This is a genomic window from Oerskovia enterophila, assembly GCF_044748475.1.
Classification (GTDB): Bacteria; Actinomycetota; Actinomycetes; order Actinomycetales; family Cellulomonadaceae; genus Oerskovia; species Oerskovia enterophila.
Map to the genome: position 1 here is coordinate 451106 of NZ_JBIVFZ010000001.1, position 57671 is coordinate 508776.

Consider the following 57671-nt stretch of genomic DNA (forward strand, 5'->3'; position numbering starts at 1 on the left):
GTGTGGCGCCGTCGGGCCGACCTGGCGGTACCCCCGCCTGCCTCGTCCGCTCGGGAGCGTGCGTTCCGTCGAGATGCGGCCAGCGGGGGTCGAAATGCGGTTTCCGGCCCCCATGAGCCGCATCTCGCGGGCGGAGACCGTGGGGGACCCGGATGCCCGAGGCGTGTGGCGCCGTCGGGCCGACCTGGCGGTACCCCCGCCTGCCTCGTCCGCTCGGGAGCGTGCGTTCCGTCGAGATGCGGCCAGCGGGGGTCGAAACGCGGATTCCGACCCCCACGAGCCGCATCTCGCGGGCGGCGACCGGAGGGGACCCGGACGCCTGAGGCGTGTGGCGCCGTCGGGCCGACGCGGCATGCCGCCCTGCCCGCTCCGCGCGGCGCCGCACCACCCACCCAGCCCCGCTCCGCCCCGCGCCGCCCACCCGCCCCCCAGCCCGCCGCGAACCGGGCACGGTAAGATCGGAGGCGGCCGCGACTGGCGAGGGTGGGAACGACCACCGGGGAGCGTCCGATCGACCTGTTGGTGCGTCGTCCGCCTGGGCGCCTGGGTGACCGGTATCTTCCCGCGACCCGCTGACGACCCACAGGAGCACTCCGATGTCCGCAAGTTCCCCTGCCTCCCCCGCCTCCGGCACCGTCCAGATCGCCGACGACGCCCAGCGTCCCGTGCGCCGCGCACTGCTGAGCGTCTACGACAAGACCGGCCTGGTCGAGCTCGCCACGGCTCTGCACGCCGCGGGCGTCGAGCTCGTCTCGACCGGCTCGACCGCGTCAACCGTCGCCGCCGCCGGCATCCCCGTGACCAAGGTCGAGGAGCTCACGGGCTTCCCCGAGTGCCTCGAGGGTCGCGTCAAGACGCTGCACCCGCGTGTGCACGCCGGGATCCTCGCGGACACCCGCAAGGCGGACCACCTCGAGCAGCTTGCTCAGCTCGAGATCGCACCGTTCGAGCTCGTGGTCGTCAACCTGTACCCGTTCGCGGACACGGTCGCGTCGGGCGCCGGTCCGGACGCCGTGATCGAGCAGATCGACATCGGCGGCCCCTCGATGGTCCGCGCCGCGGCGAAGAACCACCCGAGCGTGGCCGTCGTCGTCGACCCGGCCGCCTACGGCGACGTGATCGCCGCGGTCCAGGCGGGCGGCTTCACGTACGCGCAGCGCAAGCTCCTCGCGGCGCAGGCGTTCGTGCACACCGCGACCTACGACGTCGCGGTGGCGTCCTGGATGAGCAGCGTCGTCGCGCCCACGGACACGCTCCAGACCGAGGCGGGCCCGGTCTCGACCGGCTTCCCCGCATGGGTCGGCGCCACCTGGGACCGCTCCGACGTGCTGCGCTACGGCGAGAACCCGCACCAGCGCGCCGCGCTCTACACCAACGGGCACGGCGCCTCGGGCCTCGCGCAGGCGACCCAGCTCCACGGCAAGGCCATGAGCTACAACAACTACGTCGACGCGGACGCCGCGTGGCGCGCCGCGCACGACCACGGCGACGCCCCGACGGTCGCGATCATCAAGCACGCCAACCCGTGCGGCGTCGCGGTCGGCACCGACGTGGCAGACGCGCACGCCAAGGCGCACGCGACCGACCCGGTCTCCGCGTTCGGCGGGGTCATCGCGACCAACGCCGTGGTGACCGCGGCTGCGGCCGAGCAGATCGCTGGAGTCTTCACCGAGGTCGTCGTGGCCCCGGGCTACGAGCCCGAGGCGCTCGAGATCCTCTCGCGCAAGAAGAACATCCGTCTGCTCCAGGTCGACGGCGCCCCGAGCGCCGGCGTCGAGATCCGCCCCATCTCGGGTGGTCTGCTCATGCAGCAGGTCGACCGCCTGGACGCCGCGACCGAGAACGGTGGCGACAGCCCCGAGTCGTGGACCCTCGCGACGGGCGAGGCCGCCGACGCCGAGACGCTCGCGGACCTCGCTTTCGCGTGGCGTGCGGTGCGTGCCGCGAAGTCGAACGCGATCCTGCTCGCCAAGGGTGGAGCCGCGGTCGGCATCGGCATGGGCCAGGTCAACCGCGTCGACTCGTGCCGCCTGTCGGTCGAGCGCGCCAACACGCTCGGTGCCGAGGGCGAGGAGCGTGCGCGCGGCTCGGTCGCAGCGTCCGACGCGTTCTTCCCCTTCGCCGACGGCCTGCAGGTCCTGCTCGACGCGGGCGTCAAGGCCGTCGTGCAGCCCGGGGGCTCGGTCCGTGACGACGAGGTCATCGCGGCCGCGCAGGCCGCAGGCGTCACGCTGTACCTGACGGGCACGCGCCACTTCGCGCACTGACCCGTCCCGTTGACGACCACGCGGTCGTCGGGCCCTGACCGGGCGCGGCGACCGCGCGGCCGTGCAGCGACACCGCACCGTTCGACTCCCGGAGGGGCAGCTCGATCGCCCCACACCCCCAGGAGTCCGTCATGAGCACCCCCCTCACCGTCGTCGCTGCGCTGCGTTCGCCCCGGCTCCTGCGCACCGAGGTCCTGGGCGGCCTCGTCGTCGCGCTGGCCCTGATCCCCGAGGCGATCTCGTTCTCGATCATCGCGGGCGTGGACCCGCGCGTGGGGCTCTTCGCGTCGTTCACCATGGCGGTGTCCATCGCGTTCCTGGGCGGGCGCCCCGCGATGATCTCGGCCGCGACCGGGGCCGTGGCCCTCGTGATCGCGCCGGTGATGCGCGAGCACGGGTTCGACCACCTCGTCGCGACGGTCCTGCTCGCGGGGATGATCCAGATGGTGCTGGCCCTGCTCGGGGTCGTGAGGCTGCTGCGGTTCATCCCCCGCTCGGTCATGGTCGGGTTCGTCAACGCGCTCGCGATCCTCGTGGCGCTGGCCCAGCTCCCGCAGCTCGTCGCCGTCCCGTGGCTCGTCTACCCGCTGGTCGCGGCGGGGATCGCGATCATCGTCGGGCTCCCGCGATGGACGACGGTCGTCCCCGCCCCGCTGGTCGCGATCGTCGCCCTCACGGCCGCGGTGGTCCTGTCCGGGGCGCACGTCCCGACGGTCGGCGACCAGGGCGCGCTGCCCGACTCGTTGCCGTCGCTCTTCTGGCCCGACGTCCCCTGGACCCTCGAGACGCTGCGCACCATCGCGCCCTACGCGCTGGGCATGGCGCTCGTCGGGCTGCTCGAGTCGCTCATGACGGCCAAGCTCGTCGACGAGATCACCGACACGGGGTCGAGCAGGACGCGCGAGGCCTGGGGGCAGGGCGGTGCGAACATCGTCACGGGTCTCTTCGGCGGCATGGGTGGCTGCGCGATGATCGGGCAGACCATGATCAACGTCAAGGTCTCGGGCGCGCGCACCCGGTTGTCGACGTTCCTGGCCGGGGTCTTCCTCCTGGTGCTCGTCGTGGCCCTGGGCGACCTGGTGGCCCTCATCCCCATGGCAGCGCTCGTCGCGGTCATGCTCATGGTGTGCGTCGCGACGTTCGACTGGCACTCGGTCCGGCCCAGCACGCTGCGGCGCATGCCCTGGAGCGAGACGGCCGTCATGCTCGTCACGGTCGTCGTGACGGTCGTGACGCACAACCTCGCGTTCGGCGTGGTGAGCGGCGTCCTGGTCGCGATGATCGCGTTCGCGCGGAGGGTCGCGCACCTGACGCAGGTCACGAGCGAGGACGGGCCCGACGGCGAGCGCACCTACCGCGTGACGGGCGCCCTGTTCTTCGCGTCGTCGAACGACCTGGTGCACCAGTTCGCGTACGCGACCGACCCGGACGACGTCACGATCGACCTGAGCGGCGCGCACGTGTGGGACGCGTCGAGCGTCGCGACGCTCGACGCGGTCAGCACCAGGTACGCGTCGCTCGGCAAGAACCTGACCCTCGTGGGGCTCAACGAGGACAGCGCCCGGCGGCACGCGCGGCTCGGCGGTCGCCTGGGCTGAGAGCCTGGCACCTGCGGCCGCCGCTCCGTCAGACGACCGCGTCGCGCAGCCTGCGCGACGGGTCCGTCGCGACCTCGACGTCGACGTGCAGCGCCACGTCGCGGTTCATGAGCTTGCGCACCTGGCCCACCTCGCGCGGGGAGTCGACCACGAGGACCGCGCGCACGGTCGCGAGCCGGTGCCCTTCGGCGTTGGTGCGGTGCGCGCCCGCGACGGTCTCGAGGTACAGCGCGATCCAGCCCTCGTGGCCCGACCCGCCGCCGCTCGGGTCGCCGCGGTAGACGACCTCGTGGAAGGGCGAGGGTGTGCCGAACAGCGCGATGTCGTGCCCGAGCTGCTGCGAGAAGACGTACGGCGCGTGCTGGGGGACCGGGGCGAGCCCGAGCAGCTCGCGGACGGGCTGGGGCTCGGCGGGCATCTCGTCGACGCCCAGGAGGGCGCGGACGGTCGGTTCGGGGTCGTGCAGCGCGGCGGACCAGTGCCCGCCGGGCACGGGGCCGAACACCGCGTTGTCGCGCGTCGCGCAGTCCCCGACCGCGTACAGGCGCCGCAGCGCCTTGAGGGGCAGGTGCCCCGAGGTGCCCGACGGCGACGCGACGGTCGGGGGAGCCACCCGCCCCGCGCTGTTGACGCGGATCGAGCCGCGCGGGTCGAGCGGGAGCGTGCCCTTGAGCCATGCGGTCGCGGGGCGTGCGCCGACAGCCGCGAGCACGAGGTCGCCCTCGACCCGCGACCCGTCGGCGAGCACCACGGCCCGGGCTCCCACCTCGGTGACCTGCGCGCCGGTGAGGAGGCGCGCGCCGGCGTCGGCGTACCAGTGGACCAGGTGGGCGCCGACCTCGGCGCCGAGCTGTCGCTCGAGCGGGGTCTGCGCGGCCTCGAGCACCGTGACGTCGCAGCCGGCCTTCGCGGCGACCCCGGCGACCTCCGCGCCGATCCAGCCCGCGCCGATCGAGACCAGGCGCGTGCCGGGCGTGAGCCGCTCGCGCAGGCGCGCGGCGTCGTCGGCCGTGTGCAGCGTGAGCGCGGCCTCCCAGCCGGGCGGGCGCACGGGCTCGGAGCCCAGGGCGAGGACCGCGACGTCGGCCGTGACGCGCCGACCCGACCGGGTCGTGACCGCGACCTCCTCGGTGCCGGGCTCGAGGTCGACCGCCGGGTCGTCGAGCAGCAGCTCGTCGGCGAGCGTGCTGACGTCGACCCCGATCTCCCCGGTCAGCCAGGCGGGCCCGGGCCGGGACAGGAGCTCCTTGGACAAGGGTGGGCGGTCGTAGGGAGGGACTCCCTCCGCGCCGAGCAGCGTCACGCGCCCCGTGAAGCCGTGGGTCCGCAGCGCGGCGACGGTCTGCGCGCCGGCGAGGCCCGCGCCCACGACGACGACGGACCCGGCCGCAGGGCGCCGGGAGTGCGGCAGGACATCGGTGGTGACTGGTGAGGGCACGGTCACCACCGTAGTCGGCGGTAGGCTCGGAACCGTGAACTGGTGGGCAGCGTGAGCGACGTCACCGCGCGTGGGCGCGGACCGCACAACGACCCCTCGACGCAGCATCGGCCGGCCGCCGCCCCTGCGTGGCACCGTCTCGACGGTGCGCCCGAGGCGTCGGACGAGGAACGACCGCTCCCCGTCGGGCCGCTCGCGGGCATCCCCCGGGTGAGCGCCGGGAACGGTGCGGGGGGAGTGCAGCCTGCGGAGCAGACGACCGTGGTCGTCACGCCGGCGCCCCAGAGAAACCTGGCGATGTGGCTCGTGTTCGCGGGCGTCCTGCTCGCGGTCGCGGTGACGCTGCTGGCCGGCGCCCGGGCAGGGGTCTTCGTCATCGTCGGGATCCTGGTCGTCGGTGCGGGGGTCCGCGCGTTCCTGCCCGGCCCCGGACCCGTGGGGCTGACGGTCCGCACCCGCTGGACCGACGTGATCATGTACCTCGCGACCGCCACCGTGATGGGTGCCCTCGCGGTCACGGTCCCCAACATCTGAGACGAGACGACGAGGCCCGGTCCGCTGCGGCGGACCGGGCCTCGTCGTGCGGGCGGTGGTTCGGGTCAGGCCTTGGGGGCCGTGCCGTCCTCGTCCGTCGAGTCCTTGCCGGTTCCGGCCTCGGGGACCTCGGTCTCGGTGACCTCGGTGACCTCGACCTCGGTGACCTCGACGGTCTCCACGGCCTCGGGAACCTCGACGGCGGGCGAGGCCGCCTCCTCGGCGACCACGGCGGCGGTCGCGGCGGGGGTGCCGGTCAGGTCGGTCTCCTCCTCGACCACGAAGACCTCGTCCTCGGCCAGGAGGTCGTCCTGGACCGGGGCGAAGGCGAACGCGCGGTAGAACAGGGCCGCGATGGCCGCGCCGACGAGCGGGGCGACGATGAAGAGCCAGAGCTGGCTCAGGGCCCACGAGTCGGAGAAGATCGCTGCTGCGATCGAGCGCGCCGGGTTGAGCGAACCGTTGGTGAACGGCGCAGCGATGAGGAGCAGGGCTGCGAGCGACAGGCCGATCGCGGTCGGTGCGAGCTTCGAGTTGGAGCGCTTGTCGGTGACGCCGAGGATCACGCCGACGAAGATGGCCGTGACGACGACCTCGACGAGGAACGCCGAGAACCACTCGAACGAGAACGCGCCGCCGGTGCTCGCCGCGAGGGGCGAGTGCTCGCCGAACCCGTTGGCCGTGCCGGAGATGAAGGCCTGCTTGGTCGCGTCGGCGATCACCTGGTTCTGCTGGAGGATCGGGAGCGCTGCGCTGGGGAGCGTCGCGAAGAGGATCAGCGAGGCGATGATGCCGCCGACGATCTGGGCGAGCCAGTAGGGGAGGACGTCGCGCCATGCGGTACGCCCACCGATCGCGGCGCCGAGCGTCACGGCCGGGTTGAAGTGCCCGCCCGACACGTGGCCCACGGCCGCGATCGCCGCGAGGAGCGCGATGCCGCCCGCGAGCGCGACCGGCAGGACCAGCCCGGCGCCCGTGAAGCGGCCGTAGAGCGCGACCCCGAGGATCGAGAGGACGAGGAAGAACGTACCGAAGGCTTCGGCGCCGAGCCGGGCGAGCAGGCTGGGCCCGACGACGACCGTCGCCTCTTCGACGACCACTGCGTCGGGTGCTGAAGTGTCCTGGGACATGATGTTCCTGTCTCGTGTGCGTGAGGAGTCCGGGAAGGCCGGACCTTCGGGATGAACAGCCGACGTCGGTGCAGAACCGGCATCTCGGTGGCATCCTGCCACCGATCTCTGGGAGTTCGCTGATGAGAACGTGACCAGTCTCACCTGCTGAACTCGAGTGCGCCAGAGGGCGGGCCGAAGGCGCGAGGGCGCGAACCGCCGTCGGGCAGGGGGCTGAGGCTCCCGGGGGCCCGCGCGCACCCCCGCGGGCCCGAGCGGAAAGTATCTTGATGTCGAGAAGTCGAGTACCCTGGTCGGCGGTCAGCATCGACGGTTCGCGCGCGGAGCCCCGGCACCCGCCGGGCGGCAGCGGGCGGCCTCAGGTTCCCCTCGCAGAGTTGGAGTTACCCCCGCATGGGCAAGATCAAGGTCGTCAATCCGGTCGTCGAGCTCGACGGTGACGAGATGACGCGCATCATCTGGCAGTTCATCAAGGACCGCCTCATCTACCCCTACCTCGACATCGACCTCAAGTACTACGACCTGTCGATCGAGAACCGCGACGCCACCGACGACCAGGTGACGATCGACGCCGCGAACGCGATCAAGCAGTACAACGTGGGCGTCAAGTGCGCGACCATCACCCCCGACGAGGCACGCGTCGAGGAGTTCGGCCTGAAGAAGATGTGGGTCTCCCCGAACGGGACCATCCGCAACATCCTCGGTGGCGTCGTCTTCCGCGAGCCCATCATCATCTCCAACATCCCGCGCCTGGTGCCGGGCTGGAACAAGCCGATCATCATCGGCCGTCACGCGCACGGCGACCAGTACAAGGCGACCAACTTCAAGGTCCCCGGTGCCGGCACCCTGACGCTCACCTACACGCCTGCCGACGGCTCCGAAGAGATCAAGACCGAGGTCGTCACGTACGGTGACGACGGCGGCGTGGCCATGGGCATGTACAACTTCAACGACTCGATCAAGGACTTCGCGCGCGCCTCGTTCGCGTACGGCCTGCAGCGGAACTACCCGGTGTACCTGTCGACCAAGAACACGATCCTCAAGGCCTACGACGGCCAGTTCAAGGACCTGTTCCAGGAGGTCTTCGACGCCGAGTTCGCCGAGGCGTTCGCCGAGAAGGGCCTCACGTACGAGCACCGCCTCATCGACGACATGGTCGCCTCGGCCATGAAGTGGGAGGGCGGCTACGTCTGGGCCTGCAAGAACTACGACGGCGACGTCCAGTCCGACACCGTCGCGCAGGGCTTCGGCTCGCTCGGCCTCATGACGTCGGTCCTCATGACCCCCGACGGCAAGACCGTCGAGGCCGAGGCCGCGCACGGCACCGTGACGCGTCACTACCGCCAGCACCAGCAGGGCAAGCCGACGTCGACCAACCCGATCGCGTCGATCTTCGCCTGGACCCGTGGCCTCATGCACCGCGGCAAGATCGACGGCACCCCCGAGGTCACGGCGTTCGCCGAGACGCTCGAGGACGTCGTCATCAAGACCGTCGAGTCCGGCAAGATGACCAAGGACCTCGCGCTCCTGGTCGGCCCGGACCAGGAATGGCTGACGACCGAGGACTTCCTCGCGGCGCTCGACGAGAACCTGGCCGCACGCCTGGCCTGATCCTCGTCCCCGCACGCCCGACGGCGCCGCTCACCTCCCGGGGTGAGCGGCGCCGTCGGGCGTTCGCGACGCCCGAGGAACGGGCAGCGCAGGGGCCCGGGACCGGCCCGCGCGTCCCGCGCGCAGGGCGCTCAGGGGTGTGACGGACGCCCCATCCGCAGGGCGTGCGAGTACCCCTGGGGAGCGCCCGGACGTTGTGACAGAGTGTGGACATGACAACTCCCGTGAACGTGACCGTGACCGGAGCCGCTGGTCAGATCGGTTACGCCCTGCTGTTCCGCATCGCCGCAGGCCAGCTCCTCGGACCGGACGTGCCCGTCCGCCTGCGACTCCTCGAGATCCCCCAGGGGGTGAAGGCCGCAGAAGGCACCGCGATGGAGCTCGACGACTGCGCCTTCCCGCTGCTCGCCGGGATCGACATCTTCGACGACCCGCGCGCCGGTTTCGAGGGGGCCAACGTCGGCCTGCTCGTGGGTGCGCGTCCCCGCGGTCCGGGCATGGAGCGCGGTGACCTCCTCGAGGCGAACGGTGGCATCTTCAAGCCCCAGGGCGAGGCGATCAACGCCGGTGCGGCCGACGACATCCGCGTGCTCGTCGTCGGGAACCCGGCGAACACCAACGCGCTCATCGCGGCGTCGAACGCGCCCGACGTGCCGAAGGACCGCTTCACGGCCATGACGCGGCTCGACCACAACCGGGCGCTGACGCAGGTCGCCAAGCGCGCGGGCGTGCCCGTCGCCGAGGTCCGTAAGGTCAGCATCTGGGGCAACCACTCGGCCACGCAGTACCCGGACATCTTCCATGCCGACGTCGCGGGCCGCCCGGGCGCCGAGCTCGCAGCCGACTCCGCCTGGCTCACGGGCGAGTTCATCCCGACCGTCGCCAAGCGCGGCGCCGCGATCATTGACGCGCGGGGCGCGTCGTCGGCCGCCTCGGCCGCGAACGCCGCGATCGACCACGTGTTCGACTGGGTCAACGGCACGCCCGAGGGCGACTGGACGAGCGCGGGCATCGTGTCCGACGGGTCGTACGGCGTCCCCGAGGGCCTCATGGCTTCGTTCCCCGTGGTCTCGCGGGGCGGGACGTGGGAGATCGTCCAGGGGCTCGAGATCTCGGACTTCTCGCGCGAGCGGATCGACGCCTCGGTCGCCGAGCTCGTCGAGGAGCGCGACGCGGTGCGGGGCCTCGGCCTCATCTGAGCGACGAGGGTCGGCGCCCGGGAGCACCGGGCGTCGGCTCTCTGCGCGGCGGGTCCCTGCTGGCCGGTCCGGCGGGTCCGTGGGGCCGGAAAATGCCTGCGTGCACGTCGTACCCCCGCCATAGGATCGGCTGGCCATGACCGATGCACCCACCGGCTCTCCGACCGGCCCAGACCCCGCTCCTTCCTCCCTCTCCGTCACCTCGACGGACCCCGCCCGCCGCCTGGACTGGCGGCGGCTGCGCGGGCCGCAGGCCGTCTTCGCGCTCGCCGCGCTGACCGTCGGGGCGGTCGGCGCTGCGTTCGGCACGGTCGTCGCAGGATGGCTCGCAGCGGACCCGACGACGGCCACGCTCCAGCTCCTGGCCGTGTGCATCGTCAGCGCGGCGCTGCTCGACACGATCGGCCAGGTCGTCTGGGCCGGGGTCGTGGACCGGGCCGAGGGCCGACTGCGCGGCGACCTGCTCGCCGCGGCGCTGCACCAGCCGCTCGCCACGCTCACCGAGCAGGCCGTGGGCGAGGTGCTCGACCGGGTCGACGACGACACCCACGCGGTCGGCACGCTCGTGCGCCGCCAGGCCTGGGGAGCGGGCCGCACGCTCGTCGGCGTGATTCCCATGTGGATCGTCGCCGGGTTGACCTGGTGGCCCGCCTGGATCCTCTTCCCCGTGCTCGGACTGGTCGCCGCGCTGATCGTGCGCCCCATGCTCGGCGAGATCGCGCGCCGCAAGGTGGTCGAGGAAGCGGCCTGGACGGACCATGCGGCCGTGTTCGAGGAGGCGGTCGCGGCACGCGACGACCTGCGCACGAGCCTGGGCCAGTCGTTCGCGGTGCGACGGCTCGCCGAGCGGTCGGCCCAGGTCCACCGACGCTTCGAGGCGGTCCTGTCGGTCGAGTCGCGCATGCTCCGCCGGGCCGGGCTCGTGCTCGCGTCGCTGCTCGCGGGCGTGGCCGTCGCGGGGGCCGCGCTCGCCGCGGACGGCGAGCTGGGCGTCGACCGGCTCGTCACCCTGTTCCTGGTCACCTCGATGTTCGTGGGTCAGACCGACAACCTGGTCCACCACCTCCCGGACATCCAGGAGGGGCTCGGGGCGCTCACGCGCATCCGCCAGATGCTCTCGGTCCCGCCCGAGCCGGCGGGCGGGCGCCCCGTCCCGGACGGGCCCGTAGGCATCGAGCTCCGGGACCTGCACTTCTCGTACGCCGAGGGCACCTTCGCCCTGGCCGGCGTGAGCCTGCACGTGCCCGCGGGCGCGACCGTGGCGCTCGTGGGCCGCACGGGCTCGGGCAAGTCGACGCTCGCGTCGCTGCTGTCGCGGGCGGTCGAGCCGCCCCGGGGCGCGGTGCTCCTCGGCGGCGTGGACGTGCGAGACCTCGACCTGCAGGCGCTGCGCGCCGCGGTCGGGGTCGTGACCCAGCGGACCGAGATCCTCGCGGGCACGCTCGCGGAGAACGTCGCGCTCTTCGCCGACGTGCCGCGGTCGGCCATCGAGGACGCGGTGCGCGAGCTGCGTCTCGACGAGTGGGTCGCCGGCCTGCCGGACGGTCTGGACACGTTGCTCGGACCGGGCGGGACGTCGCTGTCGGCGGGCGAGGAGCAGCTCGTCGCGTTCGCCCGCCTGCTCGTGCGGGACGTCCAGGTCGTGGTCCTCGACGAGGCCACGGCACGCATGGACCCCCTGACCGAGGCCCGCGTCGTGTCGGCGTCGGAGCGGTTGCTCGCGGGGCGCACGGGCGTGCTCGTCGCGCACCGGCTCACGACGATCGAGCGCGCCGGACTGATCGCGGTGCTCGACCGGGGTCGCGTCGTCCAGCAGGGTGTGCGGGCCACGCTCGCGCGCGTCGCGGGCCCCTATCGCGACCTGCTGGAGGCGAGCGTCGCGCAGGGGGGCTCACCGGACGTCGCGCTCGTCGACCGGGGGAGCGAGGGTCGCGAGGACGCTGGGGCCGTCGGGCTCGCCCCTGCCGGCGCGGACGGCGAGGTGGTCTCGGCCGTGGTCGAGGCGGTCGCCGAGACGTCCGGGGCGGACGGGGTGCCCGGCTCGTCGGACGAGGCCGTCGGCGGCCGGCGTCGGCGCGGCGTCCCGCCGACCCTGGCGGACCCGGGCGAAGGCCCCAGCCTCGCGCGCGGCGTGCTGCACGCGCTGTTCGTGCGGCCGGCGTGGGGTGTCGTGGGAGCCGTGCTGTTCCTGGTGGCGAGCCTCGTGTCGGCGCAGGGGGCAGTGACCGGCTTCCTCTGGGGCCACGCGGTCCAGGGGCTCGACGAGGGCTTCCCCGCGGCGCTGCTCGTCCCGTTCGCGGTGCTCCTGGTGGTCGCGCCCCTGTGCCTCGCACGGGCCCTGTACGTCTACCCCCGCTGGTGGATCGAGGTCCTGCTGCGAGTGCGCATGTCGGTCATGACGGGCCAGACGCGCCAGCACCGGCTCTCGGCCACACCCCCGGGCGAGGTCGTGGCGCGCGCCATGGACGCCGACCGGTTCGTGCGGTACGCCGACCGCTGGGTGGACCTCGTCAACGGCCTCGTCATCGCCGGTGTCACGGCGCTGCTGAGCCGGTCGTGGCTCGCCGGGGCCGTGCTGCTCGCGGTCATGGTCGTCTCGGCCGCCGCGTCGACGCTCGGGCGTCCCATCGCGGGCCGCTCGGCGACGCGATCGTCGGCCGCGCGCGCCCGGTTCGGGCGGGCCCTGGTCTCGGCGCTCGACTCGGCGCGCTCGGTCAAGCTCGCCGCCCGGACGCCCCAGGTGCACGCGCACCTGCACGAGGTCGACGCGGGCCGCGTGCGCGCAGCGGTCTTCGAGCACCGCGTGCAGGCCGCGCTCGACGGCGTGCCGCTCGTCATGATCCAGCTCGGCGTCGTCGCGGCCTGGGCCGGGCTCCTCACCGGGACGTGGGACCTCGCGACCGCGCTCCTGGTCGCGAACGCGGTCAACGGCTTCGGCTGGTTCGGGGTCGTCGCCGGGGCGGTCGTGACGGAGGCTCCCGGGACTCGTTCGTGGCAGCGTGCGACGAGCCGCTTCGCGGCCGGGGCGGACCTCATGGACCTGCCTCGCGGGGTCGACCTCCTCACGGGCGAGGCGCCCACGCCCGCCCCGGGCCCGCGTCAGGCGCTCGAGCTCCTGGAGCTCGCGGGGGTGAGCGCGCTGCACGACGACGGCACGATCGGCGTGCACGGCGTCGACCTGAGCGTGGAGCGCGGCGAGCTCGTCCTCCTGCTCGGCCAGGTCGGGTCGGGCAAGTCGAGCCTGCTCGCGGCGCTCGCGGGGCTCATGGAGCACACGGGCGACATCCGGTGGAACGGGACGGACGTCGAGGACGCCCAGACCTTCCTGCGCCCGGGGCAGGTCGCGCACGTCGCGCAGGTCCCGCGCGTCCTGTCGGGGACGTTCGCGGACAACGTGCGGCTCGGGCACGAGCGCGAGGTCCACGGCCCGGTCGCGGCCGCGCGCCTCGAACGCGACGTGGTCGAGGCGGGCGGTCACGAGGCGCTCGTGGGGCACCGAGGGGTCCGTCTCTCGGGCGGCCAGGTGCAGCGGCTCGCGCTCGCCCGCGCGCTCGCGACCGACGCGGAGCTGCTCCTGGCCGACGACGTGTCGAGCGCTCTCGACGCCGCGACGGAGATCGAGCTGTGGTCGTCGCTCCGTGAGCGGGGGACCACGGTGATCGGTTCGACCTCGAAGCGTGCGGCGCTGGCCCGCGCGGACCGCGTCGTGGTGCTCCACGAGGGTGCCGTCGCGGAGGTCGGGCCCTGGAGCGACCTGGCGCCACGCTGGAGCCACCTCGCGGGCTGACGTCATCGAGAACCGTGGCCCGGCCGGGCAGCGATCACGCTTCCGGGCCGGGCTTCGTGCTGTCCAGGGTCGTCCCCGTCGTGGAGGCCACGGGTTCGGCGTGCCGACATGCGGTTGCACCCTTGCTGCAACTTTCAGCAACGACTACAGTCTGGGTCAGCCGGCGTCGGGGAGCGCCCGGCTCGGGAGACCACGTGGAGCGCAGGGGCTCGGTCACCCGGCGGTGCGTACGCACGTCCGACTCCCCGGTCGACAAGGGAGTCCTCATGGCATCACCCCGCCCCAGGCGGTCGTCCAGACCGCGCCGCGCCACAGCGTCCCTCGCGGCGCTGTCCGTCGGGCTCACCGGGCTGACAGGCTTCACGGCCGTCGCCAACGCGGCGACCGGCCCCGCGGCAACCGCGACGGACGCAGCTCGCACCTTCGCGCTCGTCGGCAGCCTCCAGGACGAGGCCGGCTGCGCAGCCGACTGGGACCCGGCCTGCGCGGCGACCGAGCTCGCACCGACCGGCACCGACGGCCTCTACGCGGCCGACTTCACGGTGCCCGCGGGCACCTACGAGTACAAGGTCGCTGTGAACGATACGTGGGACGAGGCCTACGGCCTGAACGGCGGGGCGGACAACATCCCGCTCGTCGTCGGCGGTCCCACGACGCTGCGCTTCACGTTCGACGACGTCGCCAAGCGCGTCTCGCTCGCGCCCGTCGGGCTCGGGGGAGCCTACGACGAGGCGACCGACGCGCCGATCGTGACCCCGCCGGTCCGGCAGGCGGGCTCGGACGAGCAGTTCTACTTCGTCATGACCGACCGCTTCGCGGACGGCGACCCGACCAACAACGAGGCCGGCATCGAGGGTGGCGCGCTGCACTCGGGCTACGACCCCACGGACAAGGGTTTCTACCAGGGTGGCGACATCCAGGGCCTGCGCGACCAGCTCGACTACATCGACGGGCTCGGGACCACCGCGATCTGGCTGACCCCGTCGTTCAAGAACAACCCGGTCCAGGGCGAGGGGGAGAACGCCTCGGCGGGCTACCACGGCTACTGGGTCACCGACTTCACGCAGATCGACCCGCACCTCGGCACCAACGCCGAGCTCGAGGCACTGATCGACGAGGCCCACGCCAAGGGCATCAAGGTCTACTTCGACATCATCACCAACCACACGGCCGACCTGATCGACAACGAGCAGAAGCAGTACTCGTACGTCGACCAGGCGACCTCGCCGTACAAGGACGCCGCAGGCACCGCGTTCGACCCGGCCGACCACGCGGGCAAGGACACGTTCCCCGCGATGGACGCCGCGACGTCGTTCCCCTACACGCCCGTGGTGGCCGAGGACGCGAAGGACGCCAAGGTCCCCGCGTGGCTCAACGACACGACGCTCTACCACAACCGCGGCAACTCGACGTGGTCCGGCGAGTCCGTGACCTACGGCGACTTCGACGGCCTGGACGACCTCATGACCGAGAACCCGCGCGTCGTCGACGGGTTCGTCGACGTCTACCAGGGCTGGGTCGACCTCGGTATCGACGGCTTCCGCATCGACACGGTCAAGCACGTCAACTTCGAGTTCTGGGAGACCTGGACGACCGAGGTCCTCGACTACGCCCACTCGAAGGGCAAGGACGACTTCTTCATGTTCGGCGAGATCTACGACGCCGACGCCGCCAAGCTCTCGCCCTACGTGCGCAAGACGGACATGAACTCCGTTCTCGACTTCGCGTTCCAGTCCTCGGCCGCGAGCTTCGCGAGCGGCAACAGCGCCAAGGGGCTGTCCCAGCTCTTCGCGAGCGACGACATGTACACGACGCCAGACTCCTCGGCGTCGGCGCTGCCCACGTTCCTCGGCAACCACGACATGGGCCGCATCGGGTACCTGCTGCAGACCACGGGCGACGCGCAGCGTCGTGACGAGCTCGCGCACGACCTCATGTACCTCACGCGCGGCCAGCCGGTCGTCTACTACGGCGACGAGCAGGGCTTCGCGGGTGCGGGCGACGGCAAGGACAAGAACGCGCGGCAGTCGCTGTTCGCGACCCAGGTCGACGAGTACGCGGACCAGAAGCTGATCACGGGCGAGACCGCCGGCAGCCAGGACCGCTACGACACCACGTCGCCGCTCTACACCCACATCGCCGAGCTCTCCGCGCTGCGCTCCGAGAACCCGGCGCTCGCGCAGGGCGCCCAGATCGAGCGCTACACGGACTCGGGCGCGGGCGTCTACGCGTTCTCGCGCGTGGACCGCACCGAGAAGATCGAGCACCTCGTGGGGCTGAACAACTCGGCCGCGGCCAAGACGGTCAGCTTCACCACGCTCACGCCCGGCGCGACGTACGCGCCGCTCTACGGCGGCGGCGACGCGGTCACGGCCGGTACCGACGGCACCGTCTCGCTCACGGTCCCGGCCCTCGGCTCGGTCGTGCTCAAGGCGGACCGCACCGTGGGCGTCGAGTCCACGGGGGACGTCTCGGTGGCCGTACCGGCCGCGGGGGCGGGCCTCACCGGGGTCGCCCCGGTCGCCGCGGACGTCGACGACGCCGCGTGGTCCGAGACCAGCTTCGCCTGGCGCGTCGTCGGGTCGGACGAGTGGCAGGGTCTCGGCACGGCCGAGGACACCTCGCCGCGCGTCTTCCACGACGTGAGCGACCTGGCCAAGGGCACGCTCGTCGAGTACCGCGCCGTGACGGTCGACGCCGACGGCGACCGCGCCGCGGCCTCGACGTTCGCGAGCGTGGGCAACTCCGTGAGCGGTGACGAGGACGTCGAACCTCCGACGGACATCGACCTCGTGACGGTCGCCGGGAGCCACAACTCCGAGATGGGTTGCGCGGGCGACTGGGCCCCCGGCTGCGAGGCGGCCAAGCTCACCAAGCGTGCCGACGGCGTCTACGCGGGCACGTTCGACATCCCGGCGGGTACCTACGAGTACAAGGTCGCGATCAACGGGTCCTGGGACCTCAACTACGGTGTCGGCGGTGCGAAGGACGGTGCCAACGCGACGTACACGACCGCGGGTGGCCCCGTGACGTTCTACTGGGACCCGGTCTCGCACGACTTCTCGAGCACCGCGCAGGGCCCGATCGTCACGGTCGCGGGCTCGTTCCAGGACCAGCTCGGCTGCTCGGCCGCCTGGTCTCCGGACTGCCTGGGCTCGTGGCTCCGTGACCCTGACGGTGACGGGGTCTACACGCTCACGACGTCCGCGCTCGCCACGGGCGCGTATGAGGGCAAGGTCGCGCACGGTCTGAGCTGGGCCGAGAACTACGGCGTCGGCGGCGTCAAGGACGGTCAGAACTACTCGTTCAGCGCGTCCGAGGGCAAGTCCGTCACGTTCTCCTACGTCCTCGCGACGCACGTGCTCACGATCGAGGTCGCGGACCCGCCGCTGCCCGGGACGGGCCAGCAGGCCGCGCACTGGGTGGGCAAGGACCTGGTCGCCTGGCCGCGCGAGCTTCTCGCGGGTGCCGACCCGGCGACGCTGGGCTGGACGCTCCACACGGCGCCCACGGGCGGCCTGAGCGTCGCCGACGGCGCAGTAGTCGCCCCGGAGGGGGCGTCGACCCTGGGGTTGGCCTACGACCCGGCCGGCCTGCCCGACGACGTCGCGGCGGACTTCCCGGCCCTCGCCGACGCGGTGGCCCTGCGGGTCACGGACGCCGACGGCGAGCCGATCTCCGTGGACGCGGCGACCGCCGCGCTCACGGGGCAGCTCCTCCTCGCCCAGCGGGGCGGCACCGCGGCAGACGCTCCGCTCACCGCGGCGACCGGCGTCCAGCTCCCCGGAGTCCTGGACGACCTGTTCGCCGAGGGCGCCGCGGACCGTACGCTCGGTGCGAGCATCTACACCAACGGCAAGTGGGCGTCGTTCGCGCTGTGGGCACCCACGGCCAAGAAGGTCACGCTCCTCGCGTGGCCCGGTACCGGCGACGCCGCAGACCTGAAGAACGAGGACGCCCGGCGGTTCCCCGCCGAGCGTCAGTCGGACGGGACGTGGACGGTCGACGGCAAGGACGCCGACAAGAAGTTCGGCTGGGTCGGTGCTCGGTACCTCTACGAGGTCGAGGTCTTCGTCCCGTCGACCGGCAAGGTCGAGACCAACGTCGTGACCGACCCGTACTCGCTGGGGCTCACGCTCAACTCGACGCACTCGGTCGTCGTCGACCTCGACGCGAAGGACACCCAGCCGAAGGTCTGGAAGGACACGCCGGCTCCCGTCGTGGAGCGGGCCGTCGACCAGACGATCTACGAGCTGCACGTGCGGGACTTCTCGATCGCCGACACCACGGTGCCGGTGGCCAAGCGTGGTACCTACCTCGCGTTCGGTGAGAAGGCCTCGGCCGGCATGACGCACCTCGCCGAGCTGGCCGACGCCGGCCTGACGACGGTGCACCTGCTGCCGACGTTCGACATCGCGACGATTGAAGAGGACCGGGCAGAGCAGTCGGTGACCGGTGACCTGAGCGGCTTCGCCGCGGACGGCACCGAGCAGCAGGCGGCCGTGGCCGCGATCCAGGGCACGGACGGCTTCAACTGGGGCTACGACCCGCTGCACTTCTCGACGGCGGAGGGCTCGTACGCCGTCGACGCCGAGGGCTCGGCGCGTGCCGCGGAGTTCCGGACCATGGTCGGGTCCCTGCACCAGACCGGCCTCCAGGTCGTGCTCGACCAGGTGTTCAACCACACCGCGGCCAGCGGTCAGGACGCCAAGAGCGTCCTGGACAAGGTCGTACCCGGCTACTACCACCGTCAGGACACGACGACCGGCGCGGTCGAGACCAGCACGTGCTGCCAGAACCTCGCGACCGAGCACGCCATGACCGGCAAGCTCATGGTCGACTCGGTCGTCACGTGGGCCCGCGACTACAAGGTCGACGGCTTCCGCTTCGACCTCATGGGGCACCACTCGAAGCAGAACATGCTCGACGTCCGGGCCGCGCTCGACGAGCTCACGCTGACGAAGGACGGCGTGGACGGCAAGGCCGTGTACCTGTACGGCGAGGGCTGGAACTTCGGGGAGGTCGCCGACAACGCGCTGTTCGAGCAGGCCACGCAGGGCCAGCTCGGCGGCACGGGCATCGGGACGTTCTCCGACCGCCTGCGCGACGCGGTCCACGGCGGGTCTCCCGTCGACGGGGCCTCGACCTTCACGCAGGGGTTCGGCACGGGCCTCGCGACCGACCCGAACGGGCAGCCTGCCCGGGCGGGGGAGCCGGGGACCGTGAACGACGGCTCGGCCGACGAGCTCGCAGCGCTGGGCCACGAGACGGACCTGGTCCGCCTGGGCCTCGCGGGCAACCTGCGCAGCTTCACGTTCACGACGTCGACCGGCGAGGCGCTGCGCGGCGACCAGATCGACTACCGGGGTGCGCCCGCGGGCTACGCGGACTCGCCCGAGGAGATCATCAGCTACGTCGACGCGCACGACAACGAGACGCTGTTCGACCTGCTGACCCTCAAGCTGCCGGCGGACACGTCGATGGCCGACCGGGTGCGCATGAACAACGTCTCGCTCGCCACCACGGCCCTCTCGCAGACGCCTTCGCTGTGGCATGCGGGCACCGACCTGCTGCGTTCCAAGTCGCTCGACCGCAACAGCTACGACTCGGGCGACTGGTACAACGCGATCGACTGGACCGGGACCGACAACGGGTTCGGCAAGGGGCTGCCGCTCGAGGCCGACAACGGCGAGAAGTGGCCGCTCATGGCGCCCCTGCTCGCCAACCCTGCGCTCAAGCCCGGCGAGCAGGACATCGCGACGGCGTCGGCCGACGCGGCCGACCTGCTGCGGCTGCGCTCCTCGACGGACCTGTTCCGCCTGGGCAGCGCGGACCTCATCAACCAGAAGGTCACGTTCCCCGACGCGGGGACCGGCCAGACGCCCGGTGTGATCGTCATGAGCATCGACGACACGGTGGGCCCGGACACGGACAAGGAGCTCGACGGCGCGCTCGTCGTCTTCAACGCCTCGCCCGAGCCGGTCACGCAGACGGTCGCGGGGCTGGCGGGACGCGAGTACGCGCTCTCACCCGTCCAGGCCGACGGGGCCGACCCCGTCGTCAAGACGACCACGTGGGACACGGCGACCGGGACGGTCACCGTCCCGGCGCGCTCGGTCGCGGTGCTCGTCGAGCCGAGGGCCGGGAAGGTCGAGCTCACGACCTCGGCGCGCACCCAGTGCGTCGCGGGACGGGCGACCGTGACGGTCGTCGCGGTGAACGCGGGACCGGTCCCGGCCGCGGTCACGGTCGAGACGCCGTTCGGCACCAAGACCTTCACGGGGGTCCTGCCCGGCAAGAGCGCCCAGCAGACGTTCGCGACGCGTCAGGCGCAGATCCCCGCCGCGACGTCGAAGGTCACGGGCACGGCGACGATCGGCGGCAAGGAGGTCCGGACGGTCTACGACGTGTCGTACGGGGCACGCGACTGCTCCTAGCCTCCCCACAGATCCGCTGAGTGCGGAGTAGTTGCATCCCACGCCTGGCGTACGGTGCAACTGCTCCGCACTCAGCGGTGTCGCGCAGGTCAGACCGCGTCGAGACGCGCCCGGACCTCCGGGTCGAGGCCCAGGTCCGCCGCGCCGAGCAGCTCGTCGAGCTGGGCGAGGTTGCTGGGTCCGATCACGGGGATCACCGGCACGGGACCGCCGAGCAGCCATGCGAGCGCGACCTGGTTCGGCGTCGCGCCGACCTGCCGCGCGACCTCGTGCAGCACGCGCCGCCGCTCGAGCGAGGTCGGGTGCCCGTAGCCCTCCCACAGCTCCTTGTCGTCGCGCACCATGGCGCCCTGCAGGAGCGGGGAGTAGGCCGTGACCGCGAGCGGGGGGCGCTCGTCGCTCCCGGTCGAGCGCGCGTAGTCGAGCAGCTCGGGCGACGCCCAGTTGTGCCGGTCGGGGTCGGGAGTCGGGTAGAGGTAGCTCAGCTGCTCCTGGACCACCCCGTAGGGCGCGACCCCCTGCCGCAGCGCCTCCTCGCGCGCCTCGACCACGCGCCACAGCGCGACGTTCGAGATCCCCGAGATCCCCACGACCCCCTCGGCCTGGAGCTTGCCGAACGTCCCGACGGTCTCCGCGAGCGGGGTGTCGAGGTCGTCGACGTGCCCGTAGAGCACGTCCAGGTGGTCGACCCCGAGGTGTCGCAGACTCTCGTGCGCCTCCCAGGTGATCGTCTCCGCGGCCAGGCCCTGGTAGTTGGTCGGGGGAGTGCTGGACAGGGGCAGCGTGCGGTCCTTCTGGGCCGCGCCGAGCTTGGTCGCGATGCGGACCTGGTCGCGCACGCCGCGGCTCACGAGCCAGCGAGCGAGCAGGTCCTCGCTGTCGCGCCCGTGCCCTCCGGCCCAGAGGCTGTAGTTGTTGGCCGTGTCGAGGAAGGTCCCTCCGGCCTCGAGGTAGCGGTCGAGGATGGCGAACGAGGTCTCCTCGTCCGTCCTGGTGCCCATGAGCATGGTGCCGAGGCAGAGCGTGCTGACGTCGAACGACGTGCGGCCGTCGCCGAGGGTGCGGTAGCGCATCGTGGTCTCCCATGAGGGGTGCGGCGGGTTGACGCTCTCCACGCTAGGAGCCGAGCGGCCTGGGTGTACGGTCCATTGACATGGCATCGGACCAGACCAATCTGCCGCCCGGTCGCGCCCCGAGGACCACGGTCTCGCGGAGCACTGGCGCAGGCCCGACGGCGGCGCTCGCCTGGGAGACGATCCTCGACCTGGGCGACGGGCCGGAACCGCTCCACGCCCGGCTCGGCGCCGCGGTGCGGGTCGCCGTCCTCTCGGGAAGGGTCCCGCCCGGAGCAGCCCTGCCGCCGAGCCGGGTTCTCGCCGAGACGCTCGGCGTCTCGCGCTGGGTCGTGACCGAGGCCTACGGCCAGCTCGTCGCCGAGGGCTTCCTCGAGTCCCGGACCGGGTCGGGCACGAGGGTGCCGCTCGCGGCCGGGACCGCCCCTCCGCCGCGGGCCGCCGTGCAGGGGCCCGTCGAGCCCCACCGCCGTGCCGGCCGTCCCGACCTCCCGGGCGGCCTGGCCGATCCCCTGTCCGCAGCCGGCGCCGGGACGGGAGCAACGTCGTCGGGCGCGGAAGGCGTTCCCGTCCCACGAGCCCGCCTCGACCTGGCACCCGGCGTGCCCGACCTGCGGCACGTACCGCGCACGGCCTGGGTCCGCGCGCTGCGCGAAGCCCTCGCCGTGGCTCCCGACGCCGACCTCGCCGCGCCCGACCCGACCGGTCACCACACGACCCGGGCGGCGCTCGCGGCCTACCTCGCCCGCGCCCGGCACGTGCGGGCAGGGGCGGGCGACGTCGTCGTGACCCACGGCGCGGACGACGCGATGCGGCGGATCGCCGCCGCGCTGCACCGGGCAGGGCACCGGGCCCTCCTCGTCGAGGACCCGAGCTGGTCGCGTCTGCGCGAGACCGCCGCGGCCGCCGGGCTCACGCCCGTGCCCGTCCTGGTCGACGACGACGGGATCGACGTCGAGGCGCTCCTCGCCGCGTCGCGCCGGACCGGGGCGCGGGCCGCGCTCGTGACTCCCGCGCACCAGTTCCCCACGGGCTCCGCGCTCTCCCCGGGGCGCCGCGAGGCGCTCGTGCGCTGGGCGCGGGACGTCGACGGCGTGCTCGTCGAGGACGACTACGACGCCGAGTTCCGCTACGACCGGCGGCCCGTCGCGGCCGTGCAGGGGCTCGCGCCCGACCGTGTCATGCTCCTGGGCTCGCTCAGCAAGACGATGTCCCCCGGGTTCGGGCTGGGGTGGGCCGTCCTGCCGCCCGGGTGGCTCGGCAAGGTCGTCGACCGGGGAGGGGCCGGTCCGTCAACGATCGATCAGCTCACGCTCACCCGGTTCCTGGTCTCGGGAGCGTACGAGCGGCATCTGCGCGCCTCGCGGGGACGGTTCAGGCGCCGCCGCGAAGCGCTGGTCGCCGCGCTCGGTGCCGCGCTGCCGGGGGCGAACGTCACGGGGATCGCCGCGGGCATGCACGCCGTGGTCGAGCTCCCGCCAGGCGTCGTGGCCGCGGACGTGGTGCGCGAGGCGGCGCTGCGCGAGGTGTCGGTCGCGGCGATCGAGCGGTACCGGGCGACGGCCGCGCCCGCGCGCGAGGGCGAGCGCGACCGGCTCGTCGTCGGATACGGCAACCTCGCGGACGCCCGTGTCGAGGAGGCGGTGGCGCGGCTCGCGGCCGCGGTGCGGGCCGCGAGGCCCTAGGGTGCGTTCCCCCACAGACGATGACCTGCTCCACCGCTCGATGTACGTTCATCCCTGAACCCGCCCAAGGCGCGCCTACCCGGTAAGGCGCGTCCTGCCTGCAGCTGCTGAGGGTGGCTGCCCGTTCGAGCCGGGCCGGGTCCGAGAGGGGCCCTCGCGCTGCAGGCGTGATGGGCCCCTCGTCTCCCCTGCCTGGTAGCGTGCCGAGCCGTGACGACCGATCCCACCCCGAGCCCCGTGACCTTCCGGACCGCCCGCCGCGACGACCTCGCCCGCGTCGTCGAGCTCATCGCCGACGACGCGATCGCCGCCCGCCGCACGGGCGAGCTGGGGGACGAGCACCTCGCCGCCTTCGCCGCGATCGACGCGGACCCGAACAACGAGCTCGTCGTCGCCGACGTGGGCGGCGAGGTCATGGGGGTCATGCAGCTGACGTTCGTCCCGGGCATCTCGCGGCGCGGAGCGACCCGGCTGCTCGTCGAGGCCGTGCGGGTCGACTCGCGGCTGCGGGGCCAGGGGATCGGGCGCGCGATGATGGCGTGGGCGCACGAGCGCGGCCGTGAGCGCGGGGCGTCGCTCGCGCAGCTCACGTCCGACAAGGCGCGCGAGGACGCGCACCGGTTCTACCGCTCGCTGGGGTACGCGCAGTCGCACGAGGGGTTCAAGCTGCCGCTCTGAGGCAGCGGGCGGTGGGCGGCAGACGGCGGCTGCCGGACGAGTGTCCGCGCCCCCAGTGCCCGCGCGTGCCGGTCAGCGCAACGAGCCGCGCTCGTCCACCAGGTACGTCGGCGTGCCGAGGAACACGTCACGCGTCACCGGCCCGCAGGCGACGTTGACGGTGTCCTGCCAGTACGACCAGTCCTGCATCCCCGCGAGGCTCGAGAAGCGGTAGTTGATCTGCCAGCGCACCCACTCGCCCGGGGCGAGACGGACCGCGGGCGGCCGGCGTGGCCGAGGCGGGATCGCGTGCCACTCCGGGACGGGAACGAAGACGGTCAGCAGACCGTCGCGCACGCGCAGGGAGACCGTCTCCGCGGTCGCCGGACCGCCGATCGACTCGACCGGTCGAAAGCCGTGCTCCTCGTGCATCTCGACCGCGTGCACGAGGGGCGCCGACCCGGCCGGGAGCCGGAACGCGACGGGCGTCGCGTTCCGCACGGTCGCCGCGTCGCCGCCGCGCGAACGCTTGGTCCACCGGGTCGTGACGACCTGGAGCGTGGCCTGCGGGGGGATGGTCACGGGAGCCGCGCGGACCGGTCCGTCAGCGGAAGACGATCGTCCGGTGCCCGTCGAGCAGCACGCGGTGCTCGGCGTGCCAGCGCACGGCCCGTGCGAGCGTGCGGCGCTCGACGTCCTCGCCCAGCGCCACGAGGTCCTCGACGGCGCGCGAGTGGTCGACGCGCTCGACGTCCTGCTCGATGATCGGCCCCTCGTCGAGGTCGCCCGTGACGTAGTGCGACGTGGCGCCGATGAGCTTGACGCCGCGGTCGTGCGCCTGGGCGTAGGGGCGGGCGCCCTTGAAGCTCGGCAGGAACGAGTGGTGGATGTTGATGACCTGGCCCGACAGGTCCCGGCACAGGTCGTCCGAGAGGATCTGCATGTAGCGCGCGAGGACGACGAGCTCGACGTCGAGCTCGGCCACGAGCTCGCGCAGCCGGTCCTCGGCAGCGCCCTTGGTGTCGCGCGTGACGGGCACGTGGTGGAACGGCTTGCCGTAGAACGCGGCGATGTCCTCGAGGTCGCGGTGGTTGCCCACGACGCCCACGACCTCGATGGGCATGCCCTGCGAGCGCTCGCGGTAGAGCAGGTCGACGAGGCAGTGCGCGGCCTTGGAGACCATGACGAGCGTGCGCACGCGGCGCCCGACGACGTCGAGGTTCCAGGTCATGTCGAACGCCTCGATCACGGGCGCGAGCGCGGTCTCGAGCTCGTCGCGCGACGCGGTCGACTCGACCTGGACGCGCATGAAGAACAGCCCGGACAACGGGTCGCCGAACTGCTGCGACTCGGTGATGTTGCCGCCGTGCTCGGCGAGGGTCCCCGCGACGGCGTGCACGATCCCCGGACCGTCCGGGCAGGACAGCGTGAGGACCCAGTGGGTGGGCGTGGGCGCAGGAGCGCTCGACAGGGGAGTGCTGGACACGGTCCCAGGGTAGCCGCGATGGGGGCTGAGACGGGCACGGTTCCACCCGCGGACAAGCACGTCGGCCCTGCCGGGATCTGACACGATGGGACCATGACCGACACGCCGATGACCATGGACCTCGTCACGGACGAGCACGCGGGGGAGCTCCTCACGCTTCGCCGGGCAGCGTTCGTCACCGAGGCACAGCTCTACGGGGACCCCAACATCCCCCCGCTGACCCAGACGCTCGCGGAGCTCAAGACGGACCTGGCGACCCCGGGCGTCATCACGCTCGGTGCGTGGCAGGGGCCGCGCCTGGTCGGTTCGGTGCGCGTGGAGATCGAGGGCGGCAAGGCCACGCTCGGTCGCCTGGCGGTCGCCCCCGACCTGCAGGGCCGCGGGATCGGCACGCAGATGCTCTTCGCGGTGCTGCCGCACCTGCCCGAGGAGACCACGGAGATCTGGGTCTTCACGGGCAAGGACTCCAAGCAGAACCTCGAGCTCTACACGCGCCACGGCTACGAGGAGCAGTACGACAAGGCCGCGGGCGACCTCACCTACACGTACCTGCGCCGCATCCTGGGCGAGGCCGAGGCGCGCAACGCGAGCGACGCCGTCGGGCAGGACTGACCCACCGGTACGCACGAGGCGCGTCCCCCGACCTGGGGGACGCGCCTCGCTGCGTCCCGGCCGCGCACCGCGGCGGGTGCCCGACGGCGGAGCGCCCGCCGCGCGGGCACGTCCCGCGGTGCGCGGGACGGTTCGGGCGACGACGAACTCAGGGCGAGGCGACCCACCACTTCTGGTTGGCCGTCCCGGCACAGCCCCAGAGCTGGACGGGGGACCCGTCGGTCGTGCTGAAGTCGGTGACGTCGACGCACCTGTCCGCCTGCGGGTTGACCAGGTCGTTGCTCGCGGTGAGCACGAACTGCTGGGCAGGGTCGCCCGAGCACGGCGCGGTCTGGACCTTCGCGCCGTCCTCGCGCGCACCCCACGCGACGTCGAGGCAGCGCCCGAGCGTGCGGACCGTGCCGTCGGGCTCGAACGTCCACTGCTGGTGGGCGGCGTCCGAGCACGTGCGGACCTGGACCGGCACCCCCGGGGCGGCGTCTCCCCAGGGCAGCTCGAGGCACTTCCCGCCCAGCCCCACGAGCCGGCCCGTCGAGGCGACCGGCGCCGTCCCGGGTCCGTCGGTCTCGTCCCACGCGTAGGCCCGGACGTAGTCGACGACCATCTGCGCGGGCAGCGTCGTGCTCTCGTCGGGCGACCCGGGCCAGTCGCCGCCGATCGCGAGGTTGAGCAGCAGGAAGAACGGGTCGTCGAACACCCAGGCGCCGCCCCCGGTGTCGTCGGGGGTCTTGTGCGAGTACGCCGTGCCGTCGACGTACCAGGTGATCGCGTCGGGCCCCCAGTCGACCGTGAAGGTGTGGAAGTCGTCGGCGACCTGCTCGCCGCCGGAGAGCGTGAACGACTCGTGCACCGCGTCCGCTCCCGAGTACCCGGGACCGTGCAGGCTTCCCCACACCGTGCCCGGCTCCTTGCCGACGTTCTCCATGACGTCGATCTCGCCGCTCGCGGGCCAGGGCTCGGTCGTGAAGATGTCCTGCCCGAGCATCCAGAACGCGGGCCACGTGCCCTGCCCGCCCGGGATCTTGATCCGCGCCTCGAAGCGCCCGTGCTGCTGGGCGAAGCGGTCGGCCGTGATGAGGCGCGCCGACGTGTACTCGCAGCGACCGTAGTGGCACTGGTGGTCGGCCGGGTTCTCCCGACGGGCCGTGATGACGAGGTGCCCGGCGCCGTCGGTCGAGGCGTTGCTCGGGCTGTCGGTGTAGTACTGGCGCTCGTCGTTGCCCCAGCCGCTGCCTCCGGTCTCGAGGCGCCAGCGCGCAGGGTCCGGCGGGGCGCCGGGAGCGCCGTCGAACTCGTCCGACCACGTCAGGGGGCCGGGCGGTGCGCCCATGGTCGGGGCGGCGCTCGCGGTCCGGGCGGCGGGGGGCCCGACGGCCGCGGCCCCGAGCGTGCCGAGGACCGCGAGCGCGATCACGACCGTGAACAGGCGGCTGGGGTGCGTGGACCGGTGCATGGTCACTCCTCGCAGGTCGAGACGTCCTCGGCGTAGCGCAGCCACGACGGGAGGTCGGCGACGAACGCGTCGCGCACGTCGGTGGCACCCGCCGCGCGCCAGTCGACGTCGTCGTCGATCTCGATCTCGTACTTGTCCCACTCGAACCAGTTGACCATCTTGAGCTGCGGGAACCGCTCGTGGGTCTCGGGCGAGAAGACCTGGCGCCACCAGGCGCGCTTGATGTCGAGCTCGGCCGCACCGCCGCGCGAGGGCGTGTAGATCGCCGCGGTCTCGGGCACCGCGACCGGGTGGCCGTGCTCGACGCCGTACACGGTGTAGAAGTCCGGGACGGCGGCGTCGTCCCCGGCCGTGCCGACGTACGTGCCCGTCAGCATCGCGAGGAACTTGCCGTCCTCGGGGACCTCGTTGTTGCCCCACGGGCGCTGGTTGCCCCAGTGGTAGAGCGAGACCCCGACCCAGTCCACGGCGTCGTCCCCCGGGAAGTACGGGAGGTAGCTGTCGTCGGCCATGGTGACCGTGCCGTCGCCGTCGGTGTCGAGCGCCGCGTAGTCGGCCGACCCGGGGAGCGCGGCGAACTGCCCGCCCGTGAAGGGATAGCCGCCCCCGTAGTTGGGGGCCCACATCATGGCCGTACCCGGTGCCTGGTCGTGGACCGCCGCGGCGACCCGCCGGAACGTCTCGACGTACGCCGTGGGCTGCTGGCCCCACGCGTACCACGAGCCGTTCATCTCGTGCGCGAACCGCAGCACGACCGCGACCCCCTGCTGGTTGACCTCGCGCAGGTCGTGGGCGAGCGTCGCGATCACCTCGTCGCTCATGGCGGCGAGCCCCGCGTGCGGCTCGAGGGTCAGCAGCAGCACGCCGCCGTTGGCCTTCATCTGGGTGACCGCGCTGACCGTGTGCTCCCAGGTCGCGCGGTCGTAGGGGACGTCGGAGAACTGGACCGCGACGGCCGGGGCGTGACCCAGGTACGTCCGGTGCTCCTCGAGCGTCTCGGACGCCCAGTCGAGATTGACCCCGAGCAGGGTGCCGTCGGCCGGGACGACCTGTGCGGCGTCGGCCGTGCACGTCTCGGGGGCGGGAGGCGCCGTGTCCTCGGCCGGACCCGCGACCGCGAAGCCCGCGCCGACCGCTCCCACGCCCAGGAACATGATCATGACGGGCGTCACGAGGCCGGGCCGACGCCTGCGACCGCCGGTGCCCGGGAGGTAGAACGTCATCAGGAGGCCCGGGAGGCGAGGAGACCTCGAGCCTCGTCGTGACCGCCGTAGACGCGCGCCACGGCATCGAGGCCCAGGGCCGTGAAGGCGTGCTGGACGGCGGTCGAGGCGCCGAAGATCCGCAGATCCCCGCCGCGCGAGCGGACCACGCGCAACAGGTCCAGCAGGCCGGCGATCCCGGACGGCGAGACGCCGTCGACCCCCGAGACGTCGAGGAGGACGAGCACCGGGCCGTCGGCGACAGCCGTGGCGACAGGGCCGCGCAGGGACAGGACGGCGGCGGCGTCGAGCCGACCGCCGGACGGGAGGTCGATGCTCGTGACGGGGTGGGTCAGGGTGAGGTCGGGTGCGCTGACGATGGTGGCCATGGCGAGCTCCTGGGTACGTGGCGGACGGTGAGGTCGAGCGGGAGATCCGTCGGGTCGAGGAGGGAGGAGAGCTCAGCGCCGTTGCTGTCGTTGCTGTCGAGCCCGTCGCTCACGGCCTGGGCCGCGAGGAGCGCGACGGACGGGGGAGTGGGGTCCACGACGGAGTCGCCGGGCCCGGTGTACCGCGCTGCGCGCAGCGCGGCGGACAGGAGGGCGAGGTCGACCGCGACCCAGCCCAGGGTCAGGTAGGTCGCCGGGGCCGAGGCCTCGCCGACGAGCATGCGGGCGACCCCGACCGCGGAGGCCACGATCAGGACGACCGCGGCCACGACCTGGGGGAGCACGTGCCGGTAGCCCGTGCCCGTCGCCTGCTTGGTCTTGGACGTGACCGAGAACGCGACGTGCCGCCCGAGGAACACCGCCGACGCGCCGGAGAGCGTCGCCGCGATCCAGGTGGGGAACAGCGCGAACGACATCTGCTGCCCGCGCCACAGCCCGCGGCTGCCCCTGCCGGAGAGCTGGAAGAGGAGCTGGCAGGCCACGAAGAACGGGATGAAGTGGAGGAAGAACAACGTGGGGTCGGCGTGCAGCGGGAAGATCCCGGCCGTCAGGAACAGCACCGGCGCCGAGAGGTAGACCAGGGCGGCGAAGCCGCTCAGGTAGCTCGTCATGGTGCCCAGGTACATGAGCCGCTGGGCGAGCGTGAGCCCGCGGACCATGAGCGGGTTGTCGCGGAAGAAGACCTGCATCGACCCGGTCGCCCAGCGCAGGCGCTGCGAGAGCGCGGTGCCCACGTCCTCGGGTGCGAGACCGCGGACCAGCACCTCGTGGTGGTAGACGCTCGTCCAGCCCATCGCGTGCAGGTGCATGGCCGTGGCCATGTCCTCGGTGATGGTCGTCGTGTCGAGCGGGTTGATGGTCAAGGCCTGGTCGGTGCGGGCGACGTCGACCAGCTCGAGGACGCCGTCGAGCTCGCCCAGCAGCTCTCCCGCGACGTCCTCGGGGAGAGCGGGGGTTGGCGCGAGCGCGGCGGTGAAGGCCGAGCGCAGCTCCGAGGTGATCTCGGTCAGGACGTCGCCCCGGCGGAACTGCCCTTCGGCCCGGCGGACCGCGGCTAGCGCCTGCTCGGCCACGGGCATGGCCGTGGGCTCACGGACCGCGAGCTGGCTCAGGAGGTCCTGGAGGCGAGACCGGCCGGCCCGCAGCGCGGCCCGCATGCTGCCGCGCGCGTCCCGGCTGAACCGGGTCAGCCCGAGCGCCATGAGCGCCTCGCGCCGCAGGACCGCGTTCGACCCGCAGAAGAACGCGGCCCCCCACCCGTCCTTGCCCTGCTGGATGGGGCCGTAGAAGAGCTCGGCCTGGGTGCCCAGGGGGTCGCTCGGGGGGACGTTCCAGAAATGCTGGGGTGTCTGGACGAACGCGACCTCCTCGTCGTCGAAGTACCCCAGGACGCGGTCGATGAACCGCGGCTCGGGGACCTGGTCGGCGTCGAGGATCGCGACGAGGTCGCCGCTCGTGCGGAACAGCGCGTTGTTGACGTTGCCCGCCTTGGCGAAGCGGGGACGCCCCTCCCACTCGGGGCCGCGGGTGATGTAACCGATCCCCACGCGCGAGGCCGCGACCTCGAGCTCGGACCGGTTGCCGTCGTCGAGGATCCACGTCGTGTGCGGGTACGTCATGTCCCGGGCGGCGATCGCGGTGCGCAGCACCAGGTCCACGGGCTCGTTGTAGGTCGTGACGAACACGTCGACGCTCAGGCCTTCGGGAGCCGGGGGAGCCGGCGCGCGACGCCTCGCGTTCCACATGGTCAGGGCATAGAGGACGGTCTCGCCGAGGCTGTACGTCTCGGCCAGGACAAGGGGGACCGCGATCCACCAGGCGTCCCAGGCCACGGTCCCCGACCACCGCCACCCGATGTAGACGAGTCCGAACGCCACCGCGACCACGGCCAGGAGCCGTACCGCTGCGAGCCTGCTGCTTCCCATGCGTACCTCCGCCGGACGACGAGACCAGGTCGGGTCGTCGTGCGACGCAGGACGCGCACGGCGGCTCGAGAGCGGCGGCGGCGATGACGTCGGGACGGGCAGAGACACCCCTGCGTGCCTGTCACGACGACGGGTGGTCCGGTGCGTCCGGGCCTCCTGCGGTGTCGTGCTCCGAACGTAGGGGCAACGGTGGCCGGCACGGAAGCACCTCGGTGCGCCTTTCGTAGCGGATGTCCGTTATGCGTCCACATCTCCACAGGTCGGCAACCCGGTGGTAACGCCCCGTCACGCGGGCTGACGTCCCGTTCACGGGGGTGTCACGTGCGGCGCACGCGGTCGCGAGGCGTCCGTGCGCCTCGCGCGCCCTGCGCGGCGTGCGCGCCCTGCACCGCCAGCACGGCCCGACGGCGCCACGCACGTCGCGGCGAGCGGTCCGGTGGGTCGGGGGGCGGGCGGGAACGAGGGGGCCGGCGGGGGGAAACACCGGGCGGAGCAGCGCTCAGAGGCCCGGGCGCCCTGGTCGCCGGGCGCTGCGCGGCGCCGTGCTCTCAGGCCAGGCGGGCGCTGCGGCGCGGGGTCGTCATGGCGCCCGTGATCGCGGCGATGATCTCCTCGTAGCTCGTGCCCGGTCCCGAGAAGCTGCCGTTGTTGCGCCCGTGGCGCAGCACCTCGATCCGGTCCGCGACCGCGCGCACGTCGGTCATGTTGTGGCTGATGAGGATCACGGCGTGGCCCAGGTCGCGCAGGCGCTCGATGTGGGTCAGGACCTCGGCCGTCTGCGACACCGACAGCGAGGCCGTGGGCTCGTCGAGCACCACGATGCGCGGGTCCCCGAGGAGCGTGCGGGCGATCGCGACGCTCTGGCGCTGCCCACCCGACAGGTCGGAGACGAGCGTGCGCACCGAGGGGATGCGGGACGTGAGGTCGCGCAGGATGCGCCGCGCGTTCTCCTCCATCGCGGCCTCGTCGAGCCGCGGACCCTTGTGGAGCTCTCGCCCGAGGTACAGGTTCGAGACCACGTCGAGGTTGTCGCACAGCGCGAGGTCCTGGAAGACGGTCGCGATGCCCAGCGCGTGCGCCGCGGCCGGGGACGGGATGGTGACCGGGACGCCGTCGGACTCGATGATGCCCGCGTCCGGGGTCAGCACGCCCGCGATGACCTTGGCGAGCGTCGACTTGCCCGCGGCGTTGTCGCCCACGAGCGCGACGACCTCGCCTCGTCGCACCTCGAGGTCGATGCCTTCGAGCGCGCGGACCGCGCCGAAGGACTTGTCGATGCCGTGCAACGACAGTGCGGGGAGGGCGGAGGTGCTGCTCACGTCGTGTCACCTGTTCGTGCTCGGGCGCCCGAGGGCGTCGGGGGGCCGACCACGTCGTCGTGGTGCGGCGGTCGTGCGGTCCCGCGCGGCGCGCGGGTCGTCGTCGGTCGGGTGGTGGGACTCATCCGGTCGCCCCCGACCGGCTCGTGCCACCGGGGTCCGGAGGCGTCGACAGCCCGACCGGGCCCGGGGCGCCGGGAGCCAGGCGGACGTCGCTCGCGACGTCGGTCGACTGGAGCGCGAGCGCGAGCGCACCCATGACCTCGGCCTGAGGGCCGAGCTCGCTCAGCACGACCTCGACGGGCGCGATCGTGTTGGGCACGAGGTGCCGGCGGACGGCGTCGCGCAGGGGGCCCGCGAGGATCTCGCCGGTCTCGGCGAGCTCGCCCCCCACGACGATGACCTGCGGGTTCATGGCGCTCGCGAGCGTGGCGACCGCGATGCCGATGCGGTCGCCCGCGTCGGCCACGACGCGGCTGCAGCCCGGGTCGCCGGCCAGCGCCCGGGAGATGACGTCGCGCAGCGTGAGGTCGCCGTGGCTCGAGCGCAGCAGGGCGAGGAGCGCGTCGGAGCCGACGATCGTCTCGAGGCACCCGCGGTTGCCGCAGCGGCAGATGGGACCCGCGGGGTCGACCTGGACGTGCCCGATCTCGCCGGCCGTGCCCGCGTAGCCGCGGTGGACGTTCCCGTTGATCACGACCCCCGCCCCGGTCCCGTACGAGACCCGGACGAACACGGAGTCGCGGACGGCCCGGGCCGCGCCGAGCTCGGCCTCGGCGAGCGCTGCGAGGTTCGCGTCGTTGTCCACCACGACGGGGCGGGCGAGCCGCTTGGACATGACCTGGCCGACGTGCAGGTCGTCCCAGCCGCGCATGATGCCGCGCACCGAGATCATCCCGGTCGAGATGTCGACCGGGGCGGGCAGGGCCATGCCGACCGTGAGGAGCTCGTCGGTCGAGGCACCGACGCGTTCGAGGAGGTCCATGACGAGGAGCGCGGCGCGGTCCAGGCCCGTGTCGACGCGGTGGTCGACGGGCAGGGGCATCTGCTGCTCGGCCACGATCGTGCGGCCGAAGTCTCCGAGCGCGACCTTGAGGTGGCGGTGGCCGAACTGGATGCCGGCCACGAGACCGAGCTGGCGCGCGAGGGTCACCTTGAGGGCGCGACGCCCGGAGCGCGAGGTGGGTCGGGTGTCGACGACCCCTGCCTGGGTCAGCTCCTTGACGATGGTCGAGACCGTCGCCGTCGAGAGTCCCGTCGCTTCGGCGAGCTCGACCTGGGTGAGCCCGCCGTAGCGCTTCACCGCATCCACGATGCGTGTTCGGTTCGCTTCTCGGAGTGAGGTCTGCGAGCCGGGCGTGGACCGGTCGTTGTTCACAGGAAGGAGCGTACACGCTCCCGAGGGCCGCAGAAGTGAGGCAGGACGGGGATTCTGCGGGTGCCCAGGGGTGGTACCGCTTGCACCGTGAGTTCGAGTCTCGAACACAATTAGGTCACGAACTGATTACTGCGCTTGACGCTCGAACTCAAGGGTGGCTAGTTTCACTGCAGTGCCGACCGAGGCCACGCGGATTCCCTCCGCGGCTCGGAGGCATCCCGGGTCTCACAGCTGAGGCCCGCCCCCTGGTTCGAAGACGAAAGGGAATGACGATGACGTCTATGCGCAAGGCGGTCGCCGCAGCTGCCGGGATGACGCTGCTGTTCGGTGCTCTCACGGCCTGCAGCTCGGAGCGTGCGGGAGAAGAGTCCGGTGGTGGCGAGACGGGGACCGACACGCCCCTGATCGGTATCGCGATGCCCACCCGCAGCCTCGAGCGGTGGAACAACGACGGCGCCCACCTCGAGGAGCTCCTCGGCGGCGCGGGCTACGAGACCACGCTCCAGTACGCGGACAACAAGGTCGACCAGCAGATCACGCAGCTGCAGAACATGATCAACCAGGGTGCGGACGTCCTCGTCATCGCCTCGATCGACGGCACGGCCCTGGGCCCCGTCCTCGACGCCGCGGCCAAGGAGGAGATCCCGGTCATCGCCTACGACCGTCTGATCAACGACTCCGAGCACGTCGACTACTACGCGACGTTCGACAACGAGAAGGTCGGCACGCTCCAGGGCGAGTTCATCGCCGAGCAGCTCGGTCTGGCCGGCGGCGCCGGCCCGTTCAACCTCGAGCCCTTCGCCGGGTCGCCCGACGACAACAACGCCCGCTTCTTCTTCAAGGGAGCCTGGGACGTCCTGAGCCCATACGTCGAGAAGGGCCAGCTCGTCGTCCCCTCGGGCAAGGCGCCCGCCACGGTCGACGACTGGACCACGATCGGCATCCAGGGCTGGGAGTCCGCCAAGGCCCAGTCCGAGATGGAGAACCGTCTCAACTCGTTCTACACCGACAAGAAGGTCGACGTCGTCCTGTCGCCCAACGACTCGCTCGCGCTCGGCATCGAGCAGGCGCTCGAGGGCGGCGGCTACACCCCGGGCGACGCCTGGCCGCTCGTCACGGGTCAGGACGCCGACGAGGCCAACGTCAAGAACATGCTCGCGGGCAAGCAGGCGATGACGGTCTGGAAGGACACCCGCACGCTCGGTGACCAGGTCGCCACCATGGTCCAGCAGATCATCGACGGCGAGGAGGTCGAGGTCAACGACACCACGACCTACGACAACGGCGTGAAGGTCGTGCCGTCGTACCTGCTCGACCCGCAGGTCGTCACGCCGGACAACGTCCAGTCGTCGCTCGTCGACTCCGGCTTCTACACGGCCGAGAAGCTCGGCCTCTGACCGGTCCGCGCCGTGCCCGGCCCCGGGACCCACGTCCGGGGCCGGGCACGGCGCGCCCGAGGTGAGCAGGACGAGCGACGAGGTGGCGCGGTCGGCCGACGGCCGCGCGCACCGTCGACAGGAACGGACGAGTGAGGAGCTGACCCATGGCCAGCGAGAGCAACATCCTCGAGATGCGGGGGATCACCAAGGAGTTCCCCGGTGTCAAGGCCTTGCAGGACGTCACGCTGGACGTGCGTCGGGGCGAGGTCCACGCGATCTGCGGGGAGAACGGGGCCGGCAAGTCGACCCTGATGAAGGTGCTGTCGGGCGTCTACCCGCACGGCACCTACGAGGGCACGATCGTCATGGACGGCGAGACGTGCGAGTTCCGGACCATCCGGGACAGCGAGGCCCGCGGGATCGTGATCATCCACCAGGAGCTGGCGCTCGTGCCGCACCTGTCGATCGCGGAGAACATCTTCCTCGGCAACGAGAAGGCCTCCGCGGGGATCGTCGACTGGCACCGCACCACGAGCGAGGCCGCCGCGCTGCTCGAGCGCGTGGGGCTCTGGGAGAACCCCGCGACCAAGGCCATGGACATCGGGGTCGGCAAGCAGCAGCTCGTCGAGATCGCCAAGGCGCTGTCCAAGCGCGTGGACCTGCTCATCCTCGACGAGCCCACCGCGGCGCTCAACGACGAGGACAGCGCCCACCTGCTCAAGCTGATCGACGAGTTCCGCAGCCACGGGATCACCTGCATCATCATCTCCCACAAGCTCAACGAGATCGCTGCGATCGCCGACCGCGTGACGATCATCCGCGACGGCGCGACGATCGAGACGCTCGACCTGCACGGCGCCGAGCCCGTGACCGAGGACCGCATCATCCGCGGCATGGTCGGGCGCTCGCTCGACAGCCGCTTCCCGGACCACGAGCCGACCATCGGCGAGGAGGTCCTGCGCATCGAGGACTGGACGGTCCACCACCCGATCGACACCGACCGCGTCGTCGTCGACCACGCGAACCTGCACGTGCGGGCGGGCGAGATCGTCGGCATGGCCGGCCTCATGGGCGCAGGGCGCACCGAGCTCGCGATGAGCGTGTTCGGCCACTCGTACGGCTCCAGGATCTCCGGCAGCGTCTACAAGAACGGGACCCTCGTCCGCACGCGCAGCGTCAAGGAGGCCATCGCCCACGGGCTGGCCTACGCGACCGAGGACCGCAAGCGGTACGGGCTCAACCTCATCCAGACCATCCGCGAGAACATCTCGGCCTCGGCGCTGGGCAAGGTCTCGCGCTGGGGCGTCGTCGACTCGCAGGCCGAGACCCAGGTCGCCGAGCGCTACCGCACCGACTTCCGGATCAAGGCCCCGACGGTCGAGGCCGTCGTCGGGAAGCTCTCGGGCGGCAACCAGCAGAAGGTCGTCCTGTCGAAGTGGGTCTACTCCGACCCCGACGTCCTGATCCTCGACGAGCCGACCCGCGGCATCGACGTGGGCGCCAAGTACGAGATCTACGCGATCATCAACGCGCTCGCCGACGCCGGCAAGGCCGTCGTCGTCATCTCCTCCGAGCTCCCCGAGCTCATCGGCCTGTGCGACCGTGTCTACGCGATGAGCCAGGGCCGGATCACCGGGGAGGTCGCGCGCGCCGACGCCACCCAAGAAGCACTGATGCACTACATGACCATGGACAAGGGAGTCACCGTCCGATGAACGCCGTCAGGGAATACCTCGGCCGCAACGTCCGCCAGTACGGCATCGTCGCGGCACTGCTCGTGATCGTCCTGCTGTTCCAGGTCCTCACGGACGGACGACTGCTCTACCCGAACAACGTCGCGAGCCTCATCCAGCAGAACGCCTACGTGATGATCCTCGCGATCGGCATGGTCATGGTGATCGTCGCGGGGCACATCGACCTCTCGGTCGGCTCGGTCGTCGCGTTCGTGGGCGGCCTGTGCGCCATCATGATGAGCCAGTGGGACCTGCCGTGGCTCCTCGCCGTGGTCCTGTCCCTCGGGGTCGGGGCGCTCGTGGGGATGTGGCAGGGCTTCTGGGTCGCGTACGTCGGCATCCCCGCGTTCATCGTGACGCTCGCGGGCATGCTCATCTTCCGTGGCCTGGCGATCGTCCTGGTCGGCACCACGGTCGCGGGCCTGCCGAGCGGGTTCATCGCGATCAGCAACGGCTCGGTGCCCAACTGGTTCGGGTTCGTCGGGAACCTCGACGTCGTGACCCTCGTGATCGGCGCGATCGGGATCGTGGCCTTCGCGATCGCCCAGTGGCGCTCGCGGACCTCGTTGCGTCGCCACGAGCTCGCGGTCGAGCCGCTGCCCGCGTTCGTCGTCAAGATCGTCCTGGCCGCGGTGCTCATCGGTGTCGTCACGTACTGGCTCTCGCTCAGCTCGGGCGGCACGCCGATCGTCCTGCTCATCGTGGGCATCCTCATCATCGCGTACTCGTTCGTGCTCAACCGCAGCGTGTTCGGTCGGCACGTCTACGCGATCGGCGGGAACCGGCACGCCGCGGTCCTGTCGGGCGTCAACTCGCGCCGAGTCGACTTCGGCATCTTCGTCAACATGGGTGTCCTGGCTGCGGTCGCGGCCGTCATCACGACCTCGCGCGCCGGGGCCGGCGTGGCCGCTGCGGGCATGAACTACGAGCTCGACGCGATCGCCGCGTGCTTCATCGGCGGCACCGCGGTCGCGGGTGGCGTGGGACGCGTGTCCGGAGCCATGATCGGTGCGCTCATCATGGGCGTCCTCAACATGGGGCTGTCGATCATGGCGGTCGACGCCGCCTGGCAGCAGGCGATCAAGGGCCTGGTCCTGCTCCTCGCGGTCGCGTTCGACCTGCTGAGCAAGAGGCGCGCCGCACTCTCCTGATCCGTCGTGGGGGAGTCGCGGTGGGGGGACGTCAGGACGGGCGCACACCCGTCCTGACGTGACCGGACCAGCGGGGTGCGTGCGGCGAGAGCCGCGCGCACCCCGCTGTGCCGTGCCCGGACGCCCGACGGCGGAGCGCGCCACGGGCGCGTGGGCGTCGGACCTGCCCGCCGGGGGCGAGGCCACGACTGCCGAGGGCGGCACGACCACCTGACGGGCGCTCCGCCGTCGGGCCTGAGCCTGCCGCGACGAGACCGGGACCCGGCGTGATGCGGACCACCTGCCGCCGCCCACCGACGTGGGCTAGGATCGTGCACGTCGCGACTGGCGCACCCGCGCCCCGCACGCCGCCCTCCGGGGAGGCCGCGGGACGGACGGGGATGGTGGATCACCACCGGGGAGCGGCATGCTGTGTAGACGACGGGTCGTTCGCCTGGGCCCCGGGTCGCCCCCTGTGGGGACGTGCCCGGATAGAGCACGCCTCCCCACGAGACCGTCATCCGCAGACAGAACCCAAGGAGACGCATGAGCGCCCAGCCGGACAACGTCCTGAACCAGTCCCTGCTCGAGGTCGACCCGGAGATCGCCGCGGTCCTCGACGGGGAGCTCGCACGCCAGCGCGACACCCTCGAGATGATCGCGTCGGAGAACTTCGTGCCGCGCGCCGTCCTGCAGGCGCAGGGCTCCGTCCTGACGAACAAGTACGCCGAGGGCTACCCGGGCCGCCGCTACTACGGGGGCTGCGAGCAGGTCGACGTCGCCGAGAACCTCGCGATCGCGCGCGCCAAGTCGCTGTTCGGCGCCGAGCACGCCAACGTCCAGCCCCACTCGGGCGCGACCGCCAACGCGGCCGTGCTGCACGCCCTCATCAACAAGGGCGACAAGATCCTCGGCCTCGAGCTGGCGCACGGCGGCCACCTCACGCACGGCATGAAGATCAACTTCTCGGGCAAGCTGTACGACGTCTCCGCGTACGGCGTGGACCCGCAGTCGTACCGCATCGAGATGGACGAGGTCCGCAAGACGGCCCTCGAGACCCGCCCCGACGTGATCATCGCCGGCTGGTCCGCGTACCCGCGCCACATCGACTTCGCGGCGTTCCGCGAGATCGCGGACGAGGTCGGCGCCAAGCTCTGGGTCGACATGGCGCACTTCGCCGGGCTCGTCGCCGCGGGTCTGCACCCGTCCCCGGTGCCCTACGCCGACGTCGTGTCCTCGACGGTCCACAAGACCATCGGCGGCCCCCGCTCGGGCTTCATCCTGTCCAAGGAGGAGTTCGCCAAGAAGATCGACTCCGCCGTGTTCCCGGGCCAGCAGGGCGGCCCGCTCATGCACGTCGTCGCCGCGAAGGCCGTGTCCTTCAAGATCGCCGGCTCCGACGCGTTCAAGGACCGTCAGGAGCGCACGCTGCGCGGCGCGAGCATCATCGCGGACCGCCTGGCCCAGCCCGACGTCGCCGAGAAGGGCGTGTCCGTCCTGACGGGCGGCACCGACGTCCACCTGGTGCTCGTGGACCTGCGCCACTCGGAGCTCGACGGCCAGCAGGCCGAGGACCTCCTGCACGCCGTGGGCATCACCGTGAACCGCAACGCCGTGCCGTTCGACCCGCGTCCCCCGCGCGTCACGTCGGGCCTGCGCATCGGTACGCCCGCGCTCGCGACGCGTGGCTTCGGCGACGAGGAGTTCACCGAGGTCGCCGAGATCATCGCGGCCACGCTCAAGGCCGGTGCGGGCGCCGACGTCGAGGGCCTGAGCGCTCGCGTGCGCAAGCTGACGGCGGACTTCCCGCTGTACCCGGGTCTGTCGCAGTAGTCACCCGTGAGCCGCTGGGTGCGGAGCACTTGTCGCTGATCCGCCCGATCCGCGACGAGCACTCCGCACCCAGCGGCCTGTTCGTCCCCGCCAGACCCTGAGGAGCCCCATGACCGCGCAGATCCTGGACGGCAAGGCCACGGCCGCCGCCATCAAGTCCGAGCTCAAGACCCGCCTCGCCGGCCTCGCCGAGCGGGGCGTCGTGCCGGGACTCGGCACGCTCCTGGTCGGCGACGACCCCGGTTCGCAGTGGTACGTCGCGGGCAAGCACCGCGACTGCGCAGAGATCGGGCTGTCCTCGATCCGTGAGGACCTGCCCGCCGAGGCCACGCAGGAGGAGATCGAGGCCGCGGTCCGCCGCCTCAACGACGACCCCGCGTGCACGGGCTACATCGTGCAGCTCCCGCTGCCGAAGGGCATCGACACCAACCGCGTGCTCGAGCTCATCGACCCCGACAAGGACGCCGACGGGCTGCACCCGACCAACCTCGGCCGCCTCGTGCTGCGCGTCAACGAGGAGGTCACCTCGCCGCTGCCCTGCACGCCGCGCGGCATCATCGAGCTCATCGAGCGCCACGGGATCTCGCTCGTGGGCAAGGAGGTCGTGGTCGTGGGCCGCGGCGTGACCGTGGGCCGCTCGATCGGCCTGCTCCTCACGCGCCGTGCGGTCAACGCGACCGTGACCCTCACGCACACGGGCACCCAGGACCTGGCCTCGCTCGTCCGACGGGCCGACGTCGTCGTGGCCGCCGCGGGCGTCAAGGGCATCATCACGCACGACATGGTCAAGCCGGGCGCCGTCGTGATCGACGTGGGCGTCTCGCGCGAGGTCGACGAGGAGACCGGCAAGAGCCGCGTCGTCGGTGACGCCGACCCGGCCGTCGCCGAGGTCGCGGGCTGGATCTCCCCGAACCCGGGCGGCGTCGGGCCCATGACGCGCGCGATGCTCCTCGCCAACGTCGTCGACTCGGCCGAGCGTGCTGCGGGGATCACCGCCTGAGCCTGCGGTTCCTCGGGCACGTCGGGACGGGCGCGACCTGCGGGTCGAGCCCGTCCTGTCTTTTCTGACGCCCTGTCGTGCTGCGCGCCCGAGCAGGACTAGTGTTCCGCCATGACCCCCGCGTCCCGGGCAGGGGGCGACGACGGCATCGTGGCCGTCGTCCCCGCCCCCCTCGTCGTCCCCCGTCCCGTGCGCCGCGCGCGCTGGAGCGCCACGGCCGCCTACGCGGCGCAGGGCTTCGGCTTCGCCGTGATGCTGACCAACGTCCCCACGTACGAGCGCTACCTGGGCATCGGCCCCGACGTCATCACGCTCGTGATCCTCGGGGTCTGCGTGTGCGCGGGGACGGGCAGCGCGCTGTCCGGGTGGTTCGCCGCCCGGTTCGGGTCGGCGCGCGTCGTGACCGGTGGGCTCCTGGTGGCAGCCGCCGGGATCCTCGCGGTCGGGCTGAGCGCGGGGGCCGGGCTGCTCGCGACGTTCTTCCTCGCGTTCGCGGTGTACGGCGTGGCGCTCGGGTCGGTCGACGCCTCGACGTCGATGCAGGGCATCGACGTGCAGCGCGCCTACGGGCGCAGCCTCATCGCGTCGTTCTTCGCGGCCAACGCCGCGGGCGGAGTCGTCGGGTCGCTCGCGGTGTCGGGGGCGGCGGGGCTGGGGATCGCGCTGCCCGTGTCCTTGGCGCTGGTCGCGGCGGTCGTGGCGGTCACGGTGCTCGTGCTGCGGGCCGGGCTGCTCTCGCGGACCGCGGCGGTCGCGGTCGCGGGGGCTCCGGGTCCGGCCGGGGGCGGCGTGCGCGCGCTGCCCGACGGCGCCGGTCCCGTCACCGGGACGGGCGGCGGGCCCGGGGGCGTCGGCGAGAGCGACGGGCCTGGCGGCGCGGTGGTTCCCGCCGTGGAGAGGGCTCGTGGCGCGACGGGCATGGTCGGGGCGGGGACCGTGATCGTGCTCGGCCTCGCGATGCTGGCCTTCCCGGTCGCGGACTCCGCGGTCTCGAGCTGGGGCGCGACCTTCCTGCAGGACGTGCTCGGGGCGAGCGCCGTCGTCGGGCCGCTGGGGTTCGGCGCCTACCAGGCGACGCTGATCTGCTCGCGGCTCCTGGGGGACCGCGCGGTCGAGCGCTGGGGGCGCGTGCGCGTCGTGGCTCTCGGCGGTTCGGTGGGGGTCGTGGGGCTCGGGCTCGTCGCGGTCTCGCCGGTGTGGCCGCTCGCGGTCCTCGGGTTCGCGGCGACCGGGCTGGGGCTCGGGGTCGTGGCTCCCATGGCGTTCTCGGCCGCGGGCGACCGGGCCGCCGAGTCGGTCGCGGCGGTGCGGGTCGGGGTGCGGACCGGGGTGCGGGTCGACGGGCCGGACGCGGAGGTGCCGACGGGGGCGCGGGCGGACGAGGGTGCCCGGGCGGCTGATGCTGCTCGGGCGGGGTCCGGTCACGACCTCGGGGGAGGAGGGCGCGGCGCGGTGACCGACGGTACTGCGGCCGACGGTACTGCGGCCGATGGTGCCGCCGCTGACGTGGTCGGAGCTGCTCCGACCGTCGAGGAAGCGACCGACCGTGCCGTGGCCCGGCTCAACGTGTTCACCTACGTCGGTGCCGTGCTCGGTGGGGCGATGACGGGGGTCTTCGCGACGACCGACGCGCTGCGGCTGGGGTTCGGGCTGCTGGCCGTGCTGGCGCTCGCGACGGTCGTGCTCGCGGGGCGCTTCCGTGAGGCGGTGCTTCCCGCCAGTCCTCCAGTGCGAGGGTGATGGTGCGCTGGTCCAGGCAGAGCCAGCGGGCTGGCACGGCAGGCAGGACTTGCGGGGCTGGCGGGGCGAGCGACGGGGCGACGGTCCACGGGTCGCGGGCACGGATGAGTTGTCAGAACTGGGCCGGTGGATGGCCCGGTGTGGTTCTGACAACTTGGCGTCGCGGGGTTTGCGGGCTGGCGGGGCGAGCGACGGGGTGATGGTCAACGGGTCGCGGGCACGGATGAGTTGTCAGAACTGGGCCGGCGGGTGGCCCGGTGTGGTTCTGACAACTTGGCGTCGCCGGGTCGCGGGCTGCGCGCGGCGGGTGCCGCGGATGAGTTGTCAGAACTGGGCCGGTGGATGGCCCGGTGTGGTTCTGACGACGTGGCGCAGGGGTCGTGACGAGCGTCTCGCGTCCCCGTTTTCGCCCGTGTGGGTGGCGTGGGGTTTGATGGCCGGGTGCTGACGATCGCTACTGCCAATGTGAACGGGATCCGCGCCGCCTACCGTCGAGGGATGGACGCCTGGGTCGCCTCGCGCACCCCGGACGTCATGCTCCTCCAGGAGGTCCGCGCGCCTGACGAGATCCTGAACGAGCTCCTGGGCGAGGGCTGGCACATCGCCCACCAGGCGTGCGACATCAAGGGTCGGGCAGGTGTCGCGGTGGCGTCGCGACTGCCCGTGACGGCCGTGCGGATCGGTCTGGGCAAGGGGGAGCCGGAGCCGCCCGTGGACACGGGCCGCTGGGTCGAGGCGGACCTCGAGCTGCCCTCCAGCGAGAAGCTCACGGTCGTCTCGACCTACATCCACTCCGGTACGGCCGGCACGCCCAAGATGGACGAGAAGTACGCCTACCTGGAGAAGGTCACCGAGCGCCTGCGGGAGCTCTCGGCCGCGGGGGGCCTCGTCGTCGTGGCAGGTGACCTGAACATCGCGCACAAGAACGTCGACATCAAGAACTGGAAGGGCAACCAGAAGTCCGCGGGCTTCCTGCCCGAGGAGCGGGCCTACCTCGACACCTGGTTCGACGACCTGGGGTTCGTGGACCTCGGGCGGCGTCACGGTGGCGAGGGGCCCGGCCCGTTCACCTGGTGGTCCTGGCGCGGTCAAGCCTTCGTCAACGACTCGGGCTGGCGCATCGACTATCAGCTCGCGTCCCCGGCCCTGGCCGAGCACGCGGTCAAGGTCGAGGTCGACCGCGCCGACGACTACGAGAGCCGCTGGAGCGACCACGCCGCACTGGTCGCGACGTACGACCTCTGACCCCGGCGCGCCCGGGGTCAGTCGTGGGCCGGGACCGGCAGCTCGGTCATGCGTGACAGCGGCGACAGGAGGACCGGCAGCGCGCCCAGCGTCATGACGACGGCCCCGATCCAGAGCGCTGGAGCCACGCCCCACACGGTCCCGATCCACCCGCCGAGCAGCCCGCCGATCGGGATGGGGCCCCACACGATGAATCGGGCCGAGGCGTTCATGCGGCCCAGCAGCGCGGGCGGGCACAGGCGCTGACGGAAGCTCACCTGCGCGACGTTGTAGACGACGACCGCCAGGTTGAACACGAAGCCTCCGACCACGAGCACCACGGGGACCAGCGTGGACCCTGCGCCCGTGACCGCCACGACGGCCGCGGCGGGCGTGATGGCGTAGGACAGGCCGGTGAACACCGCCGAGGCGGGGATGATCCGTGCTGGACCGACCCAGCGGGCGGCGCGGTCGGCCAGGACCGCGCCGAGGAGGCCGCCCGCGGCGCTCGCCGAGAGCACGACGCCGTAGGTCGCGGTCCCGACGTCGAGCGTGCGCAGGGCGAAGATGACCACGACCGCGTTGCCGATCGCCCCACCCAGGTTGCTGAGCGACGTGCAGGCGAGGATCCGCCGGAGCAACGGTTCGCTCGCGACGAAGCGCAGCCCCTCGGCGATCTCGGTGCGCAGCGGGCGTCGCGACGCGGGGTCGGGCAGGTCCTCGCGGTGGCCGATCCGCGCCATCGCGAACGCGCTGGCCAGGTACGTGCCGACGGTCGCGACCAGCACGAGGGGAGCGGACAGCACGCGCAGCGCGACCCCGCCGATCGCGGGGCCGGCGATCATCGCGACGGACTGGGTCGCCTGGAGCTTGGAGTTGCCCTCGACGACGTGGTCGAGCCCGACGAGGCCGGGCACGTAGCTCTGGTGCGCGACGTCGAAGAAGAGGCTGAAGGTGCTGATGACCACGGCGGCTCCGATGAGCAGCGCCATGCTCGCGTTCCCCGTGAGGGCCGCGACGACCACGACCGAGAGGATCGTCGCGCGGGCGAGGTCGGCCGCGACGAGCACGCGGCGCTTGCGCATGCGGTCGACCCACGCCCCGGCCGGCAGGCTGAGGAGCAGGAACGCCGCGGTCTCCGCCGCGTTGAGGGCACCCATCTGCCACTCGGTCGCGTGCAGGTGGGACACGGCGAAGATCGGAAGGACGAAGCCCGTGAGCTGCGCGCCGAGCTGCCCCAGCGCGTCTCCGCCCCACAGGTAGCGGAAGTCGCGGTGGTGGATCAGGCTGCGCGGGGACGCGGCGGTGCGCACCTGCGGTTCGTCGGACGTCATGCGGAACAGCGTGCTGCAAGTGATTGAGAAATGTCAATCAGTTAACCTGTGGGGGTGACCCCGGACCGCACAGCCCCCTCCGCAGAGCAGGAACCCGCGACCGGACCCGTCGCCGCAACCACGGGCCGCGGTGCCCACGCGCCGACGGCCGACCTGCCGACGGCAGGCGACTCGGCCGCCGAGCGGGACGCCGATGCGCGCGCGCTCGCGTCGACCCTGCGGGTGCGGATCCTGCGCATCTGCCTCGACGAGCCGCGGACCAACAAGGAGATCGCCAAGCTCCTCGGCAAGAATCCGGCGACGACGCTCCATCACGTCCGGACGCTCGTGGCGCGAGGGTTCTTGGCCGCGCAGCCCGCGCGCACCGGTGCGCGCGGGGCGCGAGAGGTGCCGTACCTGGCGACGGGGCGGTCGTGGACCGCCGACCTGGGACCCGGCGGGCAGCAGGTGCTGCTCGACGCCTTCCTCGAGGAGCTGTCGGCGGCCGACCCGGCGAGCGTCGACATGGGGCGACTCGGGCTGCGGCTCGATGCTGAAGGCCGCGAGGAGCTCTCGCGACGCCTCAACGAGGTGCTCGAGGACTTCCGGCAGCGCGAGCCGGCGGCTGACGGCGAGCCGTGGTCGGTGTTCGTCGCCATCCACCACGACACGAGCCGAGACCCGCGCTGAGTGCATGATCCTGCAGTGACTCGCCGGGTGTGTCGTTGCGGAATCACGCACTCGGCGCGCAGGGCCGATCTCACCCTCGATCTGTCTAACAACTTGCAACTTTTGGTTGACAGCAAGCAAAAGCCTCCCTAGGGTCCGAGAAGTCATCGCTGACCCGTCTTCAAGGAGGAAGATCTCCAGTGCGAATCCCCTCACGCCATCGAAGAGGCCTCTCCGGCCTGCTCGGGGCCTCTCTGCTCGTCCCCCTCGCCTTCGTCGGGACGCTTCCATCCGCTCAGGCTGCCGAGACCGAGATGGAGCCCGGCGTCACGCTGCGGACCTTCCAGCTCGCGCAGGACCCCGGCTCGGTGTGCACCCTCAAGTCGGGAACCACGCCCAACGTCGACAAGCTCATGCCGACGATCGACTGGAGCACCCCGGAGCAGTTCGGTGCGTCCGACCGCTTCATCTCCCACGCCTTGGCGACGCTCACGGTGCCTGCTGACGGCGAGTACTCGTTCCGTGTGACGAACGACGACGGCGCTCTGGTCTACATCGACGACCAGCTCGTGCTCGAGAACGACGGCCCGAACGACTCGACCTCGGTCGAGGGCGCGATCACCCTGACCGCGGGCACTCACGACCTGCGCGTCGAGTACTACGAGGGGACGGACAAGCAGCGCCTGATGCTCGCGTGGAAGCCCCCCGGAGCCACGTCGTTCGTGGTCGTCCCCACGTCGGTGCTGAGCACCGAGGCCAACGTCGTGCGCGTGACCGCGCCCGGCAACAAGTACTGCGAGGGTGCGACGGACACCTCGGGCGACGGCCTGCGCCTGGACACCGTCAACCCGAACTACGAGCTCGTCGACCTGCGTCCTGCGGGCTTCGAGCCCAAGGTCTCGGGCCTCGCGTTCACCCCGGACGAGAAGCTGGCCGTGGTGACCACGGGTGACGTGAGCTCCGGTGGCTGGCGGCCCAACCCGACGTCGGGCGAGGTGTACCTCCTCGACGGCGTGATCGACGCGACCGGCCCCGAGGACGTCACGGTGACGAAGGTCGCCGACCAGCTCCTCAACCCCATGGGCATCGAGGTCATCGAGGACTCGATCTTCGTCTCCGAGCGGTACCAGCTCACGCAGCTCACCGACCCGGACGGCGACGGCTTCTACGACACGCACACCAAGATCGCCGGGTGGCCCGACGGCGGCAACTTCCACGAGTTCGCGTTCGGCCTGATCCACGACGAGAACTACTTCTACGTCAACCTCTCGGTCGCGATCGACAACGGTGGCGCGACGACCACCCCGCAGCCTGCAGCCAACCGTGGCACGTCGATCAAGATCGACCGCGCAACGGGTGAGGTCACCTACGTCGCGGGCGGCCTGCGCACCCCGAACGGGATCGGCTTCGGCCCCGAGGGTGCGATCTTCGGGACGGACAACCAGGGCGCGTGGCTCCCTGCGAACAAGCTCGTCCACATCGAGCAGGACAAGTTCTTCAACCACTTCACGACCCCTGCCGGGAAGTTCGACGCGAACCCTGTGTCACAGCCCGCGCTGTGGCTCCCGCAGAACGAGATCGCCAACTCCCCGGGCAACCCGATCCTCGTCGAGGACGGCGAGTTCGCCGGGCAGATGCTCCTCGGTGACGTCACCTACGGCGGACTCCAGCGCGCGTTCCTCGAGAAGGTCGACGGAGAGTTCCAGGGTGCGGTCTTCCGCCACACCGCGGGTCTCGAGGTCGGCGCCAACCGTGTCATCACGGGCCCCGACGGCGCGCTGTACGTCGGCGGCACGGGCGAGGGCGGCAACTGGGGCGAGTCCGGCAAGCTGCGTTTCGGCCTGCAGAAGCTCTCCCCGGTCAACGAGGACTCGTTCGACATGAAGGAGATGCGCGTCGTCGAGGGCGGGTTCGAGATCGAGTACACCGACCCGGTGTCCGACGCCGTCGTGGCGAAGCTGGCCGACGCCTACGCGCTCAAGCAGTGGCGCTACGTGCCGACGCAGCAGTACGGCGGACCCAAGGTCGACGAGTCGCCGCTGTTCGTCACCGACGCCACGGTGTCCGAGGACCGGACGACGGTCACGCTCAAGGTCGACGGTCTCAAGCCCGGCCACGTCGTGCACCTGCGTTCGCCGCGCCCGTTCGCCTCGGACGAGGGCGCCGAGCTCCTGAGCACCGAGGCCTGGTACACGCTCAACTCGCTGCCGGGCTACGTCGCCCCGGCAGACCGCGGCTGGTACGAGGCCGAGGAGGCGCAGCCGCTCGGCAGCTCGAGCCTCGGCTCGGACCACAGCAACTACTCCGGCTCCGGCTTCGCCGCCGGGATGCAGAACGTCGGCTCTGGCCGCACGTTCGCCGTGACGGTTCCCGAGGCGGGCACCTACCCGCTCAACCTGCGCTACGCGAACGGCATCCACCCGTACACCGAGCTGCGCGCCAAGGACGTCTCGCTCTACGTCAACGGTCAGAAGGTCGGTCCGTGGACCCTCCCCACGACGGGCGACTGGAAGGTGTGGGACACGATCACGCGTGACGTCGACCTTGCCGCGGGACACAACACGATCACCCTCAAGTACGACCAGGGCGACCAGGGCAACGTGAACCTGGACGTGCTGTCGATCGGGCAGAACCCCGACATCTGCTCCCCGGCCGACGTCGAGGACGGTTACCGCGGCATCTTCGACGGCACGCTCGCGAGCCTGGCCGACTGGAAGCTCGCGGGCTCCGGGACGTTCGGCCGCCAGGACGACTGCTCGATCCGCACCAACGGTGGCATGGGTCTGCTCTGGTACACGGCCCAGGAGCTCGAGGAGTACTCGCTCAAGCTCGACTGGAAGCTCGTCAAGGACGACAACGGCGGCGTGTTCGTCGGATTCCCGAACCCGGGCAACGACCCGTGGGTCGCGGTCAACCAGGGCTACGAGATCCAGATCGACGCGAGCGACGCGGCCGACCGCACCACGGGAGCGATCTACACGTTCCAGGGCGCTGACGCAGCGGCAGTGACCGCGGCGCTCAAGCCCGTGGGGCAGTGGAACGCGTACGACATCCGCGTCGAGGGAGACCGCATCCGGATCTACCTCAACGACGTGCTCGTCAACGACTTCACGAGCACCGACCCGGCGCGCGACCTGTCGAGCGGCTTCATCGGCATCCAGAACCACGGCGCCGGTGAGACGGTCTCCTACCGGAACATCCGCGTCAAGGACCTGGGCGCCGAGCCCGAGCCCGAGCTCGCGGTGTCCGTGACCGTCCAGCCCAAGTGCGTGGCAGGCAAGGTCACGCTCAACGTGCGTGCCGTCAACGACGACACGGTGCCCGTCGACGTCGTGCTCAGCACGCCGTTCGGCAAGAAGACCATGACCGGCGTCCTGCCGGGCAAGTCGGCCCAGCAGACGTTCGCGACGCGCTCGACCTCGATCGAGGCCGGGACCGCGACCGTGACGGCGACTTCCGGAGGCAAGGAGGTCGTGGTCGAGACGACCTACGACGCGTCGAGCTGCGGCTGACGCGTGACCGGGCGGCGGCAGGCATGACCGGCCGCCGCCCGGTGGGGTCGGCAGCAAGCGACCCCGCGCCAGGTGCATGATGCGGCGGCGACTCGCCCGGCGGGACGCCGCCGCATCGTGCACTCTGCGCAGCGAGACCGCGCACCACCCGGTATCTCCCCCGCACGACCGCCGCACCGCAGGTTTGCCCTCGTCGTGCGGCGTCTGTCACCATCTGCCGGGGCGTCGACGACGACGCTCCGTCTGTCGTCGAGAGGTAGTCGACCATGCTCGCGCACCTCGGTCGGGTCACGGTCCGTCTCCGAGCTCTCGTCCTGGCCCTGTGGGTCACGCTCGCTCTGCTGGGGGCGGTGATCGGCGGCGGGGTCTTCGACCGCACGACCGCGGTCGACAGCCTGCCCGCCGGTGCGCCCGCCGCGCAGGCGCAGGCGCTGCTCGACGAGCTCGACCCGCAGGGGCAGACGCTCACGGCCGTCGTCGGCGGCGTCGACTTCTTCACTCCGTCTCTCCTCGAGAGCGGGTACCGCGTCATGCAGGAGGTCCGTGAGATCCCCGGGGTCCTGGAGGTCACGGACGCGTTCACGTCGGGCGGCCTGATCTCGGACGACGGGCTCAGCTCGCTCGTCGTGGTCGAGCTCGAGCTCGACCTCTCGGACGAGCAGGCCCTCGAGGTCGGGGACCGCGTGGTGGCGGTCCTACAGACGATCGACGCGCCCGAGGTCGTCGTGGGCGGCGAGCTCATGGCCGAGCGGACGTTCGCCGACATCGCCACGGCCGACGCGGTCGTGGGCGAGTCGGTCGCCCTCGTGGTGCTGTGCGTGGTCCTCGTGCTCGTGCTCGGCGGCCTGCGTGCAGGGTTGTTGCCCGTCGCCGCTGCGCTCGCGTCGATCGCGGCCTCTCTCCTGGCGCTGAGCGCCCTGGCCGGCGTGGTCCCCGTGAGCGAGTTCGCGGTCAACGTGGTGACCCTCCTGGGCCTGGGCCTGGCCGTCGACTACAGCCTCCTGGTCGTCGTGCGGTTCCGGGAGGAGCGCGACCGGTCTCCCGGGGCCACGCTCGAGGAGCTGATGGCCAGGACGGTGTCGACCGCAGGACGGGCGGTCCTCGTGTCGGGGCTGGCCGTCGCGTCGGCGCTCACGGGGCTGCTCGTGCTCGCCGACCCGCTGCTCGCGAGCATGGCGCTGGGCGGTCTGCTCGTGGTCGGTCTGACGACGGTCGCGGGGATCACGCTCGTGCCGGCCCTGGTCGCGGTGCTGCACGCGTCGATCCCCGCCCCGCGGACCCGGACCTGGGCACGCCGACGGACGAGGACGGGGGCCGGTCTCCTCGCGCGGTCGGCGTCGTTCGCCCAGCGCCGGCCGGTTGCGGTCACGCTCGGCTCGGCGGCCGTGCTCCTGCTTCTGAGCGCCCCGCTGGCCTCGCTCACGCTGGGGAGCTCGGATGCGCGGTCGCTCCCGCCGGGCACGCAGGAGCGGGTCGCGCAGGAGAAGGTCGAGCAGGACTTCGACGTCCTGGGGGTCCAGCCCGTCACTCTCCTCCTGGGGGCCTCCGTCGAGGACCCGCAGGTCCGGTCGCTGCTCGACGCGGTCTACGGGCTGCCGGGCGTCGAGGACGTCCAGCACCTGGAGGACTTCCCGCCCGACGTGACGGTCGCGGAGGTGACCCCCGACGGCACGGCCACGGGCGAGGAGGCGCAGTCCGTGGTCCGGTACGTCCGAGGGCTCGACGTGCCGTTCTCGGTGCAGGTCGCAGGCCCGGCGGCCGAGCTCGTCGACGCGACCCAGCAGGCGCGGGACCGGCTCCCGTGGGCGTTCGCCGCGGTCGTGCTGCCCGCCATGCTCCTGCTGGGCTGGCTCACCCGGTCGGTCGTGGTCCCGCTCAAGGCGCTGGTCCTGAACCTGCTCGCGCTGACCGCGTCGCTCGGGGTGCTCGTCGCGGTCTTCCAGTGGGGCTGGGGCGCACGGTTCCTGGGCTTCGAGCCCACGGGCACGATCGACGCCACGAGTCCCGCGCTGCTGTTCGTCTTCCTGTTCGGCCTGTCGATGGACTACGAGGTGTTCCTCCTCGCCCGCATCTCGGAGGAGTGGCGTCGACGGACCGGGGACGACCGCCGCGCGAACGACCGGGCGGTCCTCGCGGGCGTCGTGGCGTCGGGTCCTGTCATCACGGTCGCGGCCGTGTCGATCGGGATCGTGTTCGCGGGCTTCGCGCTGGGCGACCTCGTGGCGATGAAGGAGATCGGTGTGGGGATGGCCGTCGCGGTCCTGCTCGACGTCACGATCGTCCGCGGCCTGCTGCTCCCGGCCTCGATGTCGCTCCTGGGACGCTGGAACTGGTGGTTCCCGGGCGGGCGGAGGGGCCCAGGCCGCGGCGTCGAGCCGGACGGGGCGCGCGGCGAGGAGCCCTCGCCGCGCACCCTCGTGGGCAGCGGTGCGTCAGCAGGCGCCGGCCGGGGCTGACGGGACGGCCAGGAGGAACCCGGGCGCCCCGAGGCCCGCGCGGGCGAAGGCGCCGGCCACGGCGTCCGCGACCGCGGAGGCACGCTCGGCCGGGACCAGCGCGATCGCGGACCCCCCGAACCCGCCGCCCGTCATGCGGGCTCCCAGCGCGCCGGCGTCGCGTGCGGCCTCGACCGCGACGTCAAGCTCGGTCGCGGAGACCTCGTAGTCGTCGCGCAGGGACGCGTGGGACGCGTCCATGAGCGGCCCGACGTCGGAGGCTCGCCCCGCGCGCAGCAGCGACACCAGGTCCTGGGTCCGGGCGATCTCGGTCACGACGTGACGCACGCGGCGGCGCGAGACGTCGTCGGGCAGCCGGTCGAGCGCCGCGGCGAGGGCTTCGGCGGCCGCGGCCTCGCGGGCCGCCGCGTCTCCCTCGGCAGCGCCGGCAGCGATGACCGAGTCCGCGAGCTCGCGCAGGTTCGCGAGCCCCAGGGTCGCGGCGGCCGCCTCGCACGTCGCACGTCGCTGCGCGTACTGGCCGTCGACCAGCGCGTGCTCGGCCCGGGTGTCGATCACGAGCAGCGCGAGCCCCTCGGCCGCGAGGTCGAACGGGATCTGCTCGACGGCGTCGACTGGGTCGAGCCCCGGCCGGCAGTCGAGGAGCAGCGCGTGGCCCGGGGCGCAGCGCAGCGAGGCCGACTGGTCCATGCCGCCCGTCGGGGCGCCCGCGACCTCGTTCTCGGCGCGGATCGCGGCGGCTGCGAGCGTCGCCCGCCCGGCGTCGGTGGCCGCGAGACCCAGGCCGGCGACGTCGTCGATCCCGACCGCGACCGAGCACTCGAGCGCGGCCGACGACGACAGGCCCGCGCCGTAGGGCACGCACGAGTCGACCACGGCGTCGAAGCCACGGATGGTCTCGGCCGAACCACCGGTCGCCTCGAGGTGCTGCCCGAGCGCCCAGGCGACCCCGGCCACGTACGCGGCCCAGCCGGTCACGGCTCCGGGCGCGACGTCCGCGAGCCGCCCGGTCCACGCGGCGCCGGGCTCCTGGGCCGAGGCGAGACGCACGACCGAGTCGGTCCGGGGGCACAGCGCGACGTACGTGCGGTGGGGGAGCGCGATGGGCAGGCACAGCCCGGCGTTGTAGTCGGTGTGCTCGCCGATGATGTTGACGCGCCCCGGCGCGGCGTAGACGCGGACCTCGGGGGCACCGTCCGCCTCGTCCCCGCCTTCCGTGCCGTCCGCGGGGTACGCGGCCGCGAAGGCCTGCCGGACGCGGTCCGCACCGACGTCGTCGGGCCAGGACTCGACCCACTGTGCCGCCGGGGCCGGGGCGAGCGCCTGCAGGCGCGCCGCGATCCGCTCGGGGGTCGTGTCGCTGACCCACGCGCCCATGCCCGACTCCGAGCCCGCGAGGTACTTGAGCTTGCCCGGTGCGCGCAGCACCGAGAAGACCTGCAGGTGAAGGCGCGAGAGCTCGCGCCCCTCCCGCACCGGGGCCTGGTGCCAGGCAGCGATGTAGGGCAGGGGGACGGGCGCGCCGTCGGGCCCCTCGAAGAACAGGTCGAGGCGGCGCAGGAGCTCGAGGTAGGCGACCGCGAGGTCGTCGCGCTCGGCGTCGGTGAGCGCGGGGAGGTCGGGCACGTCCCGGCGCGGCGTGACGTGCACCTCGACGGGCCACCGGGCCGCGAAGGGCACGTAGGCGACCCAGTGCTCGGTCTCCAGGACGATCCGGCGGCCGTCCGCGAGCTCGGCGTCGAGGACGTCGCGCAGCAGGTTGCCGCCCGTGCGCTCGTGGTGCGCGCGGGCCTGCTCGAGCATCGCGCGGGTCGCGGGCGTGATGTACGGGTAGCCGTAGATCTGGCCGTGCGGGTGGTGCAGGGTGACGCCGATCTCCTGGCCGCGGTTCTCGAAGCAGAAGACCTGCTCGACGCCGGGCTCGCGTCCGAGGGCCTCGGTGCGGTCGGCCCACGCGTCGATGATGGTGCGCACGCGCTGCGGGGGCAGCGCGCCGAACGACGAGGAGTGGTCGCTCGAGAAGACGATGACCTCGCAGCGGCCCGACGCCGGAGCGCGGGTCTCGAGGGTCCCCTCGCCCTCGAGCGCTCCTTCGACGTCGGAGACGCCCGGCACGAACTGCAGCGACGGGAAGCGGTTCTCGAAGACCACGACGTCGTAGTCGGTGTCCGGGACCTCGCCGTCCGAGTAGGCCGCGCCGGGGCGGGCCGGACACAGCGGGCACGAGTCCGCAGCGGGCAGGAACGTGCGGTTCATGCGGTGCGCGGCCATCGGGATCCAGTCGCCCGAGAGCGGGTCGAGGCGCATCTCGGGGCCCGTGTAGGGGTGCTCGTGCCCGTCGGGGCCGGTCACGGCGGCGAACCGGTCGCCCAGCGGCCGGGGGTCGTCGAGCCGACGCGTGAGCTCGCCCGCGACGTACGCGGGCGAGTCGTCGAAGTAGACGAGCTCGCGGCCGTCGGCCAGGCGGGTCGGGGTGCGGCGCAGGTGCTGGTTCATCGGGAGGTACGACCGTCCTGGGGTGCGGGGGTGGGTGGGGTTCGGGTGGGCTGTGACTGCGGGGCCGGCGGACCATCGGGCGGAGAGGCGACCACGAGCTGCTCGACGACGTCGCGCGCGGCCTCCTGGTCGGAGGCCGGCAGGGCGTCGTCGGTCACGAGCACGTCGACCTGGTCGAGCCGTGCGAAGACGCTCAGGCCCGTGGTGCGCCACTTGGTGTGGTCGGCGAGCACGACGGTGCGTCCCGCGATCGCGACGAGGGCGCGGTCGGTCGCGGCCTCGTCGAGGTTGGGCGTCGTCAGCCCCGCCTCGACGCTCACGCCGTGCGCGCCCAGGAAGGTCTGGTCGACGCGCAGGCTCGCGAGCGCGGCCTCGGTGAGGGGACCGACCAGGGCGTCCGACGGCGTGCGCGACCCGCCCGTGAGCACGGTCTCGAGCTGTGGGTCGCCCGCGCGGTACAGGGCCTCGGCGACCGGGAGCGAGTTGGTCACGACGGTCAGGGGGCGCAGCCGCGAGTCTGCGGCGATCTCGACCGCGAGCAGGTGCGTCGTGGTGCCTGCCGACAGGGCGATCGAGGAGCCGGGGGAGACGAGGCGGACGGCGGCACGGGCGATCGCGCGCTTCTCGTCGAGAGCGAGCGCGCTCTTGGCCTCGAACCCGGGCTCGTGCGACGTGGCCTGCGGGGAGACCGCGCCTCCGTGGACCTTGCGGAGCAGTCCCTGCTCGGCGAGCTCGAGGAGGTCGCGGCGCACGGTCATGTCCGAGACGCCGAGCTCCTGGGTCAGGTCGGCGATCCGGACGGCACCGTGGTCGCGGAGCCCCGCGAGGATGCGTTCGTGGCGCTGGGAGGCGAGCATGCTGCCATGGTGACACATTCGAACAGAAAGCAACAAGAGCCAACATGTCCGGGACGGAGGCGGGGCGTATCTCTAGGTTCGGCGGGTGGGCGAACCGGTGACGGCGGACGGCGAACGGGCCGTGCCCGGCACGTTCCGTGGCGCACGACGGCCGTCCACCCCGCGAGGTGGACGGCCGTCGTGGGGAGACGAACGCTAGATCCCTCCCCGCAGTGCGGCGATCGGCTCGATCGCCGCCGCCTTGAGCGCCGGATAGGTCCCGGCGAGGAGCCCGATCACGCCACCGAGGAGCGCCGAGCCGATCGCGACCCAGATGTCCAGGATGGGTGTCCAGTCCTGGACGACCGAGACGATCACCACGGTGAACACCCCGAGCGACGCACCCACCAGTCCGCCGAGGAGGCCGATCACGACGGACTCCACCACGAACTGCCCGGCGATGTCCCGCTTGGTCGCACCGAGCGCGCGCCGGAGCCCGATCTCCCCGACCCGTTCCATGACCGACAGCAGCGTCACGTTCGCGATCCCGAGACCACCGACGAGCAGCGCGATCCCGCCCAGGGCGAGGAAGATCGCGTTGATGTCAGCCTGGACGTTCTCCTGGAGCGAGGAACCGCTCGCCGGTACCTGGGCTTTGAAGGACTCGGGTGAGTTGGGGTCGAGGGCGACGGGCCCCTGCTCGGCGACCAGGGAACCGGCACCCGTCTCGATGTGGATCTGCAGCTCCTCGGGCGCGCCCACGAGGAAGTCCTGCCTTGCGGTGCCGACCGGGAGCACCACCGCGTCGAGGAGGTCCGTGCGTCTCTTCACGTCGCCGAAGACCCCGATGACGGTGTAGGCGTCGTCGCCGATGAAGATCGACGGCTGGCTGTCGATACGGTTGATCCCGAGCTGCTCGGCGGCGCGCTCACCGAGCACCACGACCCGGTCGTTGCGGGCATCGTGGCCGCCGTCGAAGAAGCGTCCGACCACGACCTGCCCCCGCACGGCATCGAGGAGACCGGCGGAGCCCGCGACGACCGCAGGGCTCGTCCTGTCGGCGACCGACGGGTCGTTGACCGGAACGGCCGTGACCCGCCGGCCCTCGACGTCGACCGGAGCGGCGAGCCCCGCAGCGACGACCCCGTTGATCTGGGTGACGCGCTCCGCGCCGTCCCACGGGATGCGGCCCTTCGGGCGTGCGTCGTCCCCGTTGCCGGCCTTGGCCGGGGTGATGACGACCTGGGTCGCGGCCACGGCATCGAACTGGCGGCTGATCTGGCCTGCGGCGGTCTGCGCGAGACCGACCGTGATCACGACCGACGCGATACCGAGGACCGTGCCGAGGATCGTCAGGACCAGGCGCCCGGGCCGGGCTCCGATCCCGTGCGCGGCCTCGGCGAAGAGGTCGCGAGCGTTGAACCGGTCGCGCGCCCGACCTCGGTGGACCCGCTGCTTCGACGTCCGTCGGCCGCTCGTCGGTGCGTCGCCCGTCGGGTCCTGCGTCGCCCGACCAGACAGACGGGCCTTCAACGCCTCGAACGCCCTCATCGGTCGAGCTCCGTGAGTCGACCGTCGGCGATCCGCACCCGGCGCTGTGCCCGGGCGGAGACAGCCGGGTCGTGGGTGATGACCACGAGCGTGAGCCCGTCCGCGTGCAGCTCGTCGAACAGCTCCATGATCTCGACCGAGTTGGTCGAGTCCAGGTTGCCCGTCGGCTCGTCGGCGAGGAGCAGGTGCGGGCTCGCGACGACAGCACGGGCGACAGCGACGCGCTGGCGCTCCCCGCCCGAGAGCGTGGTCGGCGTGAAGTCGACGCGGTGCGACAGGTGGACCCTGTCCAGCGCGGCCCGCGCACGCTCCTGCCGTTCACCCCTCGGTACTCCGCTGTACAGCGTCGCGAGGAGGACGTTGTCGAGCACCGTGCGGTGCGGCAGCAGGTGGAAGGACTGGAAGACGAAGCCGATCCGGCCGCCCCGCAGGGCCGAACGCACCGACTCGGACGCGCGCCCGGTCGCCACGCCGTCGAGCAGGTAGTCCCCGGACGTGGGCCGGTCCAGGAGACCCAGGAGGTTCAGGAGCGTCGACTTGCCCGAGCCGGACGGGCCGATGATCGACACGTAGTCGCCCGGTTCGATCCGCAGGTTCACCGACGTCAGGGCGTCCACGACGGGCGGCCCGGGAAAGCTCCGCGTCACGTCCACGAGCTCGACGACCGCCGGAGGGGTGTCAGCCGAGACGGTGCCGCGACCCGCCCCGACCTGGTCGTCCGCAGGGGCCGACAGGGTGTCCGGACCACCGTCGAGGACGCTCGCGGGGGGACCGGCCGACCCGTTCAGGCCGAGCCAGTCGACGTCCCCGGTCACTTGCCGACCACCACCTTGTCACCGGGCTCGAGGGGGTCGTCGGACGAGACGATCTCGACGAACCCACCGGCAGCGAGGCCGGTCTTGACCGGCACGAGGTCGGTCGCCCGGTCCTTGCCCGTGCCCTTGTTCGGGGAGGCGGCGTCGCCGCGCAGGACCTCGACCCGAGACTCGCCGCCCGGCCCGGCGGTCAGCGCCGCGAGCGGTACGGCGAGCACCTCTCCGGCCGTCGAGCTCACCGGGATCGTGAGGCGGAGGTTGCTCCCCTGCAAGAGGGTGATCTGCTCCGGCGTCAGCGCGTCCGGTGCGAGCGAGACCGTGAAGCGGGCGCCCTTCTTGGCCTCGGCGCTCGACTCCTTTCCCTCGCCGTCTGCCTTGCGGGCCTCGACCGACGTCACGGTCGCCGTCCCCTCCGTGTCGTCCGGCAGGGTGAAGGTCGCCTTGGCTCCGGCTGTGAGGAGCTCGGCGTCGGAGGCACCGGCCGAGGCCTCGATGACGAGCGTCGCCCCGGAGACCGCCATCACAGGGCCCGAGATCGTCGCGCCGCGCTCCACGAGCACCTCGTCGACGCGTCGCGGCAGGCCGGAGAGGAAGAGCACCTCGCTCGCAGGCAGCGCGGTCAGCGTCTGCGTGCGGGCCTCGCCCAGCGCTTTCTTGGCGTCGTCCACCTGGCGTTGCGCCCTGGTGACCGCGGCGGTCTGTGCCGCGACGTCTTTCGGCTTGTCGAGCGCAGCCCGCTGCGCC

Annotated in this window: 37 protein-coding genes, 1 pseudogene and 2 riboswitches (1 of these 40 cut by a window edge); of the genes and pseudogenes, 20 read left to right on the top strand and 18 right to left on the bottom strand. The window is 72.3% G+C overall.

Features of this window, described 5'->3' with window-relative positions; genetic code table 11:
• The first annotated feature begins 460 nt into the window (after positions 1-460).
• Positions 461-548: riboswitch (ZMP/ZTP riboswitch) on the top strand.
• A 48-nt stretch (positions 549-596) separates the two neighbouring features.
• Complete coding sequence (gene purH, locus ACIPWA_RS01980) at positions 597-2267, top strand: bifunctional phosphoribosylaminoimidazolecarboxamide formyltransferase/IMP cyclohydrolase (RefSeq protein WP_400287870.1); 1671 nt, start codon at positions 597-599, stop codon at positions 2265-2267.
• Between the two features lie 131 nt (positions 2268-2398).
• Complete coding sequence (locus ACIPWA_RS01985; protein ID WP_400287871.1) at positions 2399-3865, top strand: SulP family inorganic anion transporter; 1467 nt, start codon at positions 2399-2401, stop codon at positions 3863-3865.
• A gap of 28 nt (positions 3866-3893) precedes the next feature.
• On the opposite strand, the gene ACIPWA_RS01990 is transcribed toward ACIPWA_RS01985, so the two are convergent.
• Complete coding sequence (locus ACIPWA_RS01990; RefSeq protein ID WP_400287872.1) at positions 3894-5303, bottom strand: NAD(P)/FAD-dependent oxidoreductase; 1410 nt, start codon at positions 5301-5303, stop codon at positions 3894-3896.
• Positions 5304-5354: 51 nt separating this feature from the next.
• Between ACIPWA_RS01990 and ACIPWA_RS01995 the strand changes: the two genes are divergently transcribed.
• Positions 5355-5837: a DUF3017 domain-containing protein gene (locus tag ACIPWA_RS01995; protein WP_400287873.1), complete on the top strand. Its 483-nt coding sequence runs from the start codon at positions 5355-5357 to the stop codon at positions 5835-5837.
• Between the two features lie 65 nt (positions 5838-5902).
• On the opposite strand, the gene ACIPWA_RS02000 is transcribed toward ACIPWA_RS01995, so the two are convergent.
• Positions 5903-6967 (bottom strand): aquaporin, encoded by a 1065-nt coding sequence (locus tag ACIPWA_RS02000; RefSeq protein ID WP_400287874.1) that lies wholly within the window; start codon positions 6965-6967, stop codon positions 5903-5905.
• Between the two features lie 393 nt (positions 6968-7360).
• On the opposite strand from ACIPWA_RS02000, the gene ACIPWA_RS02005 reads away from it, so the two are divergent.
• The 4 genes from ACIPWA_RS02005 to pulA all read left to right on the top strand — a co-directional run bounded on the left by ACIPWA_RS02005 (position 7361) and on the right by pulA (position 20001).
• Positions 7361-8578 (top strand): NADP-dependent isocitrate dehydrogenase, encoded by a 1218-nt coding sequence (locus ACIPWA_RS02005; RefSeq protein ID WP_400287875.1) that lies wholly within the window; start codon positions 7361-7363, stop codon positions 8576-8578.
• 212 nt (positions 8579-8790) lie between these two features.
• Positions 8791-9777 (top strand): malate dehydrogenase, encoded by a 987-nt coding sequence (locus ACIPWA_RS02010; RefSeq protein WP_400287876.1) that lies wholly within the window; start codon positions 8791-8793, stop codon positions 9775-9777.
• Positions 9778-9913: 136 nt separating this feature from the next.
• Positions 9914-13564 (top strand): ATP-binding cassette domain-containing protein, encoded by a 3651-nt coding sequence (locus ACIPWA_RS02015; RefSeq protein WP_400287877.1) that lies wholly within the window; start codon positions 9914-9916, stop codon positions 13562-13564.
• 266 nt (positions 13565-13830) lie between these two features.
• Positions 13831-20001, top strand: a complete 6171-nt coding sequence (pulA, locus tag ACIPWA_RS02020) for a pullulanase-type alpha-1,6-glucosidase (RefSeq protein ID WP_400287878.1) — start codon at positions 13831-13833, stop codon at positions 19999-20001.
• An 89-nt stretch (positions 20002-20090) separates the two neighbouring features.
• Here the strand turns inward: pulA and ACIPWA_RS02025 are convergent, their stop codons facing one another.
• On the bottom strand, positions 20091-21074 hold the full coding sequence (locus ACIPWA_RS02025) for an aldo/keto reductase (protein WP_400287879.1): 984 nt from the start codon (positions 21072-21074) through the stop codon (positions 20091-20093).
• 80 nt (positions 21075-21154) lie between these two features.
• Here ACIPWA_RS02025 and pdxR point away from each other — a divergent pair, with 80 nt between their 5' ends.
• Both pdxR and ACIPWA_RS02035 read left to right on the top strand, forming a co-directional pair.
• The gene (gene pdxR, locus ACIPWA_RS02030; RefSeq protein ID WP_400287880.1) at positions 21155-22759 is read left to right on the top strand and encodes a MocR-like pyridoxine biosynthesis transcription factor PdxR; all 1605 of its coding nucleotides are present in this window, start codon (positions 21155-21157) and stop codon (positions 22757-22759) included.
• 210 nt (positions 22760-22969) lie between these two features.
• The gene (locus tag ACIPWA_RS02035; RefSeq protein ID WP_400287881.1) at positions 22970-23437 is read left to right on the top strand and encodes a GNAT family N-acetyltransferase; all 468 of its coding nucleotides are present in this window, start codon (positions 22970-22972) and stop codon (positions 23435-23437) included.
• Positions 23438-23509: 72 nt separating this feature from the next.
• Here the strand turns inward: ACIPWA_RS02035 and ACIPWA_RS02040 are convergent, their stop codons facing one another.
• Both ACIPWA_RS02040 and purU read right to left on the bottom strand, forming a co-directional pair.
• Positions 23510-23998 (bottom strand): hypothetical protein, encoded by a 489-nt coding sequence (locus ACIPWA_RS02040; RefSeq protein WP_400287882.1) that lies wholly within the window; start codon positions 23996-23998, stop codon positions 23510-23512.
• A gap of 22 nt (positions 23999-24020) precedes the next feature.
• Positions 24021-24902 carry a formyltetrahydrofolate deformylase gene (purU, locus tag ACIPWA_RS02045; RefSeq protein ID WP_056647638.1) on the bottom strand — a complete coding sequence of 294 codons (882 nt, stop codon included), beginning with the start codon at positions 24900-24902 and terminating at the stop codon, positions 24021-24023.
• Between the two features lie 93 nt (positions 24903-24995).
• Here purU and ACIPWA_RS02050 point away from each other — a divergent pair, with 93 nt between their 5' ends.
• Positions 24996-25514 (top strand): GNAT family N-acetyltransferase, encoded by a 519-nt coding sequence (locus ACIPWA_RS02050; protein WP_036571229.1) that lies wholly within the window; start codon positions 24996-24998, stop codon positions 25512-25514.
• Between the two features lie 148 nt (positions 25515-25662).
• Here ACIPWA_RS02050 and ACIPWA_RS02055 read toward each other — a convergent pair whose 3' ends face one another.
• From ACIPWA_RS02055 to ACIPWA_RS02080, 6 genes are all read right to left on the bottom strand, one after another.
• Positions 25663-26967 carry a family 16 glycosylhydrolase gene (locus ACIPWA_RS02055; protein WP_400287883.1) on the bottom strand — a complete coding sequence of 435 codons (1305 nt, stop codon included), beginning with the start codon at positions 26965-26967 and terminating at the stop codon, positions 25663-25665.
• A 2-nt stretch (positions 26968-26969) separates the two neighbouring features.
• Positions 26970-28190, bottom strand: a complete 1221-nt coding sequence (locus ACIPWA_RS02060) for a glycoside hydrolase family 26 protein (RefSeq protein ID WP_400287884.1) — start codon at positions 28188-28190, stop codon at positions 26970-26972.
• On the bottom strand, positions 28190-28558 hold the full coding sequence (locus tag ACIPWA_RS02065; protein WP_068627251.1) for an STAS domain-containing protein: 369 nt from the start codon (positions 28556-28558) through the stop codon (positions 28190-28192). The genes ACIPWA_RS02060 and ACIPWA_RS02065 overlap by 1 nt, the downstream gene beginning before the upstream one ends.
• Positions 28522-30543, bottom strand: coding sequence for a glycosyltransferase family 2 protein (locus tag ACIPWA_RS02070; RefSeq protein WP_400287885.1), 2022 nt, complete (start codon positions 30541-30543; stop codon positions 28522-28524). Before ACIPWA_RS02070 ends, ACIPWA_RS02065 begins: the two co-directional genes overlap by 37 nt.
• A 548-nt stretch (positions 30544-31091) precedes the next feature.
• On the bottom strand, positions 31092-31862 hold the full coding sequence (locus ACIPWA_RS02075; protein WP_056647650.1) for an ATP-binding cassette domain-containing protein: 771 nt from the start codon (positions 31860-31862) through the stop codon (positions 31092-31094).
• 121 nt (positions 31863-31983) lie between these two features.
• Positions 31984-33240, bottom strand: coding sequence for an ROK family transcriptional regulator (locus ACIPWA_RS02080; protein ID WP_082608618.1), 1257 nt, complete (start codon positions 33238-33240; stop codon positions 31984-31986).
• 272 nt (positions 33241-33512) lie between these two features.
• Between ACIPWA_RS02080 and chvE the strand changes: the two genes are divergently transcribed.
• The 7 genes from chvE (at position 33513) to ACIPWA_RS02115 (ending at position 43300) form a co-directional block, all read left to right on the top strand.
• Entirely contained in the window at positions 33513-34637 is a 1125-nt protein-coding gene (gene chvE, locus ACIPWA_RS02085; RefSeq protein WP_082608647.1) for a multiple monosaccharide ABC transporter substrate-binding protein, read from the top strand.
• Between the two features lie 146 nt (positions 34638-34783).
• Entirely contained in the window at positions 34784-36334 is a 1551-nt protein-coding gene (mmsA, locus tag ACIPWA_RS02090; protein ID WP_056647655.1) for a multiple monosaccharide ABC transporter ATP-binding protein, read from the top strand.
• Positions 36331-37503 (top strand): multiple monosaccharide ABC transporter permease, encoded by a 1173-nt coding sequence (mmsB, locus tag ACIPWA_RS02095; protein ID WP_056647658.1) that lies wholly within the window; start codon positions 36331-36333, stop codon positions 37501-37503. Before mmsA ends, mmsB begins: the two co-directional genes overlap by 4 nt.
• Before the next feature lie 355 nt (positions 37504-37858).
• Positions 37859-37949: riboswitch (ZMP/ZTP riboswitch) on the top strand.
• A 79-nt stretch (positions 37950-38028) separates the two neighbouring features.
• Positions 38029-39315: a serine hydroxymethyltransferase gene (glyA, locus tag ACIPWA_RS02100; protein WP_056647660.1), complete on the top strand. Its 1287-nt coding sequence runs from the start codon at positions 38029-38031 to the stop codon at positions 39313-39315.
• A 109-nt stretch (positions 39316-39424) separates the two neighbouring features.
• Complete coding sequence (locus ACIPWA_RS02105; RefSeq protein ID WP_400287886.1) at positions 39425-40315, top strand: bifunctional methylenetetrahydrofolate dehydrogenase/methenyltetrahydrofolate cyclohydrolase; 891 nt, start codon at positions 39425-39427, stop codon at positions 40313-40315.
• A gap of 111 nt (positions 40316-40426) precedes the next feature.
• Complete coding sequence (locus tag ACIPWA_RS02110) at positions 40427-42055, top strand: MFS transporter (protein WP_400287887.1); 1629 nt, start codon at positions 40427-40429, stop codon at positions 42053-42055.
• 441 nt (positions 42056-42496) lie between these two features.
• Entirely contained in the window at positions 42497-43300 is an 804-nt protein-coding gene (locus ACIPWA_RS02115; RefSeq protein WP_400287888.1) for an exodeoxyribonuclease III, read from the top strand.
• Positions 43301-43317: 17 nt separating this feature from the next.
• Here ACIPWA_RS02115 and ACIPWA_RS02120 read toward each other — a convergent pair whose 3' ends face one another.
• On the bottom strand, positions 43318-44613 hold the full coding sequence (locus ACIPWA_RS02120; RefSeq protein WP_400287889.1) for an MFS transporter: 1296 nt from the start codon (positions 44611-44613) through the stop codon (positions 43318-43320).
• Positions 44614-44667: 54 nt separating this feature from the next.
• On the opposite strand from ACIPWA_RS02120, the gene ACIPWA_RS02125 reads away from it, so the two are divergent.
• From ACIPWA_RS02125 to ACIPWA_RS02135, 3 genes are all read left to right on the top strand, one after another.
• Positions 44668-45282 (top strand): ArsR/SmtB family transcription factor, encoded by a 615-nt coding sequence (locus tag ACIPWA_RS02125; protein WP_400287890.1) that lies wholly within the window; start codon positions 44668-44670, stop codon positions 45280-45282.
• Between the two features lie 293 nt (positions 45283-45575).
• Positions 45576-48773 (top strand): 3-keto-alpha-glucoside-1,2-lyase-like domain-containing protein, encoded by a 3198-nt coding sequence (locus ACIPWA_RS02130; protein WP_400287891.1) that lies wholly within the window; start codon positions 45576-45578, stop codon positions 48771-48773.
• A gap of 266 nt (positions 48774-49039) precedes the next feature.
• Positions 49040-51229: an MMPL family transporter gene (locus ACIPWA_RS02135; protein ID WP_400287892.1), complete on the top strand. Its 2190-nt coding sequence runs from the start codon at positions 49040-49042 to the stop codon at positions 51227-51229.
• On the opposite strand, the gene galK is transcribed toward ACIPWA_RS02135, so the two are convergent.
• The 6 genes and pseudogenes from galK to ACIPWA_RS02165 form a co-directional block, all read right to left on the bottom strand.
• A complete protein-coding gene (gene galK / locus ACIPWA_RS02140) occupies positions 51206-52570 on the bottom strand; it encodes a galactokinase (RefSeq protein WP_400288451.1) in 1365 nt (454 codons plus the stop codon). The two genes, ACIPWA_RS02135 and galK, sit on opposite strands and share 24 nt — an antisense overlap.
• Positions 52544-53725, bottom strand: a pseudogene (gene galT / locus ACIPWA_RS02145) (galactose-1-phosphate uridylyltransferase); the annotation flags it as partial. The pseudogene galT and the gene galK, both read right to left, overlap by 27 nt.
• Positions 53722-54582, bottom strand: a complete 861-nt coding sequence (locus ACIPWA_RS02150; RefSeq protein WP_400287893.1) for a DeoR/GlpR family DNA-binding transcription regulator — start codon at positions 54580-54582, stop codon at positions 53722-53724. The gene ACIPWA_RS02150 and the pseudogene galT, both read right to left, overlap by 4 nt.
• 195 nt (positions 54583-54777) lie before the next feature.
• Complete coding sequence (locus ACIPWA_RS02155) at positions 54778-56112, bottom strand: ABC transporter permease (protein WP_400287894.1); 1335 nt, start codon at positions 56110-56112, stop codon at positions 54778-54780.
• A complete protein-coding gene (locus tag ACIPWA_RS02160) occupies positions 56109-56765 on the bottom strand; it encodes an ABC transporter ATP-binding protein (protein ID WP_307822677.1) in 657 nt (218 codons plus the stop codon). The genes ACIPWA_RS02155 and ACIPWA_RS02160 overlap by 4 nt, the downstream gene beginning before the upstream one ends.
• Before the next feature lie 158 nt (positions 56766-56923).
• On the bottom strand, positions 56924-57671 hold the end of the coding sequence (locus ACIPWA_RS02165) for an efflux RND transporter periplasmic adaptor subunit (protein ID WP_400287895.1). The gene runs 902 nt beyond the window's last position; the window shows 748 of its 1650 coding nt (coding positions 903-1650); its start codon lies off the right edge, out of view; it ends in the stop codon at positions 56924-56926.

Coding starts and splice junctions, on each gene's coding strand:
- purH (WP_400287870.1), top strand. CDS start 597: ATGTCCGCAAGTTCCCCTGCCTCCCCCGCCTCCGGCACCGTCCAGATC.
- ACIPWA_RS01985 (WP_400287871.1), top strand. CDS start 2,399: ATGAGCACCCCCCTCACCGTCGTCGCTGCGCTGCGTTCGCCCCGGCTC.
- ACIPWA_RS02000 (WP_400287874.1), bottom strand. CDS start 6,967: ATGTCCCAGGACACTTCAGCACCCGACGCAGTGGTCGTCGAAGAGGCG.
- ACIPWA_RS02005 (WP_400287875.1), top strand. CDS start 7,361: ATGGGCAAGATCAAGGTCGTCAATCCGGTCGTCGAGCTCGACGGTGAC.
- ACIPWA_RS02010 (WP_400287876.1), top strand. CDS start 8,791: ATGACAACTCCCGTGAACGTGACCGTGACCGGAGCCGCTGGTCAGATC.
- ACIPWA_RS02015 (WP_400287877.1), top strand. CDS start 9,914: ATGACCGATGCACCCACCGGCTCTCCGACCGGCCCAGACCCCGCTCCT.
- pulA (WP_400287878.1), top strand. CDS start 13,831: ATGGCATCACCCCGCCCCAGGCGGTCGTCCAGACCGCGCCGCGCCACA.
- ACIPWA_RS02025 (WP_400287879.1), bottom strand. CDS start 21,074: ATGCGCTACCGCACCCTCGGCGACGGCCGCACGTCGTTCGACGTCAGC.
- pdxR (WP_400287880.1), top strand. CDS start 21,155: ATGGCATCGGACCAGACCAATCTGCCGCCCGGTCGCGCCCCGAGGACC.
- ACIPWA_RS02050 (WP_036571229.1), top strand. CDS start 24,996: ATGACCGACACGCCGATGACCATGGACCTCGTCACGGACGAGCACGCG.
- ACIPWA_RS02055 (WP_400287883.1), bottom strand. CDS start 26,967: ATGCACCGGTCCACGCACCCCAGCCGCCTGTTCACGGTCGTGATCGCG.
- ACIPWA_RS02060 (WP_400287884.1), bottom strand. CDS start 28,190: ATGACGTTCTACCTCCCGGGCACCGGCGGTCGCAGGCGTCGGCCCGGC.
- ACIPWA_RS02065 (WP_068627251.1), bottom strand. CDS start 28,558: ATGGCCACCATCGTCAGCGCACCCGACCTCACCCTGACCCACCCCGTC.
- ACIPWA_RS02070 (WP_400287885.1), bottom strand. CDS start 30,543: ATGGGAAGCAGCAGGCTCGCAGCGGTACGGCTCCTGGCCGTGGTCGCG.
- chvE (WP_082608647.1), top strand. CDS start 33,513: ATGACGTCTATGCGCAAGGCGGTCGCCGCAGCTGCCGGGATGACGCTG.
- mmsA (WP_056647655.1), top strand. CDS start 34,784: ATGGCCAGCGAGAGCAACATCCTCGAGATGCGGGGGATCACCAAGGAG.
- mmsB (WP_056647658.1), top strand. CDS start 36,331: ATGAACGCCGTCAGGGAATACCTCGGCCGCAACGTCCGCCAGTACGGC.
- glyA (WP_056647660.1), top strand. CDS start 38,029: ATGAGCGCCCAGCCGGACAACGTCCTGAACCAGTCCCTGCTCGAGGTC.
- ACIPWA_RS02105 (WP_400287886.1), top strand. CDS start 39,425: ATGACCGCGCAGATCCTGGACGGCAAGGCCACGGCCGCCGCCATCAAG.
- ACIPWA_RS02110 (WP_400287887.1), top strand. CDS start 40,427: ATGACCCCCGCGTCCCGGGCAGGGGGCGACGACGGCATCGTGGCCGTC.
- ACIPWA_RS02120 (WP_400287889.1), bottom strand. CDS start 44,613: ATGACGTCCGACGAACCGCAGGTGCGCACCGCCGCGTCCCCGCGCAGC.
- ACIPWA_RS02130 (WP_400287891.1), top strand. CDS start 45,576: ATGGAGCCCGGCGTCACGCTGCGGACCTTCCAGCTCGCGCAGGACCCC.
- ACIPWA_RS02135 (WP_400287892.1), top strand. CDS start 49,040: ATGCTCGCGCACCTCGGTCGGGTCACGGTCCGTCTCCGAGCTCTCGTC.
- ACIPWA_RS02150 (WP_400287893.1), bottom strand. CDS start 54,582: ATGCTCGCCTCCCAGCGCCACGAACGCATCCTCGCGGGGCTCCGCGAC.
- ACIPWA_RS02155 (WP_400287894.1), bottom strand. CDS start 56,112: ATGAGGGCGTTCGAGGCGTTGAAGGCCCGTCTGTCTGGTCGGGCGACG.